51 protein-coding genes, 1 tRNA gene and 2 riboswitches (1 of these 54 only partly in view) are annotated in these 57,671 nt (G+C 25.7%); of the genes, 36 read left to right on the top strand and 16 right to left on the bottom strand.

All coding sequences use genetic code 11. The features are described 5' to 3' along the window. The 3 genes from ABDZ71_RS09515 to ABDZ71_RS09505 all read left to right on the top strand — a co-directional run. A protein-coding gene (locus ABDZ71_RS09515) for an amino acid ABC transporter permease (RefSeq protein ID WP_343761069.1) crosses the window boundary here: on the top strand, positions 1-115 show its end. Its footprint begins 536 nt before the window's first position; 115 of the gene's 651 nt are visible here — the last part of the coding sequence; its start codon lies beyond the left edge, outside the window; the stop codon is at positions 113-115. A 163-nt stretch (positions 116-278) separates the two neighbouring features. After that, the gene (locus ABDZ71_RS09510; RefSeq protein WP_343761113.1) at positions 279-1,004 is read left to right on the top strand and encodes an amino acid ABC transporter ATP-binding protein; all 726 of its coding nucleotides are present in this window, start codon (positions 279-281) and stop codon (positions 1,002-1,004) included. Between the two features lie 55 nt (positions 1,005-1,059). Continuing rightward, positions 1,060-1,234, top strand: a riboswitch (Lysine riboswitch). Between the two features lie 131 nt (positions 1,235-1,365). Further along, positions 1,366-3,123: a Na+/H+ antiporter NhaC family protein gene (locus ABDZ71_RS09505; RefSeq protein WP_343761067.1), complete on the top strand. Its 1,758-nt coding sequence runs from the start codon at positions 1,366-1,368 to the stop codon at positions 3,121-3,123. On the opposite strand, the gene crcB is transcribed toward ABDZ71_RS09505, so the two are convergent. From crcB to panB, 5 genes are all read right to left on the bottom strand, one after another. Beyond that, the gene (gene crcB, locus ABDZ71_RS09500) at positions 3,120-3,497 is read right to left on the bottom strand and encodes a fluoride efflux transporter CrcB (protein ID WP_343761065.1); all 378 of its coding nucleotides are present in this window, start codon (positions 3,495-3,497) and stop codon (positions 3,120-3,122) included. The two genes, ABDZ71_RS09505 and crcB, sit on opposite strands and share 4 nt — an antisense overlap. A 145-nt stretch (positions 3,498-3,642) precedes the next feature. Beyond that, complete coding sequence (locus ABDZ71_RS09495; RefSeq protein WP_343761111.1) at positions 3,643-3,855, bottom strand: DUF378 domain-containing protein; 213 nt, start codon at positions 3,853-3,855, stop codon at positions 3,643-3,645. 104 nt (positions 3,856-3,959) lie between these two features. Continuing rightward, a complete protein-coding gene (gene panD / locus ABDZ71_RS09490) occupies positions 3,960-4,343 on the bottom strand; it encodes an aspartate 1-decarboxylase (protein WP_343761064.1) in 384 nt (127 codons plus the stop codon). A 47-nt stretch (positions 4,344-4,390) separates the two neighbouring features. Further along, positions 4,391-5,251, bottom strand: coding sequence for a pantoate--beta-alanine ligase (gene panC, locus ABDZ71_RS09485; RefSeq protein ID WP_343761062.1), 861 nt, complete (start codon positions 5,249-5,251; stop codon positions 4,391-4,393). Positions 5,252-5,396: 145 nt separating this feature from the next. Further along, on the bottom strand, positions 5,397-6,224 hold the full coding sequence (gene panB / locus ABDZ71_RS09480; protein WP_343761060.1) for a 3-methyl-2-oxobutanoate hydroxymethyltransferase: 828 nt from the start codon (positions 6,222-6,224) through the stop codon (positions 5,397-5,399). Between the two features lie 701 nt (positions 6,225-6,925). On the opposite strand from panB, the gene addB reads away from it, so the two are divergent. Continuing rightward, complete coding sequence (gene addB / locus ABDZ71_RS09475; RefSeq protein ID WP_343761058.1) at positions 6,926-10,372, top strand: helicase-exonuclease AddAB subunit AddB; 3,447 nt, start codon at positions 6,926-6,928, stop codon at positions 10,370-10,372. A 120-nt stretch (positions 10,373-10,492) separates the two neighbouring features. Next, positions 10,493-10,957: a COG2426 family protein gene (locus ABDZ71_RS09470; protein ID WP_343761057.1), complete on the top strand. Its 465-nt coding sequence runs from the start codon at positions 10,493-10,495 to the stop codon at positions 10,955-10,957. A 95-nt stretch (positions 10,958-11,052) separates the two neighbouring features. On the opposite strand, the gene ABDZ71_RS09465 is transcribed toward ABDZ71_RS09470, so the two are convergent. Then, a complete protein-coding gene (locus tag ABDZ71_RS09465) occupies positions 11,053-11,490 on the bottom strand; it encodes a hypothetical protein (RefSeq protein ID WP_343761055.1) in 438 nt (145 codons plus the stop codon). Positions 11,491-11,753: 263 nt separating this feature from the next. Here ABDZ71_RS09465 and ABDZ71_RS09460 point away from each other — a divergent pair, with 263 nt between their 5' ends. The 5 genes from ABDZ71_RS09460 (at position 11,754) to pepT (ending at position 20,406) form a co-directional block, all read left to right on the top strand. After that, on the top strand, positions 11,754-12,413 hold the full coding sequence (locus ABDZ71_RS09460) for an HAD family hydrolase (protein WP_343761053.1): 660 nt from the start codon (positions 11,754-11,756) through the stop codon (positions 12,411-12,413). A gap of 96 nt (positions 12,414-12,509) precedes the next feature. Beyond that, complete coding sequence (locus ABDZ71_RS09455) at positions 12,510-12,896, top strand: bactofilin family protein (protein WP_343761052.1); 387 nt, start codon at positions 12,510-12,512, stop codon at positions 12,894-12,896. 365 nt (positions 12,897-13,261) lie between these two features. After that, a complete protein-coding gene (addA, locus tag ABDZ71_RS09450) occupies positions 13,262-17,080 on the top strand; it encodes a helicase-exonuclease AddAB subunit AddA (RefSeq protein WP_343761050.1) in 3,819 nt (1,272 codons plus the stop codon). Between the two features lie 262 nt (positions 17,081-17,342). Continuing rightward, complete coding sequence (locus tag ABDZ71_RS09445; RefSeq protein ID WP_343761049.1) at positions 17,343-19,046, top strand: methyl-accepting chemotaxis protein; 1,704 nt, start codon at positions 17,343-17,345, stop codon at positions 19,044-19,046. Positions 19,047-19,170: 124 nt separating this feature from the next. Continuing rightward, positions 19,171-20,406 carry a peptidase T gene (gene pepT, locus ABDZ71_RS09440; protein ID WP_343761048.1) on the top strand — a complete coding sequence of 412 codons (1,236 nt, stop codon included), beginning with the start codon at positions 19,171-19,173 and terminating at the stop codon, positions 20,404-20,406. 71 nt (positions 20,407-20,477) lie between these two features. Here the strand turns inward: pepT and ABDZ71_RS09435 are convergent, their stop codons facing one another. Continuing rightward, a complete protein-coding gene (locus ABDZ71_RS09435; RefSeq protein WP_343761046.1) occupies positions 20,478-21,413 on the bottom strand; it encodes a patatin-like phospholipase family protein in 936 nt (311 codons plus the stop codon). Between the two features lie 390 nt (positions 21,414-21,803). On the opposite strand from ABDZ71_RS09435, the gene ABDZ71_RS09430 reads away from it, so the two are divergent. Then, on the top strand, positions 21,804-23,222 hold the full coding sequence (locus ABDZ71_RS09430) for a cell wall-binding repeat-containing protein (RefSeq protein ID WP_343761044.1): 1,419 nt from the start codon (positions 21,804-21,806) through the stop codon (positions 23,220-23,222). Positions 23,223-23,270: 48 nt separating this feature from the next. On the opposite strand, the gene ABDZ71_RS09425 is transcribed toward ABDZ71_RS09430, so the two are convergent. Together ABDZ71_RS09425 and ABDZ71_RS09420 are read right to left on the bottom strand one after the other, a co-directional pair. Beyond that, positions 23,271-23,909 carry an amino acid ABC transporter permease gene (locus tag ABDZ71_RS09425; protein ID WP_343761042.1) on the bottom strand — a complete coding sequence of 213 codons (639 nt, stop codon included), beginning with the start codon at positions 23,907-23,909 and terminating at the stop codon, positions 23,271-23,273. A gap of 22 nt (positions 23,910-23,931) precedes the next feature. After that, positions 23,932-24,738, bottom strand: a complete 807-nt coding sequence (locus tag ABDZ71_RS09420; protein WP_343761040.1) for an amino acid ABC transporter substrate-binding protein — start codon at positions 24,736-24,738, stop codon at positions 23,932-23,934. A 235-nt stretch (positions 24,739-24,973) separates the two neighbouring features. Here ABDZ71_RS09420 and ABDZ71_RS09415 point away from each other — a divergent pair, with 235 nt between their 5' ends. The 4 genes from ABDZ71_RS09415 to ABDZ71_RS09400 all read left to right on the top strand — a co-directional run bounded on the left by ABDZ71_RS09415 (position 24,974) and on the right by ABDZ71_RS09400 (position 28,091). After that, entirely contained in the window at positions 24,974-25,696 is a 723-nt protein-coding gene (locus ABDZ71_RS09415; RefSeq protein ID WP_343761038.1) for a class I SAM-dependent methyltransferase, read from the top strand. Between the two features lie 397 nt (positions 25,697-26,093). Further along, positions 26,094-26,468 (top strand): ArsR/SmtB family transcription factor, encoded by a 375-nt coding sequence (locus ABDZ71_RS09410; RefSeq protein WP_343761036.1) that lies wholly within the window; start codon positions 26,094-26,096, stop codon positions 26,466-26,468. Between the two features lie 40 nt (positions 26,469-26,508). Next, entirely contained in the window at positions 26,509-27,564 is a 1,056-nt protein-coding gene (gene arsB, locus ABDZ71_RS09405) for an ACR3 family arsenite efflux transporter (protein ID WP_343761034.1), read from the top strand. Positions 27,565-27,683: 119 nt separating this feature from the next. Further along, the gene (locus ABDZ71_RS09400; protein WP_343761033.1) at positions 27,684-28,091 is read left to right on the top strand and encodes an arsenate reductase ArsC; all 408 of its coding nucleotides are present in this window, start codon (positions 27,684-27,686) and stop codon (positions 28,089-28,091) included. Between the two features lie 101 nt (positions 28,092-28,192). Here the strand turns inward: ABDZ71_RS09400 and thiE are convergent, their stop codons facing one another. From thiE to thiD, 4 genes are read right to left on the bottom strand one after another with little or no spacing between them, the layout of a single operon-like run. Next, positions 28,193-28,807, bottom strand: a complete 615-nt coding sequence (gene thiE, locus ABDZ71_RS09395; protein WP_343761031.1) for a thiamine phosphate synthase — start codon at positions 28,805-28,807, stop codon at positions 28,193-28,195. Beyond that, positions 28,798-29,595, bottom strand: a complete 798-nt coding sequence (gene thiM / locus ABDZ71_RS09390) for a hydroxyethylthiazole kinase (protein WP_343761029.1) — start codon at positions 29,593-29,595, stop codon at positions 28,798-28,800. The genes thiE and thiM overlap by 10 nt, the downstream gene beginning before the upstream one ends. After that, the gene (gene cytX / locus ABDZ71_RS09385) at positions 29,576-30,748 is read right to left on the bottom strand and encodes a putative hydroxymethylpyrimidine transporter CytX (RefSeq protein ID WP_343761028.1); all 1,173 of its coding nucleotides are present in this window, start codon (positions 30,746-30,748) and stop codon (positions 29,576-29,578) included. The genes thiM and cytX overlap by 20 nt, the downstream gene beginning before the upstream one ends. Beyond that, the gene (gene thiD / locus ABDZ71_RS09380) at positions 30,741-31,544 is read right to left on the bottom strand and encodes a bifunctional hydroxymethylpyrimidine kinase/phosphomethylpyrimidine kinase (RefSeq protein WP_343761027.1); all 804 of its coding nucleotides are present in this window, start codon (positions 31,542-31,544) and stop codon (positions 30,741-30,743) included. The genes cytX and thiD overlap by 8 nt, the downstream gene beginning before the upstream one ends. 124 nt (positions 31,545-31,668) lie before the next feature. After that, a riboswitch (TPP riboswitch) is annotated at positions 31,669-31,772 on the bottom strand. A gap of 189 nt (positions 31,773-31,961) precedes the next feature. On the opposite strand from thiD, the gene ABDZ71_RS09375 reads away from it, so the two are divergent. The 10 genes from ABDZ71_RS09375 to ABDZ71_RS09330 all read left to right on the top strand — a co-directional run bounded on the left by ABDZ71_RS09375 (position 31,962) and on the right by ABDZ71_RS09330 (position 45,062). Continuing rightward, complete coding sequence (locus ABDZ71_RS09375) at positions 31,962-32,861, top strand: D-alanine--D-alanine ligase (protein WP_343761026.1); 900 nt, start codon at positions 31,962-31,964, stop codon at positions 32,859-32,861. Between the two features lie 116 nt (positions 32,862-32,977). Further along, entirely contained in the window at positions 32,978-34,426 is a 1,449-nt protein-coding gene (pdxR, locus tag ABDZ71_RS09370; protein WP_343761025.1) for a MocR-like pyridoxine biosynthesis transcription factor PdxR, read from the top strand. 36 nt (positions 34,427-34,462) lie between these two features. Next, positions 34,463-35,032, top strand: coding sequence for a LemA family protein (locus ABDZ71_RS09365; protein WP_343761023.1), 570 nt, complete (start codon positions 34,463-34,465; stop codon positions 35,030-35,032). A gap of 10 nt (positions 35,033-35,042) precedes the next feature. Then, entirely contained in the window at positions 35,043-35,876 is an 834-nt protein-coding gene (locus ABDZ71_RS09360) for a TPM domain-containing protein (protein WP_343761021.1), read from the top strand. A gap of 483 nt (positions 35,877-36,359) precedes the next feature. Continuing rightward, complete coding sequence (locus ABDZ71_RS09355) at positions 36,360-36,839, top strand: DUF5673 domain-containing protein (protein ID WP_343761019.1); 480 nt, start codon at positions 36,360-36,362, stop codon at positions 36,837-36,839. 390 nt (positions 36,840-37,229) lie between these two features. Next, positions 37,230-38,441: an exonuclease SbcCD subunit D gene (locus ABDZ71_RS09350; protein WP_343761017.1), complete on the top strand. Its 1,212-nt coding sequence runs from the start codon at positions 37,230-37,232 to the stop codon at positions 38,439-38,441. Continuing rightward, positions 38,431-41,970 carry an AAA family ATPase gene (locus ABDZ71_RS09345; protein WP_343761015.1) on the top strand — a complete coding sequence of 1,180 codons (3,540 nt, stop codon included), beginning with the start codon at positions 38,431-38,433 and terminating at the stop codon, positions 41,968-41,970. Before ABDZ71_RS09350 ends, ABDZ71_RS09345 begins: the two co-directional genes overlap by 11 nt. 26 nt (positions 41,971-41,996) lie before the next feature. Further along, on the top strand, positions 41,997-42,545 hold the full coding sequence (locus ABDZ71_RS09340; RefSeq protein ID WP_343761013.1) for an NUDIX domain-containing protein: 549 nt from the start codon (positions 41,997-41,999) through the stop codon (positions 42,543-42,545). Positions 42,546-42,622: 77 nt separating this feature from the next. Further along, on the top strand, positions 42,623-43,543 hold the full coding sequence (locus tag ABDZ71_RS09335; protein ID WP_343761011.1) for a S66 peptidase family protein: 921 nt from the start codon (positions 42,623-42,625) through the stop codon (positions 43,541-43,543). Positions 43,544-44,210: 667 nt separating this feature from the next. Further along, on the top strand, positions 44,211-45,062 hold the full coding sequence (locus ABDZ71_RS09330) for a YitT family protein (RefSeq protein WP_343761009.1): 852 nt from the start codon (positions 44,211-44,213) through the stop codon (positions 45,060-45,062). Between the two features lie 93 nt (positions 45,063-45,155). Here the strand turns inward: ABDZ71_RS09330 and ABDZ71_RS09325 are convergent, their stop codons facing one another. Further along, positions 45,156-45,317 carry a DUF1540 domain-containing protein gene (locus ABDZ71_RS09325; RefSeq protein ID WP_343761109.1) on the bottom strand — a complete coding sequence of 54 codons (162 nt, stop codon included), beginning with the start codon at positions 45,315-45,317 and terminating at the stop codon, positions 45,156-45,158. A 331-nt stretch (positions 45,318-45,648) separates the two neighbouring features. Here ABDZ71_RS09325 and ABDZ71_RS09320 point away from each other — a divergent pair. The 5 genes from ABDZ71_RS09320 (at position 45,649) to ABDZ71_RS09300 (ending at position 50,452) form a co-directional block, all read left to right on the top strand. Continuing rightward, positions 45,649-45,723 (top strand) — tRNA-Glu (locus ABDZ71_RS09320). A 170-nt stretch (positions 45,724-45,893) separates the two neighbouring features. Then, on the top strand, positions 45,894-47,270 hold the full coding sequence (locus tag ABDZ71_RS09315) for a PhoH family protein (RefSeq protein ID WP_343761007.1): 1,377 nt from the start codon (positions 45,894-45,896) through the stop codon (positions 47,268-47,270). Between the two features lie 242 nt (positions 47,271-47,512). Further along, complete coding sequence (locus tag ABDZ71_RS09310) at positions 47,513-48,511, top strand: phosphodiester glycosidase family protein (RefSeq protein ID WP_343761006.1); 999 nt, start codon at positions 47,513-47,515, stop codon at positions 48,509-48,511. A gap of 13 nt (positions 48,512-48,524) precedes the next feature. Continuing rightward, the gene (locus tag ABDZ71_RS09305) at positions 48,525-49,541 is read left to right on the top strand and encodes a hypothetical protein (protein ID WP_343761005.1); all 1,017 of its coding nucleotides are present in this window, start codon (positions 48,525-48,527) and stop codon (positions 49,539-49,541) included. Positions 49,542-49,801: 260 nt separating this feature from the next. Next, a complete protein-coding gene (locus ABDZ71_RS09300) occupies positions 49,802-50,452 on the top strand; it encodes a site-2 protease family protein (RefSeq protein WP_343761003.1) in 651 nt (216 codons plus the stop codon). A gap of 98 nt (positions 50,453-50,550) precedes the next feature. Here the strand turns inward: ABDZ71_RS09300 and ABDZ71_RS09295 are convergent, their stop codons facing one another. Beyond that, complete coding sequence (locus tag ABDZ71_RS09295) at positions 50,551-51,012, bottom strand: hypothetical protein (RefSeq protein WP_343761001.1); 462 nt, start codon at positions 51,010-51,012, stop codon at positions 50,551-50,553. A gap of 183 nt (positions 51,013-51,195) precedes the next feature. Beyond that, a complete protein-coding gene (locus ABDZ71_RS09290; RefSeq protein ID WP_343761107.1) occupies positions 51,196-52,458 on the bottom strand; it encodes an ArsB/NhaD family transporter in 1,263 nt (420 codons plus the stop codon). A 460-nt stretch (positions 52,459-52,918) separates the two neighbouring features. On the opposite strand from ABDZ71_RS09290, the gene trmB reads away from it, so the two are divergent. The 6 genes from trmB to ABDZ71_RS09260 all read left to right on the top strand — a co-directional run bounded on the left by trmB (position 52,919) and on the right by ABDZ71_RS09260 (position 57,663). Continuing rightward, complete coding sequence (trmB, locus tag ABDZ71_RS09285) at positions 52,919-53,572, top strand: tRNA (guanosine(46)-N7)-methyltransferase TrmB (protein WP_343760999.1); 654 nt, start codon at positions 52,919-52,921, stop codon at positions 53,570-53,572. 176 nt (positions 53,573-53,748) lie between these two features. Next, positions 53,749-54,129 (top strand): carbonic anhydrase, encoded by a 381-nt coding sequence (locus ABDZ71_RS09280; protein WP_343760996.1) that lies wholly within the window; start codon positions 53,749-53,751, stop codon positions 54,127-54,129. A 297-nt stretch (positions 54,130-54,426) separates the two neighbouring features. Further along, the gene (locus ABDZ71_RS09275; RefSeq protein ID WP_343760995.1) at positions 54,427-54,690 is read left to right on the top strand and encodes a DUF3892 domain-containing protein; all 264 of its coding nucleotides are present in this window, start codon (positions 54,427-54,429) and stop codon (positions 54,688-54,690) included. 346 nt (positions 54,691-55,036) lie between these two features. Next, on the top strand, positions 55,037-55,780 hold the full coding sequence (gene ymfI / locus ABDZ71_RS09270) for an elongation factor P 5-aminopentanone reductase (RefSeq protein ID WP_343760993.1): 744 nt from the start codon (positions 55,037-55,039) through the stop codon (positions 55,778-55,780). Between the two features lie 80 nt (positions 55,781-55,860). Beyond that, on the top strand, positions 55,861-56,805 hold the full coding sequence (locus ABDZ71_RS09265; RefSeq protein WP_343760991.1) for a response regulator transcription factor: 945 nt from the start codon (positions 55,861-55,863) through the stop codon (positions 56,803-56,805). Positions 56,806-57,030: 225 nt separating this feature from the next. Then, positions 57,031-57,663 carry a 4Fe-4S binding protein gene (locus ABDZ71_RS09260; RefSeq protein ID WP_343760990.1) on the top strand — a complete coding sequence of 211 codons (633 nt, stop codon included), beginning with the start codon at positions 57,031-57,033 and terminating at the stop codon, positions 57,661-57,663. The last annotated feature ends 8 nt before the right edge of the window (positions 57,664-57,671 follow it).

The following is a 57,671-nucleotide window of genomic DNA, read 5'->3' as shown; positions in this document are numbered from 1 at the left end:
AACTTTTAAACCTATAGAAATATTTATGTTAGCAGGTATATTATATCTTTTACTTACTACAATATTTACATCTGCATTTTCTATATTTGAAAAAAGATTAGCAGTATATGATTAAATTTTGTAGATATTAAAAAATGATTTGACACTTTAGCATGATAAAGTTACAATATATATATATTAATATTGTATGTTATTCCTATTTGGAGAGGAGAATTTTTATGGAAAGTTGTTGTAAAGCTCAAGAATATTCTAATGCAAACTATGAGAATGTTCCTGTTATGATAGAAACTAAAGATATATCTAAAAAATTTGGAGATTTAGAAGTATTTAATGATTTAAGTGTAAAAGTTAAAAAAGGAGAAGTTCTTGTAATTATAGGACCTTCAGGATCTGGTAAAAGTACTTTTTTAAGATGCTTAAATAATTTAGAACAAATAAATAGTGGTGAAATAATAATAGAAGATGAAAAATTTAATTTAAAAGATAAAAAACTTATGAAAAGAATAACTACAAAAATGGGGATGGTTTTTCAAAACTTTAATTTGTTTCCTCATATGACAGTTATGAATAATGTTATGATAGGACCTACTATTTCTAAAAAAGAAAATAAAGGGGAAGTTAAAGAAAGAGCAAAAAAGCTGCTTAAAAAAGTAGGATTAGAAGATAAAATGGATTACTATCCTTCAAAGCTATCAGGAGGCCAAAAACAAAGGGTTGCTATTGCTAGAGCTCTTGCTATGAATCCAGATATAATGTTATTTGATGAACCTACATCTGCACTAGATCCAGAACTTGTAGGAGAAGTTTTAGGAGTAATGAAAGATTTAGCAAAAGAAGGAATGACAATGGTTGTAGTTACTCATGAAATGGGATTTGCAAAGGAAGTTGCAGATAGAGTTATATTTATGGATGGCGGAAAAATTGTAGAAGAAGGGCATCCTAGTGAAGTATTTAACTCTCCTAAAGAAGAAAGGACAAAAGCTTTTTTAAATAAAGTAGTTTAGATTCTTTCTCTTGACTAATTATTATATAGATATTATAATGAATTAAAAGTGAATAATAAAGGATAGAGGAGCAACATTAATAAGTACTTTTATGGAGGTAAGCACTTAGAAGTTAAAGGAAAGGTAATGCTGCCGAAGGATTCAGTGGACGCTTTAAAGCTGTATGCCTGGATTTGCATAGAATATATGCAAAACTGTCACAATGTATTTTGTGGAGAGCTATCATTCAAAAAAACATATTTTAGTATTTAAATGCTATTTATTATGCCTTGAGTGAGTAAGCTTAAGGCTTTTTTGTTTTGATGATGGTTTTCCTCCTGGGATTCACTTAGTTTTAAGATAATGAAAGAGGAGGAAAAAAATGAAAAGAAGAAGAACTTATATTTTAATATTATCGTTAATGCTTGTCTTAATAGCATCTACTACGGCTTTAGCCGCAGATCTTGATCCTAAAGTAGTGCAAGCTAATGCAAATAGACTAGGTGTGTGGACTATTTTACCACCAGTTATTGCAATAGTACTTGCTTTTATAACTAAAAATGTAGTTATCTCATTAACTATAGGGGTAATTTCTGGATCGTTTTTAATTCAAATTGGTGGAACTAACATATTTATGGCAATATTTAATTCTTTCTTAGATTTAGTAAGTAGAATACTTGGATCTTTAGCAGACCCATGGAATGCAGGTATAATACTTCAATGTATGGTTATTGGAGGACTTATAGCATTAGTTTCCAAAATGGGAGGGGCTAAGGCTGTTGCTGAATCTTTAGCTAAAAAAGCTAAAACACCAAGAAGTACTCAAATAATTACTTGGCTTTTAGGGTTATTTGTATTCTTTGATGATTATGCTAACTCACTTATAGTAGGACCTATAATGAGACCAGTTGCTGATAAGATGAAAATATCAAGAGAAAAATTATCTTTCATAGTAGATGCTACAGCAGCTCCAATAGCAGGTATAGCCCTTGTATCTACTTGGGTTGGTTATGAAATAAGCTTAATTAAAGATGCTTATACTAGTATAGGTGAAAGTACAAATGCATATGGATTATTTTTATCAACAATTCCATATAGATTTTATAATATATTAATATTAGTATTCATAGTTGCAATAGCTTATTTTGGAAAAGATTTTGGACCAATGCTTAAAGCAGAAAGAAGAGCAAGACTTACAGGAAAATTAATGGATGATACAGCAAAACCTATGGCATCTACTGAAAGTACAGAACTTGAACCTAAAGAAGGAATGAAACTAAGTGTTTGGAATGCTATAATACCTATAGGAATATTGATTATAGCTGCATTCGCAGGATTTTATTATAATGGATACAATGCAATAATGGGTGGGGAAGATAAGGCATTAATAGCATTACTTCAAAGTTCACCTTACTCACTTGCCTCTATAAGAGAAACCTTTGGAGCTTCAGATGCCAGTGTAGTTTTATTCCAAGCAGCATTACTTGCTAGTATAGTAGCTATGATAATGGGAGTATCTAAAGGAGCTTTCAAAGTAAATGAAGCTATAGATACTTGGGTTACAGGAATGAAATCATTAGTTATAACAGGTGTTATTCTTTTACTTGCATGGTCTTTAAGTGGAGTTATAAAAGAACTTGGAACAGCTAAATTCTTAGTATCTATTTTATCAAATTCTATACCTCAGTTTTTACTTCCAAGTATAATATTTATCTTTGGTGCAGTAATATCTTTTGCTACAGGTACATCTTATGGAACAATGGGTATATTGATGCCACTTACAATACCTCTTGCACATGCTATATCACCAGAGTATTCTTATGTTGTTATGAATGCCAGTGCTGTTTTAACAGGAGCTATATTTGGAGATCACTGTTCACCTATATCAGACACTACTATAATGTCATCTATGGGATCTGCTTGTGATCATTTGCATCATGTATCTACACAAATGGTATATGCTTTAACTGTTGCAGGATGTGCAATACTATTTGGATATATACCAGTAGGTTTAGGATTACCTATATATATAGTTCTTCCAGTATCTATCGTTTTACTAATTTGTGTTGTTAATTTTGTAGGAAAAAGAAACGATGTAGAAGAAAATCAAACAGAATCTAAAATAGAAGCTGCTAGTTAAAATATTTTAGATACAAAATTTTCGCCTAAAAATACTCCAAGAAAACTTAGAGATAAATTTAAAGCTATATTAATAAGAGTAAGTTTATAGGAGCCTTTTTCCATCAAAGTTATAGTTTCTAAACTGAAAGTGGAAAATGTTGTTAAACCTCCCATAAGACCAGTAGTTAAAAATAGCTTTAGATTATAAGATATATTATGATTTCTTATGCTTAAAGATATTATAAATCCTATAAAAAATCCACCTAAAATATTTGAGATTAGTGTACCTAAAGGAATAGGATTAGATAAATTTTTAGAAGTTAAGTAAGTTAATAAATATCTTATAATAGCACCAAGAAATCCACCTAATCCAACATAAAGTATTTTGGACATTTTAAGACTTCCTTCCTTATATTGGTATAATATTATTATATCACTAAGATTCAAGTCTTTGAGTCTAAAATTTTATTAATAAATTATTATTAAAATAATGGTATATAAATAACAAAAGCAGTGCTAAAAGGCACTGCTTTTATTATTATCTATCAGTTTCACGTGGTTCTCTATCTCTACCAAAGAAAGAGAATGCATATAAACCAGCTATTCCAACAAGGGCATATACAACTCTTGAGAATGCTGACATGTCTCCAAATAAACTTGCAACTAAATCAAATCTAAAGAATCCGATAAGACCCCAATTTATAGCACCAATAACTACTAATATGAGGGCAATAATATCTAATGTTTTCATATTTACATCTCCTTTTATAATAGTGTACATTTTTATTATTTACAAAAATCCATAAAATATAAGTGTAAAATGAAAACATATTGGTAAATAAGAAAAAATTGCAATTATTTTACTTCTCCATGTCTCTCATAATGAGTTATTTCTTTAATTTTATTTGATTCATCTACAAATAAAACTACTGGATTATATTTTTTAGCTTCTTCTTTTGTCATTTGGCAATAGCACATAATTATTATTTTATCATTAGGTTGTACTAAACGAGCGGCAGCACCATTTAAACAGATAGTTCCACTATTTTTATCACCAGCTATAACGTAAGTTTCTAATCTATTTCCGTTATCTATATCAACTATTTGGACTTTTTCATATTCCATTATATTAGCTTTTTCCATAAGATTTCTATCTATTGTAATACTACCTACATAATTTAATTTAGCTTCAGTTATTGTAGCTCTATGAATTTTAGATTTTAACATATTTAATTCCATATAAATTACCTCCAGAATTGCAAAATTTATTTTAGCATACTGATTAATTATTTCACTTGTTTTATTTTAAATGTAAAATTATCTATTAATCTAACTTTATTATTTATATATACTGCAATAGCAACTAGAATTGGGTCTTCTATTTTATACACAGGTTGAAGTGTTAAACTATCAACAATTTCTATATAATCAATTGTAGCTAAAGGTTCTTTTTCTATATTGTTTTTTATTAATTTCTTTACTTTAGATAGATCTTTTTCACCAGATTCTAATAGATTATGAGCGGATTTTAAGCTTTTATTTAAAACTAAAGCAGCTTGTCTTCCTTTATTATCTAAATAGGTATTTCTTGAACTTTTAGCAAGACCATCTTTTTCTCTTATAATAGGACATCCTATTATTTCTATATCAAAATTTAAATCTTTTACCATTCTTTTAATCACTGCTAGTTGTTGAGCATCTTTTTCACCAAAATAAGCTTTATCAGGACTTAATATATTAAAAAATTTTGTTATTACAGTACAAACACCTTGAAAATGTCCTGGTCTAGAAAATCCACAAAGCTTATTAGTTAATGTATCTACATTTACATGAGTGTAATTTTTATCACCATACATAGTCTTAGGGCTTGGATTAAATATTAAAGAAGCTCCATTTTCCCTGCAAATTTTAGAGTCATGATCTATATCTCTTGGATAGTCAGAATAATCTTCTGTAGGACCAAATTGAAGAGGATTTACAAATACAGAAACAATTACTTTGTCATTTTCCTTTGATGCTGTTTTTATTAAAGAAGCATGTCCTTCATGTAAAAATCCCATAGTAGGAACAAAGCCTATAGATAATCCTTCTTTTTTCCATTTTTTAATTTGTTCTTTTATATCATATATTTCATGTATTATTTTCATATATATAGCCACCTTTTGTGATTTCATTAAGTTTATAAAATTCAATTATGGTAATCATTTATTGATATTTTATGATTTAAATAATTATAAAAATTAAGTATAGAATTTAAATCAAATTTCTTAACATATCTTATAAATGAATCATTTAATATAATTTTTCTATTATACTATCATCTATTTTAAAGGAATGTTTTTCTTCTGGAAAAGATGATTCCTTTACTTCCTTTATATAATCTTTAACACCTTTATTTATATCAGAACCTATATTAGCAAAAGATTTTACAAATTTGGGTTTAAAATCTGAGAACATAGAAAGCATATCTTGATATACTAGTATTTGGCCGTCACAATACTTACCAGCACCAATTCCTATAGTTGGAATAGATATAGATTCTGTTATTATTTTTGCTAATTTATAAGGTACACATTCAAGAACTATAGAAAATGCTCCAGCTTCTTCTAATTTTTTAGCATCTTCTATTAATTTTTTTGCTATTTCTTCACTTTTACCTTGAACTTTAAATCCACCAAACATATTTACTGATTGAGGAGTTAGACCTAAATGTCCCATTACAGGGATTTGAGCATCAACTATAGCTTTAACTTGTTTGCATACAGTAGCTCCTCCTTCTAATTTAACTGCATGAGCACCAGTTTCTTTTATAAGTCTTCCAGCATTTACTGTAGCATCATATATAGATGTTTGATAAGACATAAAAGGCATATCAGAAACTACTAATGCATTCTTAGCTCCTTTAGTTACGGCTTTAGTATGATGAATCATATCTTCCATAGTTACACTTAAAGTATTTTCATAGCCTAGACAAACCATTCCTAAAGAATCCCCAACTAGTATTCCATTAACTCCTGAAGAGTCAATTAATTTTGCCATAGAATAGTCATAGGCTGTAAGCATAGAAATTTTTTCACCTTTGGATTTCATTTCTTTGAAAGTTGAAACGGTATTTTTCATTTTTACTCCTCCCTAAGATATAGATTTATTTTCTATTTTCATAGGATTAAATATAATAAATTTCATGTTACTAAAGATATTTAAATCAATTTATAATTTAAATAAATTTAAAAAGATACATATAAAATTTGATTTATTTAATAATGAAATTAGAATTAGGGTGAGTTATACCAAAGTGTTTCCGAATTGTTTTTATAATTTGCAAAGTGAAATGTTTTAGAAAAAGAAAAGGTATTATATTTTTGATTTGTTAATTTAAGACAAACTAGTTAAGCCCAATTTAGATATGAATTTAAAATTGAGTTTAAAAATACAAACAAACATAATAATTAGATTTTAAATATACTTGTCTCATTCCATAGGATATGAGCAGTTTATAATATTTGATAAAAACAATAAGGTGCAGTTCACTTAGGATACTACCCGAAAATAGTTTAGCACAAATAAATATCTATAACAACGTGTAATACATGTTATAAGAATTATTTTAAAAAGATTAATAATTTCTTTAAGGTAATTTCACCATTATTCTTATAAACTTATACATATTGACTTTACAAGGCACATTCAAATAAATAATTAGTCAGTATGCTAGTTTATTTATATATGTTTTAGAGATAAACTATAAAAGATTATTTTTATAAAGTTTGGTAGAATAGATAATATAATCTACTTAACAGATTTTATGAGGAGAGGATTTTATGAGCTTACGTTTTATATACGGAAGAGCTGGCACAGGAAAAACTAATTATTGCTTAAATGCAATAAAAAAAAGAATAGATGATGAAGTTGAAAGACCCTTAATATTTTTAGTTCCGGAACAATTTTCTTTTGGAGCAGAGAAAAATTTATTGAATATGGTAGGAGAAAAAGGAACTTTAAAAGCAGAAGTTTTAAGTTTTAAAAGAATGGCATATAGAGTATTCAATGAGGTTGGAGGATTAACTTTAACACATATGAATGATTCAGGTAAAAGTATGCTTATATATAATATTATGAAAGATAATACAAAAAAACTTAGAGTATTTAAAAAATCTTCTAAAATGCAAGGATTTGTAACTAAAGTATCTGACTTAATAAGTGAATTTAAAAGATATAATATTACTCCAAAGGAGTTATTTAGTAATATAGATAATATAGAAGAAGATAGTTTGAAAAATAAGATTTATGATTTAGCCCTTATATTTGAGGAGTTTGAAGATAGATTACATAAAAATTATATAGATAGTGATGATGATTTAACATTACTTTATGATAAATTAGATAAATCTAAGAGGTTTGATAATGCTGAAATATGGATAGATGAATTTACAAGTTTTACCCTTCAACAATATGGAATATTAGAAAAATTACTTTCAAAAGCTTATAGAATTAATATAACTTTATGTACAGATTATTTAAATAAAGGTCTTTCTGTAGATAGTACAGATGTTTTTGGAGCTATTAAAGGTACAGAGGATAAATTTATTAAAATAATAGAAGAAAACAATATAAAGTTAGATAAACCTATAGCTTTAAAATGTGATCCCTGTTTTAGATTTAAAGAAAATATTGAGCTTCAACATATGGAAAAAAATTTATTTTCTTATCCTTATAGTGAATTTAAAGGAGAAACTAAAGATATTTCAATCTTTAAATCTTCAAATAAATATACAGAGATAGAAAATACAGCTATAGATATAATAAGGCTTTGTAGAGAAAAAAATTGTAGGTTTAAAGAGATTGCAGTTATAACAGGGGATTTAGAAGGCTATGAAAGCATAGTTAAGGCTATATTTAAAGAGTATAATATACCACATTTTATAGATGAAAAAAGAGAAATTAATAACAATCCTTTAATATTGATTGTTATATCTGCTATAGAAATATTATCTAAAAATTGGAGTTATGAATCAGTCTTTAGATATTTAAAAACAGGTCTCTTAAATATAGATAAAGATTGTCTTAGTTTATTAGAAAATTATGTTTTATACAATGGTATAAGAGGATACAAGTGGATAGAGGATAAAGATTGGGAATATGACATTCCAGATAATTATAATGTAGAAGATGATAAAAAAGAGAAAATTATTAGTTTAATAAATGAGACAAGATATAAAATAGTAAATCCACTTTTAGAGTTTTATAAAGACCTTAAAAAAGATTCTAATGTAAAAGAAATGTGTGAAAGCTTATATAACTTTTTATGTCATATAAAACTTCCAGAAAAAATAGAAGAGTTAATAGAGAATTTTAATGAAAAAAAAGAAATAGAAAAAGTAAATGAATATAATCAGATATGGAATATAATAATAGATGTTTTAGATCAATTAGTAGAAGTTATAGGAGATAAAAAAATAAGTTTAAAAGAGTTTACTAAAATACTTCAAACAGGTTTTTCAGAATATGAGATCGGATTAATTCCTCCAACACTAGATCAAGTTATAGTAGGAAACATAAAAAGATTAAGAAGTCATAATATAAAGGTACTTTATATTGTAGGAGTTAATGATGGTATTTTCCCTCTTCCTGCATTAGATGATGGGATAATAAATGATTCTAATAGAGAATACTTAAGTGAAAAAGGAATGGAAATAGGAAAAGATAGTAAAAGTGTTATTTTTGAAGATCAGTATTTAGTATATTCTACCTTAACTACTCCTAATAAATATTTAAGGTTAAGTTATCCTATATCTACAATAGAAGGAAAGACCCTTAGACCTTCAATTATTATATCTAGATTAAAAAAGATATTTCCAAATATATGTGAAGAAAGTGATATAGTAAATATAAATAATGATAAGGAAGATTTAAAAAACATATCACTGCCAAAGCCTACTTTTGGGAAACTTATTTCTAGACTTAGAAAAGATGTAGATGATAGCAATGTTAATTCTTTATGGGCAGATGTTTATAAATGGTATCATAATAATGAAAAATGGGATAAAAAGTTAGATACTGTTATAAAAGGATTTGAGTATACTAATCAAAGTGAATACATAGATACTAAAAAAATAAGAAAACTTTATGGAAAACATCTTACTGTTAGTGTATCTAGAATTGAAAAATTTTCAAAATGCCCCTTTTCTTATTTTGTACAATATGGATTAAAGGCTAAAGATAGAAAAATATATAATCTTACCTATCCAGATATAGGAATACTTATGCATGGAGTATTAGAAGACTTTTCTAAAAAACTAGAAAATCAGAATCTAACTTGGGATAATTTAGATATGAATTGGGCTGAAAAAGAAATAGATAGATGTATAGAAACCCAATTAGATAAAAATTCTTTAAGTATATTAAATAGTTCTAAAAGATATAAATATATTACTGAAAGTGTAAAGAAAATACTTAGAAGGTCAGTATGGATTATAGGAAAACAAATAAAACAAGGTGAATTTAAACCTAAAAATTATGAAGTATCCTTTGACGTAGAAGGGGATTATCCTCCTATATCTATATCACTTCATTCTGGTGAAAATGTAAATTTAATAGGAAGAATAGATAGAGTAGATTTATTAGAAAAAGATGGAGTATCCTATCTTAGAATAATTGATTATAAGTCTGGTACTAAAGAATTTAAACTTTCAGAAGTTTATTATGGAATACAAATTCAATTGCTTATATATTTAGATGCTATACTTACAGAAATAGAAAATAGACTCCATAAAAAAGCAGAACCAGGGGCAATGCTTTATTTAAAATTAGATGATCCTTTAATCAAAAATTCTAAGGATATGTCAGATGAAGAAATAGAAAAAAATATTATTAAACATATGAAGATGAAAGGATTACTATTAAATGATCCTGATGTAATAAAGGATATGGATAAATTAATTACTGGAATATCTGATATTATACCAGCAATGATGAAAAAAGATGGTAGTATTTCTACTTCAAGGTCTTCAGTAGCAGATGAAAGAGAATTTTATATTTTAAGAAGATATGTAAGAAAAATTATAGTAGAAATCTGTGAGGAAATGTTAGAAGGAAATATAAAAATAAGTCCTTATAAAAATAAAGATGTATCTTCTTGTGATTATTGTATATACTCACCTATTTGTAAATTTGATACTGAAATAAAAGATAACAATTATAATATATTAAATGATAAAAAAGATGGGGAAATATGGACCTTAATGGAAGAAAAAATAAATAAAGATTAGTTCTTAACAATATATTAATTTATAAATTTATAGTAGAAAAATAAAAAAAATTGTGGTATAAATTATGTGATAGATATTTTAATTTTACAGGATACAATATTTAAAATAAAGGAGTTAAGTATGTTACAGCAACTTATATATGTAGCACTTTCGTCAGCAGTGCCATTAACAGAGCAAAGATTAGCTATACCAGTAGCCGTAGGAGCAGGCAGTTTAGATCCTATACATGTATGTATAGCAAGTTATTTAGGAAGTTTGCTTCCAGTTCCATTTGTACTTTTATTTTTTAATGCAATATTTAAATGGATGAAAAAATATAAAGCTTTTGATAAGATTAATATTTTTATAGAAAATAAAATAAGAAAAAATTCAGCAAAAATGGTAAAATACAAAGAATTAGGACTTATAGCTTTTATAGCAATACCACTTCCAACTACAGGAATATGGACAGGCAGTGTAGTAGCTGCAGTTTTAGGATTGGATATTAAAAAATCAATGCTTTGTGCAGCCATAGGTGGGCTTATTTCAGCTGTATTAATAACAGTAATTAGCGTGGTAGTAGGAGCAGCATTCTTTGGAGTTTAGAGTACTATAGTTAAATAATTATATTAAAAAATACAGTAAAATAAAAAATCAGTTTAACAAAAAAATTTATGCCACCCTTTAATGGTGGCATTTTTTTAATAATATCTTCTACGTCTTCTTCTTTTTCTGCGTCTTCTACGTCTTCTCCTTCTTCTAAATCTATCTAAGAGTAAAATTGTAGTTAAATCATATACAGCTCTGCGGCGTCCGTATCTTCTACGACGATAACCACATTTTTCATCATCATCGTCATCCATTTCTTCTAATTGAGATTTTAATTTTTTATAAGTTTCCTTGCATATGGAATCTATATCTTGTTTAGTAGGGCAATACATTTCTCCATGTTTTTTTTCAAGCTTTTCACATTCTGCGTCAACCATTGGACATAATTTAAAATACATTTTAGGATACATAGACTTTAAATCTTGATCATATTTACTTTCATCTTCCTCACGGTCATCATATGGCATAGGGCAAGGATATGGTGGATAAGTACAAGGCATGCAAGGTGGGTACATAGGGTAATAATACATTAAAAAATACCTCCTAGAATTAATAACCAATCTAGGATTATAGTATGCATGCATATTAAGTTTTGTTAATATAAGGTTTTTTCAAATAAACATGTAGTTAGTATGATATTTTTTTATCTAAAATATTAAAACAAATTTTACTTTTATAGGTTTTCTATAATGATATAATCATAAGTAAAAGAAAGAATTTAGAAATTAATTTTATAGTACATATTTTTTTAGGTAACTTAGGAATACTAAGTAAAACTAAGGAGGGTCTTTTAATGATAAAAGCAGTAATTTTTGACATGGATGGAGTAATAGTAAATAGTGAAAAACATCATGCAGATTTAGAAAATAGAATATTTAAAGAATTAGGATTAGAAATTTCAAAAGAAGAACATGAATCTTTTGTAGGTACAGGATCTTACTATATGTGGGGAACATTAAAAGAAAAATATTCTATACCTTTTAAAGTTGAAGAATTAATTAAAAAAAATAGAGATGAATTTTTAGAATATGTATCTAAAGATGGAATGATTGTTCCTATAAATGGGGTAGAGAATATTTTAAAATTTATAAAAGATAAAGGATTAAAAACAGCGGTAGCATCTTCTTCACCTTTAAATTTTATTGAAAAAGTAATGGATACTATAGAAGTTAGAGATTATTTTGAAGAATTAGTAACTGGTGATTACGTAAAAAGAAGTAAACCAGAGCCAGATATATTTTTATATGCAGCGGAGAAATTAGGGGTAAAACCAGAAGAATGTATAGTAATTGAAGATTCTAGAAATGGAGTAATAGCAGCTAAAAAAGCTAATATGAAAGCTATTGGATATAAAGATGAAAATTCTAGAGGACAAAATTTAGATAAAGCAGATATTGTAATAAAATCTTTTAATGATGATGAAATAAGAGATTTTATTATAGATTTAATATAAGGCACATTCAAATAAATAACTAGTCAGTATGCTAGGATATTTGATCTGTTATTTATTTTCATATGCCTAAAATGTAATTTAAAAGAGGGGAAAAGTATGTTTAGTACAAGTAAGAAAAATGTATATCAAGATGATGCAAATACAATAATAGGGGAATCGACAACTATAGAAGGCAATATAGCTTCAGATGAATCTATAAGAGTAGATGGTGATTTAACTGGTAATATAGATTGTAAATCTGATGTTACCATTGGAGAGTTAGGACATGTAACAGGAAATATAAATGGTTCAAATGTTATTGTATCAGGAAAAGTAGAAGGGAATATTGAGTCTTCTGCCTTGACAAAGGTTACAGAAACAGGAAAAGTATTAGGAGATATAGAGACTATAAATTTAGTAGTTGAAGATGGTGGAATTGTAAATGGCAATTGTGCTATGAAAGTAAATGATGTAAAAAGAATAATTGGTCCTATAGAAGAATAAAAATTTTAATATGTTTAAAGAAAATATATAAAAAACCACACACTTATATAATTGGTGTGTGGTTTTTTATATAAATAGATTAAGTATATAGAATCTATTTATAATATATTTTATTCAATAAAAGTAAAGGATATTGTAAATGGACTATGTTAATTAATATAAGTTATTAAGTTATAAAAATAAATTATAAATAGTAGGTACACTAGTTATTTATTAGGATTTTTCTTATGTTAAAATATAAGAAGCAAGGATTTAAGAGAAGTACAATTTTTGAAGATTTCAATGTTTCTTATGTTAAAATATAGGTAAGGTACATTAAAAAACAAATAATTTATTTTAATATAGCTAGCTAAGAGGTGAATATAATGGGAGACACTAAATGGACTAAAGAACAAAATGAGGCTATACATACTGATAACTGTAATCTACTTGTAGCAGCAGGGGCTGGAGCTGGAAAGACTGCTGTTTTAGTAGAAAGAATAATAGATAAAATTTTAAAAAAAGAAGAACCTGTAGATATAGATAAATTATTAATAGTAACTTTTACTAATGCAGCAGCGTCAGAAATGAGAGAAAGAATAGGGGATGCTGTATCTAAAAAATTAGAATTAAATCCAGAATCTAAAGTTTTAAGAAGGCAACTTACACTTTTAAACAAAGCTAATATAATGACAATACATGGCTTTTGTCTTCAAGTAATAAGAAATAATTTTCATAAAATAAATGTAGATCCTAATTTTAGAATAATAGATCAAACTGAAGAAGTTTTAATGAAGCAAGAAGCTATAGAGGATACCTTTGATGAATTATATGAAGAAGAACAGAAGGGTTTTTTAGAATTTGTAGATTCTTATGCTGGTAGAAGTGATATTAATTTACAAAATTTAGTTTTACAATTATATAGATTTGTAAAAAGTTCACCAACTCCTAATGAATGGCTTTTAAATAGTAGTGAAACTTTTAATGTAGAAGAAGATTTTCAGTTTGATAAATCTATTTTTGCAAAAATGGTTATGGATTCTTTAAAAATACAGTTAGAAGGTTTTAAAAATATACTTAAAACAGCTATAGAAAACATATTAAGTGCTAGTGGAATAGACTATTATTATGAACCTTTTAAAAATGATTTGAATTTTATAGAAGAGTTACTTAAACTAGAGAATTTTAAAGAGTTTAGAAATAAAATATTAGATTTTAAATTTGAAAAACTGCCTACTAAGAGAAATAAAGATGCTGATAAACAAATAAAAAAGAGAGTAAAAACTGAAAGAGATAACATAAAGAAAAAATTTACAGAAATAAAAAATAATATTATATCTTATGATAATAAATCAATAATAAATCAATTTAAAACAGTGTATCCTTCTATGAAAATTTTATCTAGTATAGTTATTTTATTTGATGAAAAATATGATGAAAAGAAAAAAGAAAGAGATGTAATTGACTTTAATGATATAGAACACTTAGCTTTAGAAATTTTAACAGACAAAGATTCAGAAAATAAAATAATACCTTCAGATGTTGCTAATTTATATAGGGAAAAATTTGAAGAAGTTTTAATAGATGAATATCAAGATAGTAATTTAGTACAAGAAGTTATAATGAATATGGTATCTAGAGTTAACTGTTATTTTAAGCTAGAAAAAGGGGAACTAGTTTATTTTGAAAATAAAATTGATTTTTCAAAACCTCAAAGGAATATAGATATACCAAATAGATTTATGGTTGGAGATGTAAAACAAAGTATATATAAGTTTAGGCAAGCTAAACCAGAAATATTTTTAGAAAAATATCATAATTATAGGGATAGTAAAGAAAGCAAAAATAGAAGAATAAAATTATTTAAAAATTTTAGAAGTAGAAAAGAAGTAATAGATGGTGTTAACTTTATATTTAAAGAAATAATGTCTAAGAATATAGGAGAATTAGATTATACAGAAGATGAAGAATTAAAAGTAGGAGCAAGTTATGGAGAAGAAATAAAAGGAGAAGCTATAGATATATGTTTAATGGATAAAAGTGAAAAATTAGAAAATAAAAATAGCTTTGATGATGAAAATGAAGTGTTAGACAATATACAATTAGAAGGAAGAATGGCTTCAAAAAAAATAAAAGAACTTTTAAATAGAGAAGTTCCTTTTAAAGTTTTTGATAAAAGATTAGATGCTTATAGAAATATAGAGTATAAGGATATAGTAATACTTTTAAGAACTACTTCAAATTGGGCACCTACCTTTATGGAAGAATTAAATGAAGAGGGGATACCTGTATTTGCAGATACTAATTCTGGATACTTTGAAAGTTCAGAGATAAAAACTATAGTATCATTACTTCAGATTATTGATAATCCAATACAAGATATACCACTACTTTCAGTTATGCGTTCACCTATAGCATCCTTTTCAGACGAAGAATTAATAGATATTAGAATGATAAATAAAAATATACCTTTTTATGAATGTATGAAACTTATATATATATACGTTAATAATGAAGAAATACATGGTTATTATTCTATATATGAAAAAGAAGATTTAGATAAACTTATAAAAAATATTAGTTATGAAACAAAGGAAAAGGTAATAAGATTTATTGATAGATTAAATCTTTTTAAAGATAAATCTTTAAGCATGAATATAGATGAATTTATATGGTATCTATATATAGATACTGGATATTACGGATATGTTGGAGCTCTTCCCGGAGGAGAACAAAGACAAGCAAATTTAAAAATCTTGTTTGAAAGAGCTAAACAGTATGAAAAAACTAGTTATAAAGGATTATTCAACTTTATAAATTTTATAAATAAATTAAAATTAACAAGTGGTGATATGGGAAGCGCTAAAATAATAGGAGAAAACGAAAATGTAGTAAGGATTATGAGTATTCATAAAAGTAAAGGACTTGAATTTCCTGTAGTTATATTAAGTGGAACAGGAAAAAACTTTAATATGACAGATACTAGTGGAAATATAATATTTCATAGAGATTTAGGATATGGTCCAGACTATGTAAATACTGATAGAAGAATATCTTATCCTACTATAATGAAAAACATAATAAAAAACAAAATGAAAATTGAAACTTTATCAGAAGAAATGAGAATATTATATGTAGCACTAACTAGAGCAAAAGAAAAATTAATAATAACTGGAATGACAGGTAACATAGAAAAAAAAGTTGAAAATTGGTGTTTAAGTGCATTAGAAGGTGAAAAGGTACAAGAACATATAATTTTAAATAGCAAATCTTATTTAGATTGGATAGGAGCGGCTGTTTTTAAGCATAAAGATAGTGTGAAAATTAGAGAAGTTTTAGAGTCACCTATAGAGTTATCTCCATTTATAGATGATGACTCTAAGTGGAACATAGAAATATGTAATAAAGATGCACTATTAAATAAAATAGAGAAAGAAGAAAGTGAAGATATAATAGATAAAATTAAATCAAGTATGGTGAATTCAAAAGAGAGTATTTATAAAAAGGATATATATGAAAAGTTGTCTTATGAATATAAATATAAAGATATATCTAAAATACCTGCTAAAATAACTGTTTCAGAAATAAAAAAACAATTTCAAACTATATCAGAAGAAGATTCTTCTACTCCATTTAGAATAGATTCATTAAAAAAACCTAAATTTTTAGAAGATACATCAAAGATAACAGCAGCAGAAAGAGGTACTATAATTCATTTAGTTATGCAACATTTAGATTTAAATAAAGTGGATAGTTATGAAAATATAAAAAATCAAATAGATGAGTTTATAAAAAAAGAATTTATAACAATAAAACAATCAGAAATTATAAGTGTAAGAAAAATATTTAATTTCTTTAAAAGTGATTTAGGTAAAAGAATATTAAAGTCTAATAAAGTTAAAAGAGAAGTACCTTTTTATATTGAAGTTTCAAGTGATGAAATATATGATCAACTTAAAGATAGTATACATGCTAAAGAAGGAGTAATTCTTCAAGGAACAATAGATTGCTATTTTTATGAAAATGGAAATGTCGTTTTATTAGATTATAAAACAGATTATGTAGATGATTTAGAAAAAATAAAAAATAGATATAAAGTTCAAATAAAATATTATGAAAAAGCACTAAAAAAACTTACTGGATGTAAGGTTATAGAAAAATATTTGTACTTATTTCATACAGAAGCAGCTATTGAAATATATTAGGCACATTCAAATAAATAATTAGTCAGTATGCTAGTTTTTTTGTGAACTACTTCTTCCTTGGAACCTACTGGTAGCACAACTATCAGCAGAACCCAAGTCATTGTATTTCACAAAATATAGGTCGCACCTTTGACTTGTTATTAATTTTCATATGCCTTAGTTGTGAAAATAGCAATATATTTCAATTATAGCAGGAAAAAAAATGCTTATTGTAGAAATATAATATAAATTACCATTTTAGTAAGGGATTGGAGGAATAGGCTTGAAACAGAAAATAATAAAAAATACTTTTTTATTGTTTGCAGTAATATTATTAGGCTTTAATACATTATTATTTTTTACAACTAAATCTATAATAAATAAGATAATGACTGCTAATTTATCTAATGATAAAGTAGAAATAATATTATCTAATTTTAATGGTCAATATTTAAAATTTATGGCTATAGTGTTTGTATTAATGCTTTTAGCATCTTTTATAATAGTAAAACTATTTGTTACAAATATGTATAATTCTATAGACAATATGGTAGTACAATTGCAAAAAGTATCAGAAGGAGAGTTTGCTACTAGACTTTCAGAAGAAGGACCTTTAGGGGATATAGGTAACAAAATAAATAAAGTAGTTAAAAGTACTAAAAAGATACTATCAGATTTACTCCAAACATCCCAGAAAAATAAATCAATATCAGATACACTAAGTGAGAATTCTTTAGATACAGAAAAAGCATCACAAAATATAGCATCTTCAGTATCCTCTGTTGCAGATACTACTACAACTCAAGCGGATTCTGCAGTATCTACAAGGGAAATCACAACAGATTTAGCTAAAAATACAGAGGAAATAGCTAATTATGCTAAAGATAGTAAAAATATTGCCGGAGAAATGATAGATATTATAAAAGAAAATAAACAAATATTTGATACTATGATAGACAAAATTAAATTAACAGGTAAAGTTAGTATTGACCTAGCTAAAAATGTAAATATACTTGAAAAAGAAGCAGAAGAAATAAGTAAAATTACAGATGCTGTTACAGATATAAGTGAAAGAACAAATTTATTAGCTTTAAATGCAGCTATAGAAGCTGCAAGGGCTGGAGAGCAAGGTAAAGGTTTTTCTGTAGTTGCAGATGAAGTAAGAAAACTTGCAGAACAATCATCACAGTCAGCAGGAGAAATAAGAAATTTAATAGAAACTATTACAGGTCAAATATCTAATATAACAAAAGAAGCAGATAAACAAAGTAGTGAAGTTAATGAAGATATAATTTATGCTGATAAATCTAAGGAATCTTTTGAAAGTATAATACGTTCAACTAATTCCACTTATAAAGCAGTAGAAGAAATATATAAATTAGCTCAAAAGAGTTCTGAAATGTCAAACAATGTAGACGATTTAATGGATACAATAGTATCTGGAAGTCAAGAATGTGCTTCTATGACAGAAGAAATAACAGCATCTTCTGAAGAACAATCTGCTCTTGTAACAGAAGTTGCTACCTTAGTTGAAAAAATGAATGAATCAACTCATGAAATAGATGATGAGCTTAAAAGATATATAACTAATGTATCTATAGGAGATAAAGAACAAAAATGTATAGATGAAGGATTTAAAGTTCTTCAAAATGTAAGAGAAGATATAATATCTAAAAAGTTAGCTAAAGATAATTGTTCTGGTTTATGTAAAAAATATGTAGATGATAATTTTGAGTTTGAATATATTGGCGTAATAGATGAAGAAGGAATTATGAAATCAGCTAATGTAGCTATAACAAAAGGAAATGATAGTTTTGCACACAGGCCATATTTTAAAGAAGCTATAAATGGAAAAGTTTATACTAGTACACCATATATATCAAGTGTAAGTTATAATTATTGTGTAGCTATAGCAATACCATTAGAGTATGATGATGGAAGTATAAAAGGTGTATTAATGGGAGACGTTTGTATAGAAAATAGCTAAAATTAAGATCTATAGATTTTAAAAGTTTCTAAATTTCATGTTAAAGCAATTTAGTTTTAACATGAAATTTAGAATTCTCTTTATGTAAAATAACATATAAAATATCAGAGGGGGAGCATTTAAAATGAATAATTTAGTAGAAAGATTTTTAGGTTATGTAACCATTGATTCTCAGTCAGATGAAGAAAGTAGTACAGTTCCTACTACAGAAAAACAATTAGTTTTTGCTAAAAAACTATATGAAGAATTAAAAGGATTAGGGTTAAGTGATGTATCTTTAGATGAAAAGGGATATGTTACAGCTACTTTAGAAAGCAATATAGAAAAAGATGTTCCAGTTATAGGATTTATATCTCATATGGATACAAGCCCAGACATGAGTGGTAAAGATGTAAAACCTAGAATTGTAGAAAATTATGATGGAGAAAACATAACACTAAATAAGGAAAAAAACATAATAATAGATACAAAAGAATTTCCAGAAATAAAAGATTATAAAGGATTAGATATTATAGTTACCGATGGAAATACGCTTCTTGGAGCAGACGACAAAGCAGGTATAGCAGAAATAATTACAGCGGTAGAATATTTAATCAAAAATCCAGATATAAAACATGGTACTGTAAAAATTGGATTTACTCCAGACGAAGAAGTTGGAAAAGGTGCAGAGCATTTTCCGGTAGAAAAATTTGGAGCAAAAGTTGCATATACAGTAGATGGAGGAACTATTGGAGAACTAGAATATGAAAACTTTAATGCTGCTAAAGCAAAAGTTACAATAGAGGGAAGAAATGTTCATCCAGGTTCTGCTAAAAATAAAATGATTAATTCAATAAATGTTTCAAAAGAATTTATGAGTATGATACCAGAAAAGGAAGTTCCTGAAAAAACAGAAGGATATGAAGGTTTTTATCATTTAGTTGGTATAAAAGGTGGAGTAGAACAAACAGAACTTAACTATATTATTAGAGATTTTGATAAAGAAAATTTTGAAAATAGAAAAGCGTTCTTTAAAAACATAGGAGATAAAATAAATAAAGATTATGGAAAAGATATTGTAACTGTAGATATTAGTGACCAATATTATAATATGAAAGAAAAAGTAGAAAAAGTAAAATATGTAGTAGATGTAGCATATGAAGCTATGAAAGAAGCAGGGGTAGAGCCAAATGTAGTTCCAATAAGAGGAGGTACTGATGGTGCTATGCTATCTTACATGGGGCTTCCAACACCAAACTTATTTACAGGAGCTCATAACTTCCATGGGAGATATGAATATATTCCAATTCAATGCATGGAAAAAGCAAACAAAGTTATATTAAAAATAATAGAACTTTATGCTAGAAAAGATTTTAAGTAAGAGTGTATTTAATATAAATTGAATTATAAATAAAAAACCAGATTCCTAAATTGGAATCTGGTTTTTTTAGCTTAAATAATATCTTTATTTTTATGTCTATATTTTTGTAAGTAGTCTTGAAAATCCCAAGAATCATTAAATTTCATAGCTGATTTATATCCACTTTTAAATAGTTTTATAATTTTATTTTTTGATATATCAAAATCAGTTGAAGATATTCCATCTGTAGGAATAAGTATACTTCTAGATAAATTTTCATCATTAATCCAGCTATTTTCATTTTTATAGTTCATAGTATCGGCTATATCAAATAAAAAAGATAGTGGATCTGTTTTGCCAAGTTTTGTATTAGTCACATTAGGATTATCAAATTTGAATCCTATAGTAGGCCATTTAGGATCAGCTTTTGAATCAAATATTGATATAGGATAAGAACAACAAACACTTCCATCAACTACATAGCTCAATCCATTTCCATGAATAAATTCTACTGGTTTAAAATAAAAGGGAATACTAATACTCATTCTTATAGCTCTAGAAACTTTAAAAGTACTAGGAGATAACCCATAGAGATAAAGATCATCAGGAAATGTTATCATTTTTTTTCTAGTTATGTCTCCAGCTATTATTTTTAGTCTACATTCACCATTTTTATATAAATCTTTGAAAGTCTTTATTCCTTTTACTTTTAGCATGTCATCTATCCAAGATTCTATATATTCCCCAGAATATATACCTTTATCAACGAAAAATCCTAATGCTTTACCAACTAAAGGTATCTTTTGAACACCTTCTTTATCTAAAAAGTTTATAAGATTTATATTTGTTACTATGTTTTTTAAATCTTTAGAATTATATCCAGCAGCTACAAAAGCAGCAATTAAAGCTCCTACAGAACTACCAGCAGTACGTTGCCATTCAAATCCTTTTGATTCCATGTAACTTAAAGCACCAATAATTCCAATACCTTTTATACCTCCACTGTCAAAAACAGCATCAGCTTTCAATAGATCACCTTCTTTAAATATTTGATTAGGTTTAATATTAATATTTTTATCTAACGTATATTTAAATTTATTGATACATAATACTTATATATTGAAAGTATTTTAAGTCAAATTATAACAAATGGTAAATTAAGTTAATATATTATTATTATATTAATTATATGAGAGTTATACAATAGAATTTATATTAAATAAGATTTTTAGTTGATTTTAGTTCTAAAAAAGTTTTTGAATCATATATTTGTATAATGAAAAATAGTACCTTATATCATAATTATAAAAATTATTTAATATAGATTATTTTTTAATTTATAAAGATATCTAAATTATTATTTTTTAATAAATATAATCATTATAATATATAAAAATATAGGAGGTACAGAGGAGAATATGAGAAAAAAATTAATAAGTATTACTTTTGTCCTAGCTTTATGCTGTGCTATGTTTTTTACATCTAATGTTGTAAAAGCAGAAACATCACAAGAAAGGTTATGTGGAAATAATAGATATGAAACTAATTCTAAAATTGTAGAGAAAGGGTGGTCAGAATCAAAGTATGCAGTAATAGCAAGTGGACAAGGCTTTGCAGATGCGTTGTGTGCTAGTCCTTTAGCTAAACAATATAAGGCGCCCATACTTTTAACTAATAAAAATACTTTAAATAAGGAAAGTAAAGAACAATTATCAAGACTTAAAGTAAAGAAAGTATTTATTATTGGAGCAACTGGAGTTATAGATAATAGTGTAAAAAGAGAAATAGAAAAGATGGGCATTGAAACTAAAAGAATATATGGAAAAGATAGATTCGAAACATCTATAGAAGTTGCTAAAAATCTAAAAAATTTAAAAGGAGTAGTAGTAACTAATGCTTATGGTTTCGCAGATGCTTTATCAATAGCACCAGTTGCAGCCCAAAGGGAAATGGCAATATTATTTACTAAAAAAAATGAATTACCTAAAGTAAATAAAGATTTTTTATCAAATAAAACATTTACTGAAAACTATGTAGTTGGATCAACTGGAGTTGTAAGTGATAAAGTTGCTTCAAAGTTAAATAATAGTGTAAGACTTGGAGGAAAAAATAGATATTCTACAAATTCAAAGATATTAAATTATTTTTCTGACAAATTCAATTATGGCAAAGTTTATGTTGCTTCAGGTAAAGATTATCCAGACGCATTATGTGGAAGTGCATTAGCATCATTAACTAAATCACCATTAATTTTAGTAGGAGATTCTGTTGATGAATCAGTAATGTCTTCAGTGAAAGCTAATCATAATAAATATAAAGATGTAATAGCTTTAGGTGGTACTTTTGTAGTTTCAGATATAGCTTATAATAGTATTTCAGAAGGTATTAGATACTTAAATGATAGTGAAGCATTGAAGCTTATATATAATGCTAATAAACTAGCATACCCAGTAGTAGAAACTAATGGAACAATGCCTTCAATGCATATTGGAGATAAGTATTATGAAAAATTTGAAGATAAATTTAATAGTAAGGAAAAGTTATTTTCTTATTTAAATAAATATTATACAAAGAGTGCTATTAATAGATTCATGAGTATACTTGAAGTAAAAAAAATAAATGGTCAATATTGTAAAAAAGTTGGCCAATTAGGTGATTATAATCCAGATATATTAAATGCTAAAATTATAAACAAATCAATTTCTAAAAATAAGGTAGATTTAGTTATGAAAATTAGAGATTCATCAGAGGAATGTAGTATGAGATATAAAGCTAGATTAATTTATGAAGATGGTAAATGGCGTGTAGATTTCTGGGATGGTTTAATGGATATATAAAATAAGTAAAAAGGACTTTTAGATGAAAAATCTAAAAGTCCTTTTTATTTAATAAACACAAAGTTTTTTTTCTAGTTGTCTAAATGCAATAACTATTACTGCAGTCATTAACAAATACAATAAGGCTGCTATAAAGAAAGGAGTGATTGTAAATTCTCTTGTTACAATTTCTTTTGCTGCTCTTAGCATATCCCCTATACCAATAGCTGCTACCAAAGCGGAATCTTTAATAAGGTTTATATTCTCATTACATACAGCAGGAACTACATTTCTTACAGCTTGAGGAATTATAACTTTAAACATAGTTTGAAAGTGGTTTAGTCCTATAACTTTAGAAGCTTCATATTGACCTTTGTCTATAGATTCTATACCACCTCTAAATATTTCAGCTAGATAGGCGCTATAGTTTATTATAAATGTTATAGAAGCTGCAGTTAGTGGACTTAATCTTATACCTATTACTGGTAGTCCAAAATAAGCAAAGAATAATTGTAGCATAAGAGGAGTTCCTCTAAATATCCATGTATATGCACCAAGAATAATTTTAAGAATTTTTGATTTTGAAATTTTCCCCATAGCTATTAACATACCTAGTGGTATAGAAAAAATCATAGTTATGAAAAATAATTTTAAAGATATAACGCTTCCTTTAAGTATAAATATTGTAACATCTGAGAAATTAACCATTTAAATCACTTCCTAGTATAATCTATTTTTGTTTTATAGTTTCACCAAACCATTTTTTTGAAATTTTATCATAAGTTCCATCTTTTTTAAGAGCATCTAATTCTTTATCTATAGCTTCTTTAAAAGATTTATCTTCTTTTCTTATTCCTATTCCATAAGATTCTCTACCAAAGTCTTCATCTAAAACTTTATATAGGTCTGGTTTTTTACTTATATAATATCTTCCAACAACTTCATCAACTACAACGGCTTCTAGACGCTTAGCCTGAAGATCCATAAGTGCTTCTGTATTGTTAGAGTATTTTTTCATTTCTTTTAGTGAAGCAGATATATCTTTTGCATCTGTTAGAGCGGTTTCACTACTACTTCCTAATTGAACACCAACAGTTTTATCTTTTAAGTCAGCTTTCTTTTTAATGTTAGAATCTTTTCTAACAACTACTATTTGCTTATTTTGAAGGTATGGAGTTGAAAATCCTATTTGTTCTTTTCTTTTATCAGTTATAGTTAATCCGTTCCATATAACATCAATATCTTTATTTTTTAAGCTTAATACTACGCCGTCCCAGTCTACAGGTTTAAATTCTACTTTTACACCTAATTTTTTCCCAACTTCTTTAGCTAAATCTATATCAAATCCTACGATATTTCCTTTGTCGTCTTTAAATCCCATAGGAGGAAAACTATCATCTAATCCTACTATAAATTTACCTTTAGATTTTATGTCTTCTAAAGAAGTATCAGATTTAGAATCTTTTTTACCACAACCGGTTAATAAAAATATTAATGAGAAAGTTAATATAAGAACAGAAATAATTCTTTTTTTCATAATTTAAAGCCCCCTTTTTATCTATAGTAGTATTATACTTTACTATGCTAAATTTGTAAAGTAATAAAATTAAAATTTTATTCAAAACTTTGTAAAATGCATAAACTATAGTATACTTATAGTATAGAGTAGTTTAATAAAAATTTATCAATCTTTTATTATATAAATAAAATTAATAATTAATTTTACAAGGAAATAGATTGTTGTATTCAAAAAAAGAACGGAGGTATGACATATGATGAAAAATTACACTAAACCTTATTATGGTGTTAATAAAACAAAGGTAATAATTAATTCTTTTTCTATAGGTCTGTTATGTTTATTAGTATCTATGTTTTTATTTAAATATACTGAATCAATAGCAATTGGGTATATATTTTTAGTAGTAGGGGTTATAGGAGTATTAAATGGCCTTAGAATGATTAACTATGTTATATGGGGAAAATTTAAGCATAGAGATAGAATTGTAGATTCTGTAGACTGGAAAGGTAATGAAAAGGTATTAGATGTTGGAATTGGTAGAGGATTAGTTGCTATAAAAGCTGCTAAAAAACTTACTACAGGTAAGCTTATAGGAATTGATATATGGAAAGGTAAAGGAGATATATTAGATAACACTAAGTTTTATATTAATAAAAATATGAAGATAGAGGGAGTAGAAGATAAAATAAAGATTAAAACTCAAAATGCTTCTGCGCTATCTTTTAAAGATGAATCTTTTGATGTAGTTTTATCTAATTTATGTATTCATAATATACATGATAAAGATGAAAGAATAAAAGCTATATGTGAAATGGCAAGAGTTGTTAAAAAAGATGGTACACTTGTTTTATCAGATTTTAGGCATACTATAGAGCACAAAAAATTACTTTGTGACATGGGATTTAAAGTAAAAGTATCAAAACCATATATATTTGATACCTATCCTTCATTAAAAATAATAGTTGCAAAAAAATAAATTATACTTTACATTATCTTAAAAGAAAATATTTAGTTTTAAAGAGAGTATATGATAAATATGCTCTCTTTTTATTATTTAAATAATACTTGTATTAAAAAAACTAATAAATGAATGAATTATATAATTAATTATTCAAAACATTGTTTTATTATTGTCAAAGTAAGGCGATTTTTTGAAAAAATAGTAATGTATAGTATTTTAATATATATAAATTGTGTATCTACACTATAAAAGTTTTATATTTTAAGTAAATAAATTTAAAAAAGAAAGGTAAGTATATTTATAAAGTAGTATTTATTACATTTAATATAGTAATATTTTATATTGACAAAATAAATATATAAATGATAGTATATGAGTATAATCAAATATAGTAATATAAGAGGTGATTTAAATGGTAGAACTTTTTAAAGCATTAAGTGATGAAAACAGGCTTAGAATGGTAAATTTACTTATGAATGATGAACTTTGTGTTTGTGAAATTGAGGTTATACTTGAAATGACACAATCTAATGCTTCTAGACATCTTGTAAAACTTAAAGGCTCTGGAGTTATAGATTCATCAAAGGATGCTCAATGGGTACATTATAAAGTAAGTGATGAATTTAAGAAAAATAATATAGAGCTTATAAAATATTTACAGAATAGTTTTTCTAGAAAATCTATTTTTAAAAGGGATTCAGAAAGATACTTGAGATATAAAAAACATGAATTAAATTGTAAATGTATTAAAGAAAACAAAGACCAAGTCTTGAATTTAATAAAATAGATTATTTATTTAAATGTGACTTATATAAGGAGGATTTAAAATGAACAAAAGAAAAGAAGAAGTAAAAACTTCAGATGAGATGGGTATATTTGGACGTTACTTAACAGTATGGGTTACATTATGTATAGTAGTTGGAGTTTTAATTGGAAAATACGTACCTGTAATACCTGAAACTTTAAGTAGATTTGAATATTCAAAAGTATCTATTCCAGTAGCAATCCTTATTTGGCTTATGATATATCCAATGATGCTTAAAATTGATTTTTCTAGTATGGTAAAAGCTACTAAGAATCCTAAAGGACTTACAGTTACTTGTGTAATAAATTGGCTTATAAAGCCATTTACTATGTATATTATAGCTGCTTTCTTTTTAAAAGTAGTTTTTAAGGGATTAATTGATTCTAATCTAGCTAATGAATATTTAGCCGGTGCAGTACTTTTAGGTGCAGCACCTTGTACAGCAATGGTGTTTGTATGGAGTCATCTTACAAAAGGAAATCCAGCCTATACTTTAGTTCAAGTAGCAGTTAATGATTTAATACTTTTATTTGCTTTTACCCCAATAGTTGCTTTTTTATTAGGAGTAAGTAATGTTGTAGTTCCTTATGATACTTTAATTTTATCTGTAATATTATTTGTTGTAATACCACTATTAGGAGGATATTTATCAAGAAAATATATAGTTAAAAATAAAGGCATAGAATATTTTGAAAAAGTATTTTTGAAAAAATTTGATAATACCACTATTTTAGGATTACTTTTGACATTAATCATTATATTTTCATTTCAAGGAGAAATTATTTTAAATAATCCATTTCACATTATACTTATAGCTATTCCTTTAATAGTACAGACATTTTTAATTTTCTTTATAGCATATTTTTGGTCAAAGGTTTGGAAACTTAAGCATAATATTGCAGCTCCAGCAGCTATGATTGGAGCAAGTAATTTCTTTGAACTTGCAGTTGCAGTAGCTATTTCATTATTTGGTTTAAAATCAGGAGCAGCATTAGCAACAGTAGTAGGAGTATTAGTTGAAGTTCCTGTAATGCTTACCTTAGTTAAAATAGCAAATAAAACTAGAAAATGGTTTTAAAAATTATATATAAATAAACCATTAAGATAATAAGTTATTTAACATTTAAGTTGTTAAAAGTAAATTTTAATATATATTGTGTGTTTAGTCTATAAGTTATATAACTAGGAGGAATTAAAATGAAATATAAAGTTGCTTTTGTATGTGTTCATAATTCATGTAGAAGTCAGATGGCAGAGGGATATTTAAAAAAATTAGGCAGTGATATTTTTGAAGTTTACTCAGCAGGAACTGAAAAGTATGATAAAGTAAAACCATTAGCAGTTGAAGTTATGGAAGAAGAAGGAATAGACATGACCTCTCATAAACCTAAATTATTAGAAGATATTCCAAGTGAATTAGATATTTTAATAACTATGGGGTGTAATGTAGTTTGTCCATATATTCCTAATAAGCATATGGAAGATTGGGGACTTACTGATCCTTCTGGAGGAACAATAGAAGAGTTTAGAAAAACTAGAGATTTAATTAAAGATAAAGTAGAAGATTTAATTAATAGGGTTAAAAATAGAGAAATTTCATTATAATAAAATATAATCATAAAAATCCCACAGTTGTATGTGGGATTTTTAAATGGTTATAGTTATAACTTATAATAACATCTTAATAAAATTTTTATATCCCTTAATTATTTTAAAAGAAGATTTTTAGAAGCGGTTTTTATGTCATCTTCCCCTAAAATAGCAGAAATAACTGAAATTCCATTAACACCTGTGGATAAAACATCTTTAAAATTAGATTTATTTATACCGCCAATAGCTACAGAAGGAATAGTTACATTATTTTGTATTTCTTTTAATCCATCTAATCTTAAAATACTAGATACATCTTTTTTACTTCCAGTAGGGAAAATAGCTCCTATTCCTAAATAGTCAGCTCCTCCATTTTGAGCATCTATAGCTTCTTTTATAGAACCTGCAGATATTCCTATTATTTTGTTTTTTCCTAATATTTTTCTTGCTATGCTAAGTTCCATATCACTTTGACCTAGATGTACTCCAGTAGTATCAAGAGCCTGAGCAATGTCAATTCTATCGTTTATAATTAGAGGAATTTTATAATAATCAGTAACTTCTTGAACTTCTTTTGCTATATTAAAAAATTTTCTTGTGGATACATCTTTTTCTCTAACTTGAACCATTGTTACTCCGCCTAAAATTGAATCTTCTACTACTTTTTTTAAGCTTCTTCCTTTTAAAAATCTTCTGTCTGTTACTAAATAAAGACTATAATCTATTTCCATGTTACATTACCTTCTTTCCAAATTTCTTCATCAGATAAAGTATATATACTATCTATTAAAGCTACCTTAAAACTTCCAGGAAGTTTAGCAGTTTTATAAGCTTTTTCTCCTGCTATGTTCATAGATAATATAGCAGAAACGGTAGCTACAAATTTATCTTCAAACGCTCCACAAGTAGCAGAACATAAAGCTCCAAGCATACAACCGGCGCCTGTTACTTTAGTAAGTAATTCACTGCCATTTTCGATAATACAGTTTTTAGTACCATTAGAGATATAATCTTTTTCTCCAGTAGCTGCAACGGTGCAGTTAAAATCTTTAGCAAGTTTTTGGCAGGCTTCTAGAGCGTCCTCTCCATTATCTAAAGAGTCTACTCCACGAGTTTCTGAATTCATTCCGGCTAAGAATTTAATTTCTCCTATATTACCTTTTATTACGTCTATTCTTCCCACTTCTTTTATTCTGTTTATAACTTCTACTTTTCTTTTCATAGCAGGACAGCCAACGGGATCTAATACTACAGGAACGTTGTTATTTTTAGCAGATGTGCTAGCTAAAACAGCAGCAGTTTCTTGTTCTTTAGTTAGTGTACCTAAATTTATATATAAAGCAGAAGATAGTTTAACAAAATCATATACTTCATCATAAGCTTCACACATAGCAGGGGATGCACCAAAAGATAAAAGAATATTAGCACAGTCATTTATTGTTACATAATTAGTTATAGCATGAACTAAAGGGGTTTTTTCTTGAACTTCTTTTAACACATTAAATACTTGCTTGTCCATTTTTTACACCTCTTATATTAAATATTTTTATTAAACTTATATATATAATTGATATACATAGAATAGTTAGCAAAGTTGGTATTCCAAAAGAAATTTTATTGAAATAGTTAAATAAGCCTATTCCTATTAAAGCTGAAATTATTCCTATAGTATGAAATTTTGGAGATTTAACTTTTCTTAATAAATAATTTAAAAATACTACACTATAAACTGGAACGAATACGCTTCCTATAATTAAGAGAAAATTTTCATAGTTTTCCATAGGAAATATGAAAGCTACAATCGAAGCTAATATAGAATAAAGAATTATATATTTATTTTCAGTTTTAATTTCAAATATTTGTTTGGAAGAAATAACTGCAGAGTATATATCTATAAAGGTTGTAGTTACAGTTGAAAGAAGTATAACTAAACCACCTAGTATTCCAATGGAAGATATAAATTCAACAATATCTTTTCCAGTAAATATGGTTACAAAAAAACCAAACATAAACATTGCAGTACTGCCTATAAAGTAACCTAAAAAGCTAGAAAAAAGCACTCCTTTTTTACTAGTTCCATTCTTAGTAAAATCACCAATTACAGGTAACCAAGAAACAGGCATTGCAATTGAAAGTTCTAAAGCTGTAGTGAAATTTAAGTTTCCCCTAAGCTCTATAGATTTAGATAAATCTATTTTAGAAAACATAAATATACATAAAATTATTAATGAAATAACACAAATATCATTAACTTTTTTAGAATAATTAAAAAATGAGTAAGACCATATTATAACTATTACAGAAACAATCAGTAGGGATGTTTTGTAAGATATAGATAAAATAGGGCCAATAGCTCGTCCTCCTTGAATTATCATTATGGCAGACCAACCAAGAAGTTGCATTACATTTATAATAGAGACTATTTTTGCACCTAAAGAACCTAGGGAATTATGTATTGATTCCATAGCAGTACATTTATTAGAAAATGATATATATCCACCAAAAGACAATAATAATGTTCCTAATATGTGTCCAAGTATTATAGCTAAAAGTCCTTTAGAAATACCTAAAGGGGCTATAACAGAGCCTGTATATATTTCTGCTATAGAGATAGATGCTCCAATCCAAAGTAAAAACATAGATGGATTTTTTATTTTATTTGAGTTATTCAAAATCTACACCAGCTTCTTTATAAAGTTCAACTAAATGACCTACAGGGCCAACGCCTTTTCCTATTGAAAAAGAATTTTCTATAGCTTTTGTAATATAATCTTTTGATTTTTTAACAGCAGTTTCAATACTGTGATTTTTTGCTAAATATGAAGCTATAGATGAAGAAAGTGTACATCCTGTTCCATGAGTATTTTTTGTTTGGATTCTACTACCTTCTATTTTTATAAAATCTTTTCCAGTATATAAAATATCATTAGCATCATTACATCTGTGACCGCCTTTTATAAGAACATATTTTGGTCCCATCTTAGATATTTCTAAGGCAGCTTTTTTCATATCTTCTTCATCTTTTATTTTCATATCAGTTAATGTTTCTGCTTCTGGAATATTAGGGGTTACTACATCAGCTATAGAAATAAGTTCTTTTATTTTTTCTACAGCTTCAGGTTTTAATAAAAAGTAGCCACTTTTGGATATCATAACAGGGTCTACAACTATATTTTTAGCTTTGTATTCTTTAAGTAGGTTTGTTATAGTTTCAATTATTTCACTGTTTGAAACCATTCCTATTTTTACTGCATCTACATTTATATCATCAAAAATACATTTTATTTGAGCTTCTACAATTTTTTTATCAATGTCTTGTACATCAACCACTCCTAAAGTATTTTGAGCTGTTACTGCAGTTATTACACTCATACCAAATACGCCTAACGCGCTCATAGTTTTTAAATCCGCTTGTATACCTGCACCACCTGAGCTATCTGATCCAGCTATTGTTAAAACATTTTTCATATTAAGTACCTCCTAGTTTATGATTAAGTTTGAATTTTAGTTTATATCTTAAATTAAATCTTGTTATTTTTAATAAAAAAATGCCACTTGTAAGAAAAGCAGCATGGTTTTATTATATATAATATGTAGATATTATACTACTTCCCTTCGCCAGTATTATCTGGTATCAGGTTCAAAGGGTTAGAACTTATGCTCTTCTCAGCCAAATAGGCACCCCCGTAACAAAGGTATTTAATTTTACAATTATATTGTATACTTAAAAGATAACATTTTCAATATTTTAAGATTTATATGAAATATGAATTTAAACCACATTTGTACAAAAAAAGTTTAGTAGTGGTACTTTATTATATTTTATAAATGTATAAAATGAATTAAGAGGGTAATTAAATACCAGAGAGTATTGGAGGAGTATATATGAAAATAGGAGTAGTAATGGGAGGTATATCTTCAGAAAGAGAAATATCTTTAAATTCAGGTAAAGAGATAATGAAATATATAGATTCTGATAAATATGATGTAGTTCCTGTAGTTATAGATAAAAAAGAAGATATTGTAGAAAAATCAAAAGGTTTAGATTTTGCTTTTATAGCTCTTCATGGGAAATTTGGGGAAGATGGAGAAGTGCAATCAGTCCTTCAAACTTTAGACATACCTTATTCAGGATGTGGACCATTAACAAGTGGTATTTGTATGGATAAAGATGTTACAAAAAGAATGCTTAAAAGTGCAGATATTAATACAGCAGATTGGATTAATGTAACTAAAATAGATGAAATAGATTATGAAGCAGTAGAAAAAATGGGCTATCCAGTTTTTGTTAAACCTAATAGTGGAGGTTCTAGTGTAGCTACTAATTTAATAAAATCAAAAGAAGGTTTAAAAGAAGCTGTAGAGTTAGCATTAAAATATGATAAAGAAGTTATGATAGAACAATATATAAAAGGCGAAGAAATAACTTGTTGTATGTTAAATGAAAAGATGCTTCCAGTTATAGCTATAAAACCTAATGGAGAGTTCTTTGATTTAAAATGTAAATATGATGGAAGTTCAGAAGAAGTTATAGTAGATTTAGAGGAAAAACTTCATAAACAAGTAGAAAAAATGGCATTAGGTTGCTGGAAAGTATTAAAATGTGATGTTTATGTTAGAGTAGATATGATAGTTAAAGATTCTATTCCTTATGTACTAGAATTAAATACATTACCAGGAATGACTAAAAATAGTTTATTTCCTAAGAGTGCAAATGCAGTGAATATGTCTTTTTCAGATTTATTAGATGTTATGATACAAGATTCTTTAAAAGTAGAAAGATAATTTTTATGTAAAAATATATAGATATATAACTTTGAAAGGATTCTCTAAAAAATTAGAGAATCTTTTTTTATTGCACTAGTTTTTTATTTATGTGAAAATTAAAGAGAGGTGATTTAATGTTATTTGATATAAAACTGGACAAAAACTCCCCTGTTTATATACAAATAGGGAATTACATAAAATCTATGATATTAAATGGGATGATAAGAAAAGAAGAAAAATTACCTTCAACAAGAGAGCTATCTAATATGTTAAAGGTTAGTAGAAATACAATTATATATGCATATGAGTATCTTCAAGATGAAGGTCTTATATATACAAAAAGAGGAAAGGGGGCTTTTGTATGCGATGTAAGTATAAATTTGAAAAAAGATAACTGGAATATAAAATGGGATAGACTTATAAATGATTATGGTAAGTCTGCTGAAAAACTAGATATAATAAAGCATGAAGTTCCTTGGAAAAAAGGAATGATATCTTTTAAAAGTATATCTCCTGATGAAAATTTATTTGACGTAGAAGAATTTAAAAAATCTTTTTTAAATATAATGTCTTTGGAAAGAGAAAAAATATTAAATTATGGATATGCTATAGGCTATAAGTATTTAATAGAATATTTAATTGATTATATGAAAAATAAAGGTATAGATACTTCTAATAAAAAGATACTAATAACAAATGGATTTACAGAAGCTTTTGATATAATTTTAGATTGCTTAGTAAATAAGGGTGATAAAATTTTATGTGAAAATCCAACTCATAATACTGCTATAAAAATAATGAAGCTTCACGGTATTAATCCAATTGGCATTGATTTAGATAAAGATGGAGTTAATATTGATAGCCTTAAAAAAGTTTTAGAAGATAATCAAAACATAAAGCTTATGTATCTTATACCTTCTTACCATAATCCTACAGGTATTGTTATGTCTCCAAAGAAAAGAATAGAAGTATATAATATATTAAAATCACATAATATACCTATAATAGAGGATGGGTTTAATGAGGAATTAAGATATTCTGGAGATCATGTATCTCCAATAGCTGCACTTGCAGGTAAAAGTAATGGAATAGTTTATTTAGGTAGCTTTTCAAAGATACTTTTCCCAGGAATTAGGATTGGTTGGATATTAGGAGATAGTGACCTTATAAATTACTTAGAAAGTGTAAAAAGAAGTAAAAACATTCATACTTCATTTTTAGATCAGGCTATATTGTACCAATATTTAAAAGAAGGCAATTTTGAGAAATATATAAAAAAAGCTAGAAAAATATATAAAAATAAATATGAAATAGCACTTAAATATGCAAGAGAATATATTGAAGCTGAAGATATATTAGGAGAAGGTGGTCTTCATATATTCATAAAATTAAAAGATATAAAATCTAGGGATGTATTAGATAGGTGCTATAAAAAAGGAGTTGTATTTACTCCAGGAGATATATTTTATGTAGATAATAAAGGAGATAACTCCTTTAGACTTGGAATTTCAAGATTAAGTATAGAAGACATAAAAAAAGGAATAAAAATAATAGGAGAGAGTATAAAGGAAATTAAAAAATAATATTATTTGTAAAAAATTTGTTTGGAGGGAGCTTATATGAAAAAAGGATTAAGAAATACAATAATAGTTATAGGTGTTATATTGCTATTATTTTTACCTTTAATAGGTACTTATAATAAATTGGTATCTTTGGATCAAACAGTTACTCAAGCAGAATCAAATATTGATACAAATCTTCAAAGAAGATCTGACTTAATAGGAAATTTAGTAGAAACTGTTAAGGGATATGCAAAACAAGAAAAAGAAATTTATACAGATATTGCTAATGCTAGATCTAAACTTGCAGGAGCACAAAATATTTCACAAAAATCAGATGCTAATAATCAGTTGTCTTCTGCACTTTCAAGATTATTAGTTGTAGTAGAAAGATATCCAAATTTAAAATCTAATCAAAACTTTAGAGATTTATCTGTAGCTTTAGAGGGTACAGAAAATAGAATAGCAATAGCAAGACAGGATTATAATAAAGAGGTAAATAGTTATAATACATCTATAAAGAAATTTCCAAATTCTATAGTTGCTTCAATATTTAGATTTGAAACTAAAACTTATTTTAAAGCGGATGAAGCTGCTAAAAAAGTTCCAAAAGTAGATTTTTCAAAGTAGGTAGATCAATATGAAAAAATTTTTAAAAAGATTTTCTATCCTGTTTATTGTTTTTATATTTTCATCCTTTTTAAATTGCTTTACTGTTAGAGCAGAAAATAGTTTTCCAAAACCTACTAATTTAAAATATGTTAATGATTATGTAGGTGCAATTGATAGTGAAACAAAAGAATTTATAGTATCTGTAGGAAAGGAATTAGAAGAAAAAACTACAGCAGAAGTTACAGTGGTAGTTATAAATTCTTTAGAAGGACAAAATTTAGAATCTTATTCTAATAAGTTATTTAGAGAATGGGGAATAGGTAAAAAAGATAAAAATAATGGATTAATGATGCTTATTTCTATGAAAGATAAAAAATGGAGAATAGAAGTAGGCAAAGGACTTGAAGGTAGAATTACTGATATATATTCGGCTAGAGTTATGGATAGTGTATTAACTCCTTTATTTAAAAAAGGAAATTATAGTGAAGGTATAAAAAAATCATATTCTGTATTTGCAGATGAAGTAGCAAAAGAATATAATGTAACGTTAAATAAAAATGAGAAAGTTAACCTTCCAAATACAAATAATAAACAATCTAAAAGTTCACCAATACCACTATATATAGGATTAGGACTTTTTATGCTAGATCTTATATTTAATAGAGGTAGAGTTAGTAGATTTTTATTGAATATAATCTTTTTTAATAGTTTATTTGGTAGACATAGAAGAAATGATGATGATGACCACTTTGGAGGTGGTGGAGGATTCGGAGGCTTTGGCGGAGGATCTTCCGGAGGCGGTGGATTTGGAGGCTTCGGAGGAGGTTCTTCTGGCGGAGGCGGATCTTCAGGCGGCTGGTAAAAAAAATAAAAATTTAATTTATGAAAATATGAAAAGAGGCTAATTCTCAAAATAAATTTTTTAGTTATTTTGAGATAGCTTCTTTTATTTTTGATTTATTTTTTATTTTCAAGTGTTTAATATATCTTAATATGCTTAATATATTTTTTTAGAACTAAATATATTAAATTTTCGTACAAAATTTTATTACAAAAATTGATAATTAAAATAGACATAAAGTTTTAAAAGTTGTTAATTTATATATGAAAAATATATTTTATAGTAATAAAAAGGTTGTGTAAATATGTAAATAAATAAAATTTACTTAGAGGTATTATATAAAATATAACATAATTGGGATAATATTAATAAAGTTAAAAATTACAATAATGAATTTACATAAAAAGGAAATTAATTACATTAATAGAATTAGTTTAAAATACAAGGAACAAAAGAATTTTATTAATTTTGTTTGTGGTAAAAATGTCATAAGGAGGTTTGGGCATGAATCTTTTTAAAATTATATTATTAATATTAGCTTTTATAACTTTTTTAGCTTGGTGTGTTCTTACATTAATTAATTTATGGTATAAGAGTAAAATAGGCGGTAGAGTTGTTGTTAATATTAGAAGAGGATTAGAAAAAAAGATTATGATATTTATGGGAGTATCAATACTAATATGCTCTCTTATGAATAATAGTGCATATGAAATAATAGAAGTATTTGTTGCTATAGTAATATTTTATAATGGTGCTGAAAGATTTGAAATAATGGAAAATGGAATTTTTATAGAAGGTAATTTTAAAAAATGGGAAGATATACAATCTTGTGGTTGGCACGAAAGATTAAAAAGTACACTTATAATAAAGGGTAAAGAAGATATAGATTTTTTTAGAAGATTTAATACTATAAAGCTAAAATTAAAAAAAGATGAACAAGATAAAGTATTTTATGTTATAAATAAAAATATAGAAAACTTTTAAATTTATGATTTATTAGTTAAGCAAAATATTTTTTAATAGCATATAAATTTATGATTTATTAATGAAATTAACTTATAAATAGTTAGTATATATAAAATTCTCTCCCTAAAGCCTTTCCGTATGGAAGGGCTATTTTTTATAGTGATATTAGCTACTTAATATTAATTGTTATATAATGTTATATAGTTATTATATATAAAATTAGTACTACAATTAGAGTCTTATATATATATTTTTTTATAATAAAAGAAAATTAGTATATTTTATATATTAAAATTACAATTTTAAATATGGTAAAAATTTTTAAAAGATAAATATTCCTAGATCTTTGACCTATTATTTATTTTAATAGATCTAATAGATAAAATATACTTTGCAAAGGGTGATGAAATGAGAATATTACACACTTCTGATTGGCATTTAGGTAAAAATTTAGAAGGATTTACAAGAATGGATGAACAAGAAAAATTTATAGATGATTTCATACATATAGTAGAAGAAAATAAAGTAGATTTAGTTATAATAGCGGGAGATATTTATGATAATAGCAATCCTCCTGCAAGAGCGGAAAAAATGTTTTATAATTGTATAAAAAAACTTTCAGGAAATGGAGAAAGGGTTGTACTTATAATAGCTGGAAATCATGATAATCCACAGAGATTAGTAGCAGCAAATTCTTTAGCTTATGATGATGGGATTTTAATTATAGGTACTTTAAACAGCATTGTTCCTAAAGGGAATTTTAGTAATTTTAAAATTATAGATTCTGGAGTAGGATATCTAGAATTAGAAATAAGAAAAGAAAAAGCAGTAATAATAACCATGCCCTATCCTAGTGAGAAAAGATTAGATGAAATTATATATGATGATATTGAAAATGATGAGAAAAGAAGAAAAAATTATTCAGACAGAATAGGTGAAATATTAAATAAGTTATCTAAAAAATATAAAGATGATACTGTAAATTTAATGGTATCACATATATTTGTTAATGGATCAGAAGAGAGTGATTCTGAAAGACCAATACAACTTGGAGGTAGTCTTGCAGTAGATACAAAAGCACTACCTTCTAATGCTCAATATATAGCATTAGGACATTTACATAAAATGCAAAAAGTTAAAAATTGTGATAACGCTTTTTATACAGGATCCCCAATACCCTATAGCAAAAGTGAAATAGGATATAGTAAAGGTTGTAAAATAATTGATATTTCCCCTAAATCTGAAGCTAAAATACAAGATGTTTACTTTAATAATTATAAACCTATAGAAATCTGGAAATGTAATGGAATAGAAGAGGCAATAGAAAAATGTGAAGAGAATAAAGATAGGGATATGTGGGTTTATCTTAAAATTAAAACTGATAAGTATATAACTCAAGAAGAAATAAAAAAATTAAAAGAAATAAAAAAAGATATTGTAGAGATTGTGCCAGATATAGAAAGTAAAGATAATGAAGAGGAATTTGAAGATATAAAAGAAAAATCTATGAAAGAATTATTTGAAGAATTCTATGTAAATGAGAGAGGGGTAGAGCCTACAGGAGAATTACTTGATTTATTTTTGAGTATAGCTCAAAAGGAGGAAGAAGATGAAGCCTAAAAAGTTACAAATTAAGGGGTTGAATAGTTTTTTAGAAAAACAAACTATAGACTTTGAAAGATTAACAGAGAGAGGGCTATTTGGAATATTTGGTCCTACAGGTAGTGGGAAGTCTACAATATTAGATGCTATTACAATGGCTTTATACGGTAATATTGCTAGAGATAGTTCAGAATTTATAAATATTTCTACAGATAGTTTAAATATTAGCTATGAATTTGAAATAGGAGTAGAAAATAAAAGACAAGATTTTATAGTAGATAGAACTATAAAAAGAGATAAAAATGGAAGATATAAAACTAAAGCTTCTAGGTTAGTAAAAAAAGATGGAGACTTAGAAACTGTAGTAGCAGATAAAGCAAGAGATATACAAAAGAATATAGAAAATATTATAGGACTTACCTCTCAAGATTTTACTCGTTCTGTAGTTCTTCCTCAAGGAAAATTTAGTGAGTTTTTAAAACTTAGTGGAAAAGCTAGAAGAGATATGCTTGAGAGAATTTTTGGATTAGAGGATTTTGGTAAAAAATTATTAGATAAAATAAGAAAAGCAAAAAACAAAGAATTAAGTTCTATGACATTATTGTCTGGAAAATTAGAGCAATATGAAGGAATATCAAAAGATAGCTTAAAGGAGTTAGAAGAAGATTTAGAAGAGATAAAAAAAGAGTATGATGCATTAAAAATAAAAAATAAAGATATTAAATGTAGATATGATAAGTATAAAGATGTATGGAATTTACAAAAAGATTTAAATAATCATTTGGCTATATTAAAAGAGCTAGAAAATAGTAAAAATGATATTGATAATAAAAGAAATATAGCTTTAAAAGCTAGAAATGCTTTGATTGTTAAACCTTATGTAGATGATGTTAAAAAAACAGAAAATAATATTAAAGTAAATAAAGAAGAATTAGATAAAATACAAAGTTTGATGGATGATATAGTTTTAAAAGTTAGTGAAATTGAAAAAGAGTATAATAAAGCTTTTATAGATAAAGAAGAATTAATACCAACTCTTATAGAAAAAGAAAATAATACAAAACAAGCTATAGAAAAAAAAGAAAGTATAGCTGGTATTAAAAAAGAAAGAGAAAAGTTAAAAATTAAATATACTAAAGTAAAAAAAGAAGTAGAAAAATTAGAAAATGATTCAATAAAATTTATTGATGGTATAGAAGAGTTAGATAAAAATTTAAAAGAAAAAGAAAATGAAATTGGGAATTTGGCTATAGATTATGAACTTAGAGATAGTATACAAGAGTTATTAAATTTAAAAAGAGAAATTGATGATATAAATGATAATATTAATACTTTAAATGTAAAGATAAAAGATAAAAATTCTATAATTTCTAATAATAAAAATAAATATAATAATATTTTAGAAAAACAAAAAAAATTAGAAAAAAATATTTTTAAATTAAGTAATGAAGAAAATGATTTAAATAGTAAAAAACCAGGAGATAGTTCCATTTTATTAGATATACAAAAAAATATAAATACTTTAGAAGAAAAAATAAATTATTATAATAAAATTCTTTTAGAAAAAAATAAAAATGAAAAAAATTTAAATTTAGTATTAATTAAAAAGAAGCCTATAAAAGAAAAATTTCTCAATATATCTAAAGATATTAAAGATAAAAATGAGAAGTTATGTAGTTTAAAAAATAACCTAGAAGACTTAGAGAAGGAAAGCATGGCTTCTATTTTAGCTTCTAATTTAAAAGAAAATAATCCTTGTCCTGTTTGTGGATCAACAAATCATGTTAATTTAGCTTCTAAAATTGATATAGAAAAGTTAGGAAAAATTAAATCTATTGTAAAAGAATTGGAGTTAGAATTAGAAAGTTTAAGAGAAAACCAAAACAGTTTAAATATAAAGTTAGTTTCTTTTGAAAAAGAAGAAGATATAATTAATGATAAATTAAAAAATATAAATGAAGAATTGAAAGAATATAATATAGATTTATTAGAAAAAAATAAAAATGACAGTATAAAAAAGTTTAGTAAAGTTCAAAAGAGTATAAGTGATTTTGAAAAATCTAAATCTCATATGGAAGAAAGAAAAGATAAATTAAAAGAAGAAAAAAATAAAATAGACAAAGAAGAAATAACCTGCACGGAAAGATTACTTAAAGAAAAAGAAATATTAAATTCATTAATAAAAGATAGGGATAATTATAAAGTTTTGCTAAAAGAAAAAAATAATTCTTTTAACAAAATAAAAAATGACAAAAATATTGAAAATCCAGAAATAGAATTGAAAGAGATAAAAATTAATGAAAAGAAAATAATTAATTTTCAAAATCAATGTAAAAAAATAAGAGAACAATTAGAAAAATATAAATTGAAGAATCAACATATTATAGATAGAAAAAATAAATTGGAAATAACAAAAGCTAAAATTGTTGAAGTTGGAAAAGAAAAAAAGAATATAATAGACAAAGAAGAAAAAGAAATAAAGAAACTTATAGGAGAAAATATAGAAGGTAAGTTAGAGAGTTATTTATTAGATATAAAAGAAAAAATAAAATTTATAAAATCTAATGAGGAAAATTTAAAGTTAAAGTTATCAAAGAAAACAAAGGAAAAAGAATGTTTAAAAGAAAAAGAAATAATAAAAAAACAAAATAAATTAAATTTTGAGGAAAATATTTTAATTCAAAGAGAAAAACTTAAAAAGAGTTTGAAAAATAATAAATTTTCATCTATAGATGAGGTAGAGAATGCTTATTTAAAAGAAGAGTGTATAATAGATATTGAAAAAGATATTGCTGATTTTGAAAATAAACTAAACAACGAAAACACTAATATAAAAATAATTAATAGAAAATTAAATGGTAATCATATTGAAAAAAAACAGTGGGAAGAATTGTTAAAAGAAAAAGAAAATACAGAGGAAGAATTTAATGAGATAGTTAAGAAAGTTGCAGTGCAAGAAGAAAGTATAAAAAATATGAAACTTAAATTAAAAGAGTTTGGAGATTTATTAGAAAAAAAGAAAAATATAGAACATAAAAAGAGTTTATTAGAGGATATAGATAAATTGGTTCAAGGAAATAAATTTGTAGAGTTTGTAGCCACAAGTCAATTAAAGTATATTGCATTTGAAGCATCAAAGCGTCTTAAGGATATAACAAGAGGAAGATATGCTTTAGAACTTGATTCTAGTAGTAATTTTACAATAAGAGATGATTTTAGTGGTGGAGCAGTAAGACCTACTAATACTTTATCCGGTGGAGAAACATTTTTAACTTCTTTAGCATTAGCATTAGCTCTTTCTTCTCAAATTCAACTTAAAGGTAATTCTCCTTTAGAGTTTTTCTTTTTAGATGAAGGATTTGGAAGTTTGGATAACGATCTTTTAGATATTGTTATGAATTCATTAGAAAAAATTCATACAGATAAATTAAGTATAGGAATTATAAGTCATGTAGAAGAGCTAAAAGATAGAGTGCCTGTAAAATTAATATTAGAGCCTGCAATGCCAGGAGAAGGGGGAAGTAAAACAAGAATAGAATATAGTTAAATTAAATATGTGGAGGTATATTAAATATGAAGAAACTTTCAGAAAAAAATTTGTATAAGGCTAAATGGTTAAGTTTAAAAGAAATAGAGTATGTAAATGATGATGGAGAAAAATTAAAATGGGAAATGATAGAAAGAACAAATACTACTAAAACTGTTGTAATAGTAGCAAAACTTGTTCCTTCACAAAGATATATATTTATAAAACAATATAGAGCAGCTATAGATAACTATGTTATAGGATTTCCTGCAGGATTAGTAGAAGCTTCCGATATAAAGGAAGAAGCTAAAAGAGAACTTTTAGAAGAGACAGGATATGTAGGTGAGGTTACAGATGTTAGTCCAGAGATAAAAAGTAATCCAGCACTTTTAACAGATTCTACAAGACTTGTAAAAGTAGAAATAGATGAAGAAAAGTATGAAAATAAAAATCCAAAACAAAATTTAGAGCCATCAGAGGATATAGAAGTTATTTTGGTTAATAAAGATAAAGCTAAAGAATTTTTGTTAGAACAAAATAAAAAAGGGTTAGAAATTGGGATAGGACCTTGGTATATATTTGGATTTAATCTATAAGCTTTAATAATATGTTACAAAATTTATTTTGTAACATATTATTATTATTAAGGAGTAATTTTATTAAGGAGATTCAAATGGCTATAAAACCAAATAGACTACTTCCAGGAGATACTATAGGAATAGTAACTTTAGGTAGTCCTTTAAATAAAACTTCCATTGATACTGGAATAGAAATGCTTAAAAATATGGGGTTTAATGTTGTTGTTGGTAAACATGTTTATTCATATGATGGATATTTAGCTAGTAGCGATGAAGATAGAGCAGAAGATTTAATGGATATGTTTGAAAATAAAGATGTGAAAGCCATAATTCCCACTAGAGGAGGGGTAGGAGTAGCTGGTGTATTGCCTTACTTAGATTACGATATAATAAGGCAAAATCCTAAAATATTAACAGGGTATAGTGATATTACTATACTTTTAAATGTCATATATAAGCTGTCGAATTTAATGACATACCATAGTTTATTACTTATAGATTTTAGACCGAACACCCCAAAATATAACTATGATCAGTTTTTTTCATTAACTTCTGGAGTTAACGCCCCAAGGCCTTTAAAAAATCCTAAAAATATACCTTTATACGGTAATAATATGGGAACCGTATCAGGAATTGTAGTTGGAGGAAATTTAGCTTCTTTTGTAGATAATTTAGGTACTGAATATGAAATAGATACTGAAGGTAAAATACTATTTTTAGAGGAAATACATGAACCTATAAATACTGTCTATAGGTATATGAATCACTTAAAATTGGCAGGTAAATTTGATCAGTGTATAGGAATAATTATGGGTCAGTGTAGTGGATGTATAGAAGCTTATGGGAAAACTTATAATGATTTATTAAATGAATTTGTATTGCCTTTAGGAAAACCTACAATAACTAATTTACAAAGCGGCCATGGATATTATAAAGCAGGTGTGCCTATAGGATGTAATCTTAGTATTGATACTAATGCTGCTACTATAACTATATTAGAGCCAACGGTAATATGATTAAGTATCATTTACTGTTTATACAGCTGTATATAAAATGAACTATCTGTAAAGTATATTTGCACAATACAGAATAAAGAAAGATAGTATTGTGTTTAATTCAAATATATTTATTGATAGTTCTATTTATTTTTAGTTTTCTTTTTTATGATGTACAAACTATAGAATAAAATTTTAGGATAGCTGTACAAATAATAAAAATTTAAATCTATATAAATTTTGCAGGATTTATATTAAATAATAAATGAAATAAAAATTTCATTATTACATAGTTAATTATAATTGATTATAATGTTACATTGATAATATAGAAAAAAAAGATATGTTATCAAGTGTTGACACTGGCATATAATACTTATATATTAATTGAAAAGAAGGATTTCATTCATTATATCAGTATATAAAGAGATTAATTTATGAAATAATTAAAAAATATGTTCCATATTGAAAGAAATGAAAGCAAAGTTGCAAAAATGAATTTAACAGTACTTCTTGCTTAAAATAAATTTAATTGTAACTATGGAGGAATATTAATGTTTGATAGTGGGTAGTTAACCAATGAAATTTCCATTAAATTAATTTAAAAAAGTTTAAATGTATTTCAAATGTAAAACAAGTATTCTTAAATTTAAAGTAACTTTTATGTTGCTAAGTTTTGGAGGGCGTCATGATTTTTCAAAAAGAAAATTTAAAAAGATTAGTATTAGTATTAATGGGAAGTTTAACTTATGCTATAGGAGTAAACATGTTCCTTATTCCTCATAAATTGTTGAGTGGAGGAGTAGCTGGTATTGCTATAATGCTTCAATATATAACAGGACTTCAGTCAGGATATTTTGTATTACTAATAAATATACCAATATTTTTAATAGCTATTAAAAGTGTAGATTTAGATTTTGGTGTGTTTAGTTTTATAGGAATGATAAGTATGTCAACTTTCCTATTGTTAACAAAAAATATTACTCAGTTTTATTTAATGGATGATGTACTTTTATCTTGTATATGCGGTGGAGTTTTAAGTGGAGCAGGTATGGGAGTAATATTTAAAAATAGAGCATCACAGGGTGGTACAGATATTTTTTCAGTATTGGCAAAAAGAAAATTTGGAATAAAATTATCTACAATAGATTTTATAATAAATTGTATAATTGTTACTATTGGTGTTGTTATAGGAAGTTTTGAAATAGGAGTTTATACTATAATTTCAATGTTTGTGAAATCTCAAGTTATGAGTAAGGTTATTGAAGGTGTAGAAGGTAAAAAAATATTATTTGTAGTAACAAGTAATCATTCTAGAATAAAAGAAAGTTTGATTGATAAATTAGGTATAGGTGGAACTATTATGTACGGGGAAGGTGCTTATACAGGAGATCAAAAAAGAATAATATATTGTGTTATGACAACTCAGCAAATAGTAAAGGCTAAGAAGATAATAGAAGATTTAGATAAAAATGCTGTTATATCAGTATCAAATGCCACAGAATGTCAAGGTGGAGGCTTTAAAGCTGCAGCTTTATAAATATAAAAAGAAGCTATTTTAAAATTTTATTTTAAAATAGCTTCTTTTTATTTTTAATTTTTGAATTTTAATATATATTATTTATAATATATATTAGCATTTACACTCAAAACTTGAACAATCAGTACATTCAGCGCAATTAGCTTGATTTGTGTGTTTAGTTACTTCTATTTTATTTAGAGTGCAATAGTTACTATTTTGAGCGTGGTGTTTACATTCTGTAACAGTACATCCAATATTATTATTTTGATTCATCATCATTATAAAGACCTCCTTTAATTTATCATTATTATTATTTGAAATATAATATTTTTTATAAGTATAAAATAAAGGAAATAAAATAAATTTGTTATGTAGTTGTTTAAATGTGCCTTATTTATAAATTAAGGTAAATTTATAAATTTTTTAATTTTAAACTATTAAAAAATAAAAGTTTTATTTTTATAATATAAAATCTATAATTTAGAAAAAATAATTTTTTATATAAAATTTAAAATAGTGCCATAGATATTATAAAAAAAATTTGATAATAATATTGACTAATATAGTAAAATGTACTATAATTACCCTTGTTGTTAATATTTATGGCCACTTGGTCAAGCGGTGAAGACACCACCCTCTCAAGGTGGAATCAGGGGTTCGACTCCCCTAGTGGCTACCAAAAAAGCACTCAATGCTAAAGCATTGAGTGCTTTTTTTATTTTGAAAATTATGAATTTTTCCCATAATAATTAGTTTAAAAATTAATCATTTTACTAATATTTTATAAAATTAATAAATATATTATTTTTGATGAATATACTAATAATAACAGGGAGAGGAGGAATCAGTTTGAAGATAACTTATGTATTAGATACTAATGTTATTTTGTATTCGCCAGGAGCTATATATTCATTTGAGGATAATGATGTAGTTATACCAGAAGTGGTTTTAGAAGAATTAGATACTTTTAAAAAAAATAAAGGAGATTTAGGAGCAAATGCAAGGTATTCAGCTAGGATACTAGATGGATTAAGAAAAAAAGGAAAATTAAATGAAGGAGTAGAACTACCTGGTGGCGGTAAAGTCAGAGTAGAAATGAATCATCATGATGCAAAATTACCTCCTAGTTGGGATAAAAGCAAGCCAGATAATAGGATTATACAAGTTTGTAAGGGTTTAAAAGAAAAAGGAGAAGAGGTATGTTTGATAACTAAAGATACCTTTGAGAGAATAAAAGCTGATACTATAGATATAAAAGTAGAGGATTTTTATGAAAAGGTAGTTCCAGAATATGAGAGTCAATATACAGGTAGAAATGAAGTTTATGCCTATTCAGAGAATTTAACAAAATTTTATAAATATAAAAATATAAATATAGAAGATTTATATTTTTATTCAGATTCAAATGATGAATATCTAAAAGTTGAATTAAATGTTAATGAATTTGTTATAATACATTGTTTTGAGAATCCTAAGCAGACGGCTTTAGGTAGATTTGATGGAGAAAAGGTTGTGCCATTATATTATAAAGAAGTAAAGCCTATAGGAATTAGTCCTAGAAATGTAGGTCAAAGATTTATGTTAGAAGCGCTTTTAACAAGTTCTAAAAGTGCTCCATTAGTTATTATAAAGGGTCCAGCTGGTACTGCTAAAACATTATTTTCATTAGCTACAGGCTTATATAAAGTTATGGAAAATCAAGAAGACAAATATAGAAAACTTTTAATTTGTAGACCAAATGTAACTATGGATGAAGAAATAGGATTTTTGCCAGGTACAGAAGAAGAAAAAATATTTCCTTTTATGAGACCTATATTTGATAACTTAGAAATACTAGTAGACTCTGATGAAAAGGAACGATACAAAAATGAAAAAGAGTTATATGATAAAATAAAGGAACTATTTGATAGAAGAATAATAACTGCAGAAGCAGTAGCTTATTTAAGAGGAAGATCTATAGTTAAAAATTGGGTAATAATAGATGAAGCTCAAAATCTTACCCCTAAACAAGTGAAAGCTATAATAACAAGAGTAGGAAAAGGAACTAAACTTATATTAATAGGGGATCCAGATCAAATAGATCAGCCATTTTTAGATTCAAGATCTAACGGCCTTTGTTATGCTTCAGAAAAAATGAAGGGAAGTAAGCTATGTTATCAGGTTACCCTTAAATATGATGAGTGTGAAAGATCACCATTAGCATATGAAGGATCTAAAAGATTATAATATCTAAGGTAAAAGTGTATAATATTAACTTTAAAAATGAAAGAGAATTACAAGATATATAGTGATTTATGGAGTATATATTAACATTATATTAATTTTAATGTATACTCTATAAATTTGTCGAAAATAAAGGGATCAATTAACAAAAATTATCATATTTTTAAAACCTTTCTATTTAAATATTTTTTCATATAGTGTACAATATTGAAGGGTACACAAATTAGAAAGGAAAGGTTTTTTGAATGGAAAAAAAGCTAAAAAGGAAGAAAAAAAGAAAAATTTCTTATAAAATAATTGTATGTTTTATTATTTTCGAGCTAATATTTACAGGCATTACTGGGCCTTTAATAGTGTTTTATGGTCCTTTTAAAAAAGTAAAACAAACTATTGTAGGGGCAGCTATGACTACATTAAGTCATCAATATATAGCAAAAATATTTTTATCAGATAAAGAAATAGAAAAAATACTAAGCGAGAATACCATTCAAACTGTAAAGCAAGACAAAAATTCTGTATTAAAATTTGAAAATAAACATGATAATACTGTTGAAAGATATGATATAAGTTCAGGCAAATTTAAAGGATATCTTCTTATTATACATGATCCAAGTAGAGTTAAAGTAGGTTATAGTGAAAAACTAGGCCGCCAAGGAGAATTAACTAGTCATATAGGAAGAAGAAAAAATGCAGTAGCTGCAATAAATGCAGGAGGATTTACAGATAAATCTGCAGGAACTAAGTGGACAGGTACTGGAGGAAATGTACAAGGTATAGTTATGAATAAAGGTGAAATTAAGTATAATAGTAGTCAAAGTCAAAAATATAGTGGAGAAGTAGCAGGAATTACTAAAGATGGAGCTTTAGTTGTAGGAAAACATAGCTTAGAGGAATTAAAAAAATTAAATGTACAAGAAGCAGTAACTTTTGGACCTCCTTTAATAGTTAATGGAAAAGGAACAGTTTCTGGAGATGGAGGATGGGGAATAGCCCCTAGAACTGCCATAGGACAAAGGAAAGATGGAGCTATCTTATTTTTAGCTATAGATGGGAGAACAGTTTCAAGTCCTGGGGCTACTCTAAAAGATGTAGAAGATATAATGCTTCAATATGATGCGTATACTGCTACTAATTTAGATGGTGGATCTTCAACTACTATGTATTATGAAGGAGAAGTAATAAATAATCCAACAAATTCTTTAGGAGAAAGAGCGGTTCCAACAGTTTTTTATGTAGAACCTTAGGAGGGTATATAAAGTGAAGATAGCAAAAAGATTAATTATTTGGATTATCATATCATTGTTATTACAATTTGCAGGATTATTTTATATAGATAGATACTATCTAGGTTCTGGTAATACTAAAATAAAAGCTCGTAAGGTAACCGAGGAGTCTAAAGAGGAAAAAAAAGTTGATATTAGTATACCAGAAGATGTTGAAGAGCTTAAAGTTTCTTTTGATGGTAAATATATATCTTATTTTAAAGAAAATAATCTTAATATAATAAATACTAAAACTGGAAAAGAAAAACAATTAAGTTTTGATGATATAAAAGATGTTTCAACTTATACTTGGTTATCAGATAGAAATAGATTATTATACGCAGAAAAAAAAGATGGAACAATGGTATTAAATTCATATGACGTTGAAAGAGAACAAAATGATAAAATAAAAAAATTTGATTCATATGGACAAGGAGATAAAATAGAAGATATACAAGCAGCACCTCTTACTAGTGTTATTTATGTTAAAATAAAAAGAGGATCTGGAATCCATTCAGTTTATAATTTAAATATAATGAAAGAAAAAACTAAAAAAGATTTAATGTGTGATGCAGTAGGAAACATTAGAATAGTTCCACATGAAGATACTTTAGTTTATGAAAATAATTATAGTGGAAAAGTATATGCTACTAATTTAGATCATTCTATAAATTTGCCTAATGTAGAAAAAGCTAAATTGTTATCAATAGACGATAATGATAATGTGTATATAGGAAATTTAAAAGATAAGAAAATAACAAAAATATATTATGGTAGTTTAAATGATAGTGCTTCAACATGGAAATCACTAGATGTGCCTAACGGTGCAGAGATTAAAGATATATATGTATCTCCAATGGGAAAAATATATTTAAATGACAATTTAAAAGGTATAGTTACAGAGTTAGAAACAGGTAAAACTACTAAATATACAGGGGTAATGGGAGAAATGTATATAGATGGTATTACTTCAATACTAGATAGAAAACTTATAAAAACTAAATTTAACTAAAATAATTTAAAGATAATATTAAATATAAAATACTAGGTTTAAAATATTTAAATCTAGTATTTTTATATAGTGAGTTAAATATTTATGGTGAATTATTATAAATTAATTTATATGCTAAAGTTAATAACTATTTTCTAAAAATATCTAGTAACATAAATTTAAAATATATTTAAAAATTGGGAAAGTGTATTTCATTGTTAATTAAATATACTTTTGTTATAATTATTTTGAGTTTCTAATAATAAGAGAGGATGAGTTTTTTGGACTTAAATTATAGAATTTTAACTAAAGTATTAATTATACCAGCTATTTTGATAGGACTTACTGTTCATGAATATGCCCATGCATTTGTAGCAGATAGATTAGGAGATAAAACACCAAGGTTTCAAGGAAGATTAACATTAAATCCATTTTCACATATAGATGTAGTTGGATTTATTATGATTTTACTAGTTGGATTTGGTTGGGCTAAGCCAGTACAAACTAATCCTAGCGCATTAAAAAGAGGATATAAAGATGAGATAAAAGTTTCTGTAGCAGGAGTTTTGGCTAATTTAATAGTAGCTTTTTTATTTTCACTTTTAACAATTTTTCTTCTAAAATACAATGTGATAACATTTGGAGATACTACTTCAGTTAGAGGAATATTATATTTTATATTATCTGCAATTATAAGTATAAATTGTATGTTAGCAGTATTTAATATAATACCTATACCTGGATTAGATGGTTTTAATATATTAAAGAGTATATCACCAAAAACTTTTTATAAAGTTTCTAATATAATGTATACTTATCAACTTCTTATATTAATAATATTCATAATGACACCAATATCTAATATTATAGTTGGAAAACCAGCTAACTACTTATATAGCCTATTCATTAAAATTGCTATAGCAATATTTTAAATATAGTAATTTAAGTTAGTAATATATTAAAAATTTTAATTATTTATATAAATAAAAGTGATTTCTTATATTTAAGAGATCACTTTCATTTTCTAATATTATTTAGTATAAACTATTTCATTGTTGGCTGATATTTCTTCAAGTTTCTTTTTTATATTTAATACATTGCTTTGAATTTCTTGTAAATCATACTTTGATATATTATAGTGAAGATATAAATCTTCAAAAGATTTTACTATGTTAGAAAATTCTTTGTTAGTGTCTATAAATTTTTTGAATTTGTTACTATTAGTAGCATTTTTAAATTTATCTATTTCAATTTTTATAGCATTTACTACAGCTTCTTCGTTGTCAAATTCATTTATAGCCACATTGTATGGAGATATTCTTTCTAAAAAATATTTATTGTTTTTATCTATGTGATACATATATTTTATTTTTGTGGAATTTATATCAAAGTCTACATAACATATTATACCATTAGCATTATGGATTTTTCCGCCTAATTGTTCAAGTTCAAATGAAAGCATTGAGTTTTTTACCTTTATATAATTATCCATAAAATACCTCCTGTCTTATTTGCTTACATTATACTACAAAAAATAATTTTAATATAGTATTAATTTTAACAAAGTATTCTATAGTTTTATATAAAACTATATTCTTAAACTATAACTAGTTGCTATGAAAATATAATCATGAGTTATAATTTAAGAATATAATATAAAGATACTATTTTAAATTTACCTTAAAAAGAATATGTATAAATATATAGATGCTAAAATTATTGATAGTATCATTACAGGAAAACCTAATTTGAAATACTTTTTAAAAGATATTTTATAACCACTTTTTTCAGCTATACCTATAACTACTAAATTAGCGGAAGCTCCAATTATTGTTCCATTTCCTCCTAAGCAAGCTCCTAAGGATAAGCACCACCATAGAGGTGTTACGTTCATATGACCTATAGTTCCCATTGCTTTTATTAAGGGGATCATTGTAGCTACAAAAGGTATATTATCTATAAAAGCAGAAGCTAATGCAGATATCCAAACAATAAATATTCCTGTTAAAACCAAATGTCCTTTTGTAAAGGAAAGTGCAGTTTCAGCTAATATATTCATTAATCCTACATCTTCTAAAACTCCAGTCATTATAAAAAGGCCGATGAAAAAGAAAATAGTTCCCCATTCCACTTCTTGTAATATTTCTTCTGGATCAACTTTACTTATTCCCATTAAAAGTGCAGATCCTACTATAGCAATAGTTGCAGATTCAAAACCTATGAAATCATGAATTAAGAATCCTACTAAAGTTAAAAACAAAACTATTAATGATTTTTTCATTAAAGGAATATCTTTTATAGCCTTTTTTTCATCTAAAGACATAATTTCTTTTTTAGCTTCTTCACTACAATCTATAGATTTTATATATATAGATTTTACAAAGAAAATAATACATATAAATATTATGATTATTATAGGACCAAGATTTTTAACAAAGTCTAAAAAACTTAAATTTGCAGCACTTCCTATCATTAAGTTAGGTGGATCACCTATTAAAGTTGCAGTACCACCTATATTTGAGGAAAAAATTTCACACATTAGAAAAGGTACTGGATCAATTTTTAATGTTTTAGTAACTACAAGTGTTACTGGAACAATTAATAGAACAGTAGTAACGTTATCTAAAAGTCCAGATAATATTGCTGTAATTAAACAAAACATAATTAGAATTTTTATAGGGTTTCCTTTTGAAAACTTGGATGCTTTTATAGCTATGTATTCAAAAATTCCAGTTCGTTTTGTTATACTTACAATTATCATCATTCCAATTAATAATCCTATAGTATTAAAATCTATTTTTAAAAAAGCTTTAGGCTGAGTAATCAGTTTTAAAATAAGCATTAAAGAAGCACCACCTAAAGAAGCAACAACCCTGTTAACCTTTTCAGAAATAATTAATCCATAAGCTATTAAAAATATTATTGTAGGAATTAGTATGTGTAAATTAGTAAAAATTTTGACCATCTCCCTTGTTGAAGTATTTTCTAAGTATTTGTATATAATTTAGTTGGTTAGGTATGCTTTAAAAGCTTGTACAATATAAAAATATATAGAATATCCTCTATATATTTTTGAAAATCCATATTAGATTTTAAATAATATTACAAATTTCTATAATAACCAATAGTTATTATACCATAGTTTTGAAAAATTTAAATTATTAGTTATTGTATATTTGTATTTTTGTTATTATATTTGAGATTAATTTATTTATAACTATGATATAATAATCATTAGTTTATGTTAAAGTATGCAAATATAGTGATTTTATATTTATATAAATGATAAGATAAAAAGATAATTAATTATAAAGGTTTTAGAATTTCATTTAAAACAAAAGTTTTTTAATATTTGAGATACCTTTATATAGAACAAAAGAATTTTGGAGGTTGTATAAATGAGACTTAGAAAAAAATGGTGGGCTAGACCTGAAATAGAAAAAAGTAATATTTTTGTAGAAAACCCTAGTGATTCAAAAGGAGATTGGAATAATGTATTTAAGAATAATAATGAAATACATTTAGAACTAGGATGTGGAAGGGGACAATTTGTTACTAATTTAGCAACAAAGAATCGAAATATTAATTATATAGGTGTAGATTTAAAAGATGAGGTTATAGTATATGCTATAAGAAAAGTTGAAAAAGCTGAAAGAGAAGATAAAAGTAACATAGATAATGCAAGATTTATCACTATGAATATAATGGGTATAGCTGATGTTTTTGATGAAAATGAGGTAGGAAAAATATACATAAATTTCTGTAATCCTTGGCCTAAAGCTAGGCATAATAAAAGGAGGCTTACACATAATAATTTTCTAAAAGAGTATAAAAAGTTTTTAAAACCAGAGGCTGAAATATGGTTTAAAACAGATGATAAAGGTTTATTTGAAGATTCTTTGGAGTATTTTAAAGAATCTGGTTTTAAAGTAACTTATTCTACTTATGATTTACATAATAGTGATTTTAGAGAAAATGTTAAAACAGAATATGAAGAAAAATTTTCAAAAATGGGAATGAATATAATGTTTTTAACTGCTAAACTTTTATAATATACATTTTATTTACATAGGAAACATATATTGTATAGAAGAGATTTATTAATTCTATATAATATATGTTTATTTTTATGTAATTTTTAGTTTATCAGTAAATTTTATTCTTGCCATAAAATAATTATTAATATATAATATTTAGAAATAATATTTATTAAATAGGAGGAGATGATATGAAATATAAATTTGCAACTAGTATTAATTGTATGGATGGTAGAGTTCAAATTCCTGTAATTGAGTATATGAAACATAAGTTTAAAGTTAAATATGTAGATATGATAACAGAACCAGGACCTAATAAAATATTGTGTGAAAACTGTGATGAATGTTTAATAAATTCTATAAAAAGTAGGGTAGATATATCAGTAAATAACCATGGGTCTAAAGTAATATCTGTTGTTGGACACTATGATTGTGCAGGTAATCCTGTTGATAGGGAAAAACAAATAGAAGATATAAAATGTGCAGTAGATAATGTTAAAAATTGGTGTGAAGATATAGAGGTTATAGGATTGTATGTAGATGATAAATGGAAAATTAAAAAAATTTGTTAGAATAAAATTTTTAAAAATATAATTGTACAAAAATTAAATTTAATATATAAAAATAAAAAATTAATATTTAATAATAAGTTAGTATTTTGCTAACTTATTTTTATTTTATAAAATTATAAATATTTTTATAAATTCATTAGAGTAAACATAAGTAAATTTAATTAATATATTTTTATGACTTTTATTAGTAATTAAATAATCTATATATAATCCTAAATATTTACTACATTTAATTAGAGTAAATACTTTTAATTTGGGAAATATAATATTAAAAGTGTCTTAAAAGGAGGAATTATAGTGTCGTATAGTGGATATAATTATCAAAAAGATGTTGTTGCATTAATAAAGGACAAAAATGAAGCAGTAATAGGATATAAACTCAGCGATGGAGAAATTCTTTCAAAAGAAGAGGCAATAAAAAGGGCGGCAGAAGGAGAAATTAATGATGTAGTAATAGGTACATCTAAAAATGGAGATCAGTATTTACATGGTATACCAGAGGCAACAGGAGGAATTGATTTAGAAAGTCTTCCTATAATAGATGATAATAGTTTAAGGTAGAAAACTAATTTACAGTAATAAAGTTTTATGATTTTGAATACTAGGTATTAATAAATTTTTAAAATAGTAGTAAAGTTGAAATTTTATGTTTTAATTTTACTACTATTTTTTATTTGATAAATTATAATTAAATATTATGATATGTTACAATTATTTTTAAATTATATTAATTTTTACAAGTATAATTTAATAGGATAAGTAGAAATTTGTAATTTGTTAAGAAATCATTATATAAATGGTATAATATGTTTGTAATTAAAATTAAGTTTTAATATATAGGGTATATTTCTAAGATATGTCTAAAGAATATTTGATTTTAATAGATAATTAAGAAGGAGAGAATAATATGAGTACTTTAACTGGGAAAGTAGCATTGATTACTGGAGCTTCAAGAGGAATAGGTAAAAGTATAGCTTTAGAACTTACTAAATGTGGAGCTAGTGTTATTATAAATTATAAAAAAGATGAAAAAGGTGCATTAGAAACATTAGAAAAAGTAGAAAAGCTAGGGGGATATGGAGAAATACATAAATCAGATATTTCAAAATATAATGAAGCAAAAGAACTAATAGAATATATTGTTAAAAAATTTGGGAAAATAGACATTTTAGTTAATAATGCAGGAATATCTAAAATAGGATTATTTATAGATATGGAAGAGGATGATTGGGATAACATGATGTCAGTAAATTTAAAAGGTGTATTTAATTGTACTCATAATGTAGTAAAACATATGATAAAAAATAAATCAGGAAGAATTATTAATATATCTTCTATGTGGGGAAATATTGGGGCTTCTTGTGAAGTTATATATTCTGCATCTAAAGGAGGTATTAATTCCTTTACTAGAGCATTAGCTAAGGAGTTAGGACCTAGTAATATAACAGTTAATGCTATTGCTCCAGGAGTTATAGATACTGATATGAATAAAAGTTTAACTGAAGATGCTATAAAAGATTTAAAATCAGAAATTCCAGCTATGAGATTAGGAAAAGGTAAAGATGTAGCAAAGGTTGTAACTTTTTTGTGCAATGATGAAATTGATTATGTAACAGGACAAATTATAACTGTAGATGGCGGTATGTGTTAAAATTCATAGTTAAGTTATTAGATTGAAGTGTTAATTAAAAAATAATATATTAAATTTAAAGGATTATGAGAGTGGTGACCATGGAGAATATTATAATATTAGATGATATGAGCTACGTAAGATATAGAGTAAAAGAAGTTCTTGAAGAGAAGGATATAAAAGTTTATGAGGCATCAACTTCTTTTGAATTTTTTAACAAACTATCAGAAAAAAAAGACAATATAGATCTTATAATATTAGAAATTGGTTTAATTAGAGAAGATGGGATAGAAGTTATTGAAAAAATAAAAGAAAAAAACATAGATATCCCAGTAATGATTTTGACTAAAATGAATACTAGAGAATCCTTTGCTAAAGCAGTGAAAAACGGAGCAAGTGATTATGTATTAAAGCCTTTTGATAATAGAACTTTACTAGATAGAATATTGAAGCTCATAAAAACTAATGAAACTAAAAAGACTACTACCAATGATTTAGTTAATGAAAAAAATGAACTGAAAAAACAAAATACAAGTAAAGAAGTTGAAGAAGAAGAAAGTACACAAATAGAAAATAGTAGTAATTTACCTGAAGATTTTATGTACTATTTTATGGAACAATTAGCTATAGCACAAGAAAATGACGGCTATTTATCTGCTATTATATTTACACTTATAAAAAATACTAATGAAAAAGAAAAAATAGATGTAAAACAAAGCTATTTAATACTTACAGATATAGTATATAAAGGTATAAAGGATATATTTAAAGACCCTTGTCTTTTAGTAAAACATGGGTTCATGACATTTTTAGGGGTTATGCCAAGCTATAGAGATATAGATTTAGTTAAATTAAAAGAAAAAATTAATGAAAAGTATGATGTGCTTTCTACTATTCATTCTAAATTATCAGATTACCATATAGAAATGTCTTTTGTAAGTTATCCACAAGATGGTGAAGATTCACAAGAACTTATGGATGATCTTATAAATTCAATGAAATATAAAATAGAAAATAATAAAAATAGTAAGGAAGAAAAACAATAGAAATTTATAGTTATATATTTAAAATGTAATAGTTTCAAAGAAAAAGCATACGTATAATAAAAATATTATTAAATTAATATTTTTTTAATACGTATGTTTTTTCATAGCTAATATTAATTATAAATTTTTTCTAAAAAATTATGGCAATATTTTAAAATTGACAATATAAAAATGATATAATATAATTTTTATATACCTATAGGGGGTATATAAAAGGAGGGTATTATGAAAAATTTTTTAAAAAATTATGGATTTATTATATTTTTTGTTTTTGTACTAGTTGGATTATTAGATTTTAGAATAGCATTAATAGCTACAATATGTATGATTGGTCCAATTATATTTGCTATATTAGGTAAAGGTAGATTTTGGTGTGGAAATATATGTCCTAGAGGAAATTTTTATGATAAAATTGTATCTAAAATAAGTAATAAAAAAAGTACACCTAAATTTTTAAAGTCTAAAATATTTAGATTAGTAGTTATATTATTTATGTTTTATATGTTTGGAATAGGCATATACAGCAATTTCAATAGCTTAAAAGGTATAGGTATGGTTTTTTATAGAATGATAGTAATTACTAGTTTAATTGGAATAGTCTTATCTATAGTTTATAATAAAAGAATTTGGTGTAATTTTTGCCCTATGGGAAGCATAGCAGCTTTTATAAGCTATTTTAGAAAAGATAGAAAAAAATTATATTTACAAAACACTTGTGTAGGCTGTAAGGTATGCGAAAAAAGTTGTCCTATGAATATTGATATAACAAGTTATAAAAATGATTTTATAAATGATGTTGATTGCATACAATGTGGCGTTTGTATTAATAAATGTCCTAAAAATGCTATTAACCAATAAAAATTATA

This window comes from Clostridium oceanicum (assembly GCF_039521385.1).
Taxonomy (GTDB): Bacteria; Bacillota; Clostridia; order Clostridiales; family Clostridiaceae; genus Clostridium_F; species Clostridium_F oceanicum.
The sequence above is the reverse complement of the archived record's forward strand: the minus strand, read 5'-3'. Positions and strand labels throughout refer to the sequence as shown.

Bases quoted from the DNA above. Each gene is read 5' to 3' on its own strand.
- thiM (WP_343761029.1), bottom strand. From the start codon at position 29,595: ATGGACAAGCAAGTATTTAATGTGTTAAAAGAAGTTCAAGAAAAAACC.
- ABDZ71_RS09265 (WP_343760991.1), top strand. From the start codon at position 55,861: ATGGAGAATATTATAATATTAGATGATATGAGCTACGTAAGATATAGA.
- ABDZ71_RS09510 (WP_343761113.1), top strand. From the start codon at position 279: ATGATAGAAACTAAAGATATATCTAAAAAATTTGGAGATTTAGAAGTA.
- ABDZ71_RS09295 (WP_343761001.1), bottom strand. From the start codon at position 51,012: ATGGATAATTATATAAAGGTAAAAAACTCAATGCTTTCATTTGAACTT.
- panC (WP_343761062.1), bottom strand. From the start codon at position 5,251: ATGAAAATAATACATGAAATATATGATATAAAAGAACAAATTAAAAAA.
- ymfI (WP_343760993.1), top strand. From the start codon at position 55,037: ATGAGTACTTTAACTGGGAAAGTAGCATTGATTACTGGAGCTTCAAGA.
- ABDZ71_RS09470 (WP_343761057.1), top strand. From the start codon at position 10,493: ATGTTACAGCAACTTATATATGTAGCACTTTCGTCAGCAGTGCCATTA.
- pdxR (WP_343761025.1), top strand. From the start codon at position 32,978: ATGTTATTTGATATAAAACTGGACAAAAACTCCCCTGTTTATATACAA.
- pepT (WP_343761048.1), top strand. From the start codon at position 19,171: ATGAATAATTTAGTAGAAAGATTTTTAGGTTATGTAACCATTGATTCT.
- ABDZ71_RS09280 (WP_343760996.1), top strand. From the start codon at position 53,749: ATGAAATATAAATTTGCAACTAGTATTAATTGTATGGATGGTAGAGTT.
- ABDZ71_RS09495 (WP_343761111.1), bottom strand. From the start codon at position 3,855: ATGAAAACATTAGATATTATTGCCCTCATATTAGTAGTTATTGGTGCT.
- ABDZ71_RS09365 (WP_343761023.1), top strand. From the start codon at position 34,463: ATGAAAAAAGGATTAAGAAATACAATAATAGTTATAGGTGTTATATTG.
- ABDZ71_RS09340 (WP_343761013.1), top strand. From the start codon at position 41,997: ATGAAGAAACTTTCAGAAAAAAATTTGTATAAGGCTAAATGGTTAAGT.
- ABDZ71_RS09415 (WP_343761038.1), top strand. From the start codon at position 24,974: ATGATGAAAAATTACACTAAACCTTATTATGGTGTTAATAAAACAAAG.
- ABDZ71_RS09375 (WP_343761026.1), top strand. From the start codon at position 31,962: ATGAAAATAGGAGTAGTAATGGGAGGTATATCTTCAGAAAGAGAAATA.
- ABDZ71_RS09350 (WP_343761017.1), top strand. From the start codon at position 37,230: ATGAGAATATTACACACTTCTGATTGGCATTTAGGTAAAAATTTAGAA.
- ABDZ71_RS09420 (WP_343761040.1), bottom strand. From the start codon at position 24,738: ATGAAAAAAAGAATTATTTCTGTTCTTATATTAACTTTCTCATTAATA.
- ABDZ71_RS09310 (WP_343761006.1), top strand. From the start codon at position 47,513: ATGGAAAAAAAGCTAAAAAGGAAGAAAAAAAGAAAAATTTCTTATAAA.
- ABDZ71_RS09505 (WP_343761067.1), top strand. From the start codon at position 1,366: ATGAAAAGAAGAAGAACTTATATTTTAATATTATCGTTAATGCTTGTC.
- ABDZ71_RS09465 (WP_343761055.1), bottom strand. From the start codon at position 11,490: ATGTATTATTACCCTATGTACCCACCTTGCATGCCTTGTACTTATCCA.
- ABDZ71_RS09330 (WP_343761009.1), top strand. From the start codon at position 44,211: ATGATTTTTCAAAAAGAAAATTTAAAAAGATTAGTATTAGTATTAATG.
- ABDZ71_RS09400 (WP_343761033.1), top strand. From the start codon at position 27,684: ATGAAATATAAAGTTGCTTTTGTATGTGTTCATAATTCATGTAGAAGT.
- ABDZ71_RS09460 (WP_343761053.1), top strand. From the start codon at position 11,754: ATGATAAAAGCAGTAATTTTTGACATGGATGGAGTAATAGTAAATAGT.
- ABDZ71_RS09355 (WP_343761019.1), top strand. From the start codon at position 36,360: ATGAATCTTTTTAAAATTATATTATTAATATTAGCTTTTATAACTTTT.
- panD (WP_343761064.1), bottom strand. From the start codon at position 4,343: ATGGAATTAAATATGTTAAAATCTAAAATTCATAGAGCTACAATAACT.
- trmB (WP_343760999.1), top strand. From the start codon at position 52,919: ATGAGACTTAGAAAAAAATGGTGGGCTAGACCTGAAATAGAAAAAAGT.
- ABDZ71_RS09260 (WP_343760990.1), top strand. From the start codon at position 57,031: ATGAAAAATTTTTTAAAAAATTATGGATTTATTATATTTTTTGTTTTT.
- ABDZ71_RS09430 (WP_343761044.1), top strand. From the start codon at position 21,804: ATGAGAAAAAAATTAATAAGTATTACTTTTGTCCTAGCTTTATGCTGT.
- ABDZ71_RS09410 (WP_343761036.1), top strand. From the start codon at position 26,094: ATGGTAGAACTTTTTAAAGCATTAAGTGATGAAAACAGGCTTAGAATG.
- thiE (WP_343761031.1), bottom strand. From the start codon at position 28,807: ATGGAAATAGATTATAGTCTTTATTTAGTAACAGACAGAAGATTTTTA.
- addB (WP_343761058.1), top strand. From the start codon at position 6,926: ATGAGCTTACGTTTTATATACGGAAGAGCTGGCACAGGAAAAACTAAT.
- ABDZ71_RS09335 (WP_343761011.1), top strand. From the start codon at position 42,623: ATGGCTATAAAACCAAATAGACTACTTCCAGGAGATACTATAGGAATA.
- arsB (WP_343761034.1), top strand. From the start codon at position 26,509: ATGAACAAAAGAAAAGAAGAAGTAAAAACTTCAGATGAGATGGGTATA.
- ABDZ71_RS09325 (WP_343761109.1), bottom strand. From the start codon at position 45,317: ATGAATCAAAATAATAATATTGGATGTACTGTTACAGAATGTAAACAC.
- crcB (WP_343761065.1), bottom strand. From the start codon at position 3,497: ATGTCCAAAATACTTTATGTTGGATTAGGTGGATTTCTTGGTGCTATT.
- thiD (WP_343761027.1), bottom strand. From the start codon at position 31,544: ATGAAAAATGTTTTAACAATAGCTGGATCAGATAGCTCAGGTGGTGCA.
- ABDZ71_RS09455 (WP_343761052.1), top strand. From the start codon at position 12,510: ATGTTTAGTACAAGTAAGAAAAATGTATATCAAGATGATGCAAATACA.
- ABDZ71_RS09360 (WP_343761021.1), top strand. From the start codon at position 35,043: ATGAAAAAATTTTTAAAAAGATTTTCTATCCTGTTTATTGTTTTTATA.
- ABDZ71_RS09345 (WP_343761015.1), top strand. From the start codon at position 38,431: ATGAAGCCTAAAAAGTTACAAATTAAGGGGTTGAATAGTTTTTTAGAA.
- addA (WP_343761050.1), top strand. From the start codon at position 13,262: ATGGGAGACACTAAATGGACTAAAGAACAAAATGAGGCTATACATACT.
- panB (WP_343761060.1), bottom strand. From the start codon at position 6,224: ATGAAAAATACCGTTTCAACTTTCAAAGAAATGAAATCCAAAGGTGAA.
- ABDZ71_RS09425 (WP_343761042.1), bottom strand. From the start codon at position 23,909: ATGGTTAATTTCTCAGATGTTACAATATTTATACTTAAAGGAAGCGTT.